The 57,155-nt window shown below is 64.3% G+C and carries 47 protein-coding genes and 1 tRNA gene (1 of these 48 running past the window's edge); 30 read left to right on the plus strand and 18 right to left on the minus strand.

Going from position 1 to position 57,155, the window contains the following annotated elements:
* Positions 1-165: 165 nt before the first annotated feature.
* On the minus strand, positions 166-1,356 hold the full coding sequence (locus tag NKG59_RS25355) for a M20 aminoacylase family protein (RefSeq protein ID WP_253542931.1): 1,191 nt from the start codon (positions 1,354-1,356) through the stop codon (positions 166-168).
* A 265-nt stretch (positions 1,357-1,621) separates the two neighbouring features.
* Here NKG59_RS25355 and argE point away from each other — a divergent pair, with 265 nt between their 5' ends.
* Positions 1,622-2,818 carry an acetylornithine deacetylase gene (gene argE, locus NKG59_RS25360; protein WP_253542932.1) on the plus strand — a complete coding sequence of 399 codons (1,197 nt, stop codon included), beginning with the start codon at positions 1,622-1,624 and terminating at the stop codon, positions 2,816-2,818.
* A 52-nt stretch (positions 2,819-2,870) separates the two neighbouring features.
* Here argE and NKG59_RS25365 read toward each other — a convergent pair whose 3' ends face one another.
* From NKG59_RS25365 to ptsP, 4 genes are all read right to left on the minus strand, one after another.
* Positions 2,871-4,028 carry an ABC transporter substrate-binding protein gene (locus tag NKG59_RS25365; RefSeq protein ID WP_253542934.1) on the minus strand — a complete coding sequence of 386 codons (1,158 nt, stop codon included), beginning with the start codon at positions 4,026-4,028 and terminating at the stop codon, positions 2,871-2,873.
* A 148-nt stretch (positions 4,029-4,176) separates the two neighbouring features.
* The gene (locus NKG59_RS25370) at positions 4,177-5,892 is read right to left on the minus strand and encodes a PTS fructose transporter subunit IIC (protein WP_253542936.1); all 1,716 of its coding nucleotides are present in this window, start codon (positions 5,890-5,892) and stop codon (positions 4,177-4,179) included.
* A gap of 50 nt (positions 5,893-5,942) precedes the next feature.
* Positions 5,943-6,899, minus strand: coding sequence for a 1-phosphofructokinase (gene pfkB / locus NKG59_RS25375; RefSeq protein ID WP_253542938.1), 957 nt, complete (start codon positions 6,897-6,899; stop codon positions 5,943-5,945).
* Entirely contained in the window at positions 6,896-9,436 is a 2,541-nt protein-coding gene (ptsP, locus tag NKG59_RS25380; protein ID WP_253542946.1) for a phosphoenolpyruvate--protein phosphotransferase, read from the minus strand. The genes pfkB and ptsP overlap by 4 nt, the downstream gene beginning before the upstream one ends.
* A gap of 215 nt (positions 9,437-9,651) precedes the next feature.
* Between ptsP and NKG59_RS25385 the strand changes: the two genes are divergently transcribed.
* The 4 genes from NKG59_RS25385 to NKG59_RS25400 all read left to right on the plus strand — a co-directional run bounded on the left by NKG59_RS25385 (position 9,652) and on the right by NKG59_RS25400 (position 15,795).
* Positions 9,652-10,647, plus strand: a complete 996-nt coding sequence (locus NKG59_RS25385) for a LacI family DNA-binding transcriptional regulator (RefSeq protein ID WP_253542948.1) — start codon at positions 9,652-9,654, stop codon at positions 10,645-10,647.
* Positions 10,648-10,730: 83 nt separating this feature from the next.
* Positions 10,731-12,827: a molybdopterin-containing oxidoreductase family protein gene (locus NKG59_RS25390; RefSeq protein ID WP_253542950.1), complete on the plus strand. Its 2,097-nt coding sequence runs from the start codon at positions 10,731-10,733 to the stop codon at positions 12,825-12,827.
* A 10-nt stretch (positions 12,828-12,837) separates the two neighbouring features.
* Positions 12,838-13,935, plus strand: a complete 1,098-nt coding sequence (locus NKG59_RS25395) for an aminopeptidase (protein WP_253542952.1) — start codon at positions 12,838-12,840, stop codon at positions 13,933-13,935.
* A 150-nt stretch (positions 13,936-14,085) separates the two neighbouring features.
* Positions 14,086-15,795: a long-chain fatty acid--CoA ligase gene (locus NKG59_RS25400; protein WP_253542954.1), complete on the plus strand. Its 1,710-nt coding sequence runs from the start codon at positions 14,086-14,088 to the stop codon at positions 15,793-15,795.
* Between the two features lie 77 nt (positions 15,796-15,872).
* Here the strand turns inward: NKG59_RS25400 and trhA are convergent, their stop codons facing one another.
* Complete coding sequence (gene trhA, locus NKG59_RS25405) at positions 15,873-16,490, minus strand: PAQR family membrane homeostasis protein TrhA (protein WP_232041095.1); 618 nt, start codon at positions 16,488-16,490, stop codon at positions 15,873-15,875.
* Positions 16,491-16,533: 43 nt separating this feature from the next.
* Here trhA and arfB point away from each other — a divergent pair, with 43 nt between their 5' ends.
* Positions 16,534-16,968, plus strand: a complete 435-nt coding sequence (arfB, locus tag NKG59_RS25410) for an alternative ribosome rescue aminoacyl-tRNA hydrolase ArfB (RefSeq protein ID WP_253542956.1) — start codon at positions 16,534-16,536, stop codon at positions 16,966-16,968.
* Between the two features lie 21 nt (positions 16,969-16,989).
* Here the strand turns inward: arfB and NKG59_RS25415 are convergent, their stop codons facing one another.
* Positions 16,990-18,306 (minus strand): MFS transporter, encoded by a 1,317-nt coding sequence (locus tag NKG59_RS25415; protein ID WP_253542958.1) that lies wholly within the window; start codon positions 18,304-18,306, stop codon positions 16,990-16,992.
* A 186-nt stretch (positions 18,307-18,492) separates the two neighbouring features.
* The gene (locus tag NKG59_RS25420; protein WP_045204754.1) at positions 18,493-19,674 is read right to left on the minus strand and encodes a porin; all 1,182 of its coding nucleotides are present in this window, start codon (positions 19,672-19,674) and stop codon (positions 18,493-18,495) included.
* Positions 19,675-20,053: 379 nt separating this feature from the next.
* Here NKG59_RS25420 and coq7 point away from each other — a divergent pair, with 379 nt between their 5' ends.
* The 18 genes from coq7 (at position 20,054) to lpxC (ending at position 40,814) form a co-directional block, all read left to right on the plus strand.
* Positions 20,054-20,704, plus strand: coding sequence for a 2-polyprenyl-3-methyl-6-methoxy-1,4-benzoquinone monooxygenase (gene coq7, locus NKG59_RS25425; RefSeq protein WP_253542960.1), 651 nt, complete (start codon positions 20,054-20,056; stop codon positions 20,702-20,704).
* Between the two features lie 395 nt (positions 20,705-21,099).
* Positions 21,100-21,528 carry a division/cell wall cluster transcriptional repressor MraZ gene (gene mraZ, locus NKG59_RS25430; protein WP_024979191.1) on the plus strand — a complete coding sequence of 143 codons (429 nt, stop codon included), beginning with the start codon at positions 21,100-21,102 and terminating at the stop codon, positions 21,526-21,528.
* 9 nt (positions 21,529-21,537) lie between these two features.
* Complete coding sequence (gene rsmH, locus NKG59_RS25435; protein WP_253542962.1) at positions 21,538-22,497, plus strand: 16S rRNA (cytosine(1402)-N(4))-methyltransferase RsmH; 960 nt, start codon at positions 21,538-21,540, stop codon at positions 22,495-22,497.
* 19 nt (positions 22,498-22,516) lie between these two features.
* On the plus strand, positions 22,517-22,861 hold the full coding sequence (ftsL, locus tag NKG59_RS25440) for a cell division protein FtsL (protein ID WP_253542964.1): 345 nt from the start codon (positions 22,517-22,519) through the stop codon (positions 22,859-22,861).
* Entirely contained in the window at positions 22,858-24,645 is a 1,788-nt protein-coding gene (locus tag NKG59_RS25445) for a peptidoglycan D,D-transpeptidase FtsI family protein (protein WP_253542966.1), read from the plus strand. The genes ftsL and NKG59_RS25445 overlap by 4 nt, the downstream gene beginning before the upstream one ends.
* A complete protein-coding gene (locus tag NKG59_RS25450; RefSeq protein WP_253542968.1) occupies positions 24,642-26,186 on the plus strand; it encodes a UDP-N-acetylmuramoyl-L-alanyl-D-glutamate--2,6-diaminopimelate ligase in 1,545 nt (514 codons plus the stop codon). The genes NKG59_RS25445 and NKG59_RS25450 overlap by 4 nt, the downstream gene beginning before the upstream one ends.
* Complete coding sequence (locus NKG59_RS25455) at positions 26,183-27,619, plus strand: UDP-N-acetylmuramoyl-tripeptide--D-alanyl-D-alanine ligase (RefSeq protein WP_253542970.1); 1,437 nt, start codon at positions 26,183-26,185, stop codon at positions 27,617-27,619. The genes NKG59_RS25450 and NKG59_RS25455 overlap by 4 nt, the downstream gene beginning before the upstream one ends.
* A gap of 15 nt (positions 27,620-27,634) precedes the next feature.
* Positions 27,635-28,804 carry a phospho-N-acetylmuramoyl-pentapeptide-transferase gene (gene mraY / locus NKG59_RS25460; protein WP_024979185.1) on the plus strand — a complete coding sequence of 390 codons (1,170 nt, stop codon included), beginning with the start codon at positions 27,635-27,637 and terminating at the stop codon, positions 28,802-28,804.
* Positions 28,805-28,950: 146 nt separating this feature from the next.
* Positions 28,951-30,450, plus strand: a complete 1,500-nt coding sequence (murD, locus tag NKG59_RS25465; protein WP_253543017.1) for a UDP-N-acetylmuramoyl-L-alanine--D-glutamate ligase — start codon at positions 28,951-28,953, stop codon at positions 30,448-30,450.
* Complete coding sequence (gene ftsW, locus NKG59_RS25470; protein WP_232041084.1) at positions 30,447-31,688, plus strand: putative lipid II flippase FtsW; 1,242 nt, start codon at positions 30,447-30,449, stop codon at positions 31,686-31,688. The genes murD and ftsW overlap by 4 nt, the downstream gene beginning before the upstream one ends.
* Complete coding sequence (gene murG / locus NKG59_RS25475; protein WP_253542972.1) at positions 31,685-32,785, plus strand: undecaprenyldiphospho-muramoylpentapeptide beta-N-acetylglucosaminyltransferase; 1,101 nt, start codon at positions 31,685-31,687, stop codon at positions 32,783-32,785. Before ftsW ends, murG begins: the two co-directional genes overlap by 4 nt.
* 14 nt (positions 32,786-32,799) lie before the next feature.
* Positions 32,800-34,251, plus strand: coding sequence for a UDP-N-acetylmuramate--L-alanine ligase (gene murC / locus NKG59_RS25480; RefSeq protein ID WP_253542974.1), 1,452 nt, complete (start codon positions 32,800-32,802; stop codon positions 34,249-34,251).
* Entirely contained in the window at positions 34,248-35,243 is a 996-nt protein-coding gene (locus tag NKG59_RS25485) for a D-alanine--D-alanine ligase (protein ID WP_045204764.1), read from the plus strand. The genes murC and NKG59_RS25485 overlap by 4 nt, the downstream gene beginning before the upstream one ends.
* A gap of 37 nt (positions 35,244-35,280) precedes the next feature.
* Positions 35,281-36,192: a cell division protein FtsQ/DivIB gene (locus tag NKG59_RS25490; protein ID WP_253542976.1), complete on the plus strand. Its 912-nt coding sequence runs from the start codon at positions 35,281-35,283 to the stop codon at positions 36,190-36,192.
* The gene (gene ftsA, locus NKG59_RS25495) at positions 36,189-37,421 is read left to right on the plus strand and encodes a cell division protein FtsA (protein WP_024979178.1); all 1,233 of its coding nucleotides are present in this window, start codon (positions 36,189-36,191) and stop codon (positions 37,419-37,421) included. The genes NKG59_RS25490 and ftsA overlap by 4 nt, the downstream gene beginning before the upstream one ends.
* A gap of 140 nt (positions 37,422-37,561) precedes the next feature.
* Entirely contained in the window at positions 37,562-38,761 is a 1,200-nt protein-coding gene (gene ftsZ / locus NKG59_RS25500; protein WP_024979177.1) for a cell division protein FtsZ, read from the plus strand.
* 389 nt (positions 38,762-39,150) lie between these two features.
* The gene (locus tag NKG59_RS25505) at positions 39,151-39,651 is read left to right on the plus strand and encodes a peroxiredoxin (RefSeq protein WP_253542978.1); all 501 of its coding nucleotides are present in this window, start codon (positions 39,151-39,153) and stop codon (positions 39,649-39,651) included.
* 245 nt (positions 39,652-39,896) lie between these two features.
* Complete coding sequence (gene lpxC, locus NKG59_RS25510; protein ID WP_045204767.1) at positions 39,897-40,814, plus strand: UDP-3-O-acyl-N-acetylglucosamine deacetylase; 918 nt, start codon at positions 39,897-39,899, stop codon at positions 40,812-40,814.
* 49 nt (positions 40,815-40,863) lie between these two features.
* Here the strand turns inward: lpxC and NKG59_RS25515 are convergent, their stop codons facing one another.
* Entirely contained in the window at positions 40,864-41,385 is a 522-nt protein-coding gene (locus NKG59_RS25515; RefSeq protein ID WP_253543019.1) for a DciA family protein, read from the minus strand.
* A gap of 69 nt (positions 41,386-41,454) precedes the next feature.
* Here NKG59_RS25515 and NKG59_RS25520 point away from each other — a divergent pair, with 69 nt between their 5' ends.
* The 5 genes from NKG59_RS25520 to NKG59_RS25540 all read left to right on the plus strand — a co-directional run bounded on the left by NKG59_RS25520 (position 41,455) and on the right by NKG59_RS25540 (position 48,117).
* Positions 41,455-42,420, plus strand: coding sequence for a M23 family metallopeptidase (locus NKG59_RS25520; protein WP_045204769.1), 966 nt, complete (start codon positions 41,455-41,457; stop codon positions 42,418-42,420).
* 248 nt (positions 42,421-42,668) lie between these two features.
* Positions 42,669-45,473 (plus strand): preprotein translocase subunit SecA, encoded by a 2,805-nt coding sequence (gene secA, locus NKG59_RS25525; RefSeq protein WP_045204770.1) that lies wholly within the window; start codon positions 42,669-42,671, stop codon positions 45,471-45,473.
* A gap of 74 nt (positions 45,474-45,547) precedes the next feature.
* Entirely contained in the window at positions 45,548-46,777 is a 1,230-nt protein-coding gene (gene argJ / locus NKG59_RS25530) for a bifunctional glutamate N-acetyltransferase/amino-acid acetyltransferase ArgJ (RefSeq protein WP_253542980.1), read from the plus strand.
* Between the two features lie 16 nt (positions 46,778-46,793).
* Positions 46,794-47,678: an ATP-binding protein gene (locus NKG59_RS25535; protein WP_253542982.1), complete on the plus strand. Its 885-nt coding sequence runs from the start codon at positions 46,794-46,796 to the stop codon at positions 47,676-47,678.
* Positions 47,668-48,117 (plus strand): NUDIX domain-containing protein, encoded by a 450-nt coding sequence (locus tag NKG59_RS25540; RefSeq protein WP_253542984.1) that lies wholly within the window; start codon positions 47,668-47,670, stop codon positions 48,115-48,117. The genes NKG59_RS25535 and NKG59_RS25540 overlap by 11 nt, the downstream gene beginning before the upstream one ends.
* On the opposite strand, the gene NKG59_RS25545 is transcribed toward NKG59_RS25540, so the two are convergent.
* The 9 genes from NKG59_RS25545 to ispB form a co-directional block, all read right to left on the minus strand.
* Positions 48,110-48,313, minus strand: coding sequence for a DNA gyrase inhibitor YacG (locus NKG59_RS25545; protein ID WP_024972078.1), 204 nt, complete (start codon positions 48,311-48,313; stop codon positions 48,110-48,112). The genes NKG59_RS25540 and NKG59_RS25545 overlap by 8 nt on opposite strands.
* A gap of 8 nt (positions 48,314-48,321) precedes the next feature.
* Positions 48,322-49,080, minus strand: coding sequence for a cell division protein ZapD (gene zapD, locus NKG59_RS25550; RefSeq protein ID WP_004633038.1), 759 nt, complete (start codon positions 49,078-49,080; stop codon positions 48,322-48,324).
* 135 nt (positions 49,081-49,215) lie between these two features.
* Positions 49,216-49,830: a dephospho-CoA kinase gene (coaE, locus tag NKG59_RS25555; RefSeq protein ID WP_253543020.1), complete on the minus strand. Its 615-nt coding sequence runs from the start codon at positions 49,828-49,830 to the stop codon at positions 49,216-49,218.
* Positions 49,831-49,843: 13 nt separating this feature from the next.
* Entirely contained in the window at positions 49,844-50,725 is an 882-nt protein-coding gene (locus tag NKG59_RS25560; RefSeq protein ID WP_253542986.1) for a prepilin peptidase, read from the minus strand.
* On the minus strand, positions 50,725-51,990 hold the full coding sequence (locus NKG59_RS25565) for a type II secretion system F family protein (RefSeq protein WP_253542988.1): 1,266 nt from the start codon (positions 51,988-51,990) through the stop codon (positions 50,725-50,727). The genes NKG59_RS25560 and NKG59_RS25565 overlap by 1 nt, the downstream gene beginning before the upstream one ends.
* Positions 51,991-52,034: 44 nt before the next feature.
* Positions 52,035-53,762, minus strand: a complete 1,728-nt coding sequence (gene pilB, locus NKG59_RS25570) for a type IV-A pilus assembly ATPase PilB (protein ID WP_253542989.1) — start codon at positions 53,760-53,762, stop codon at positions 52,035-52,037.
* Positions 53,763-54,021: 259 nt separating this feature from the next.
* Positions 54,022-55,296 carry an HlyC/CorC family transporter gene (locus NKG59_RS25575; protein WP_045204777.1) on the minus strand — a complete coding sequence of 425 codons (1,275 nt, stop codon included), beginning with the start codon at positions 55,294-55,296 and terminating at the stop codon, positions 54,022-54,024.
* Positions 55,297-55,485: 189 nt separating this feature from the next.
* Positions 55,486-55,562, minus strand: a tRNA-Pro gene (locus NKG59_RS25580).
* Positions 55,563-55,588: 26 nt separating this feature from the next.
* The gene (gene ispB / locus NKG59_RS25585; protein ID WP_253543022.1) at positions 55,589-56,518 is read right to left on the minus strand and encodes an octaprenyl diphosphate synthase; all 930 of its coding nucleotides are present in this window, start codon (positions 56,516-56,518) and stop codon (positions 55,589-55,591) included.
* 335 nt (positions 56,519-56,853) lie between these two features.
* On the opposite strand from ispB, the gene rplU reads away from it, so the two are divergent.
* A protein-coding gene (gene rplU / locus NKG59_RS25590; RefSeq protein ID WP_004633023.1) for a 50S ribosomal protein L21 crosses the window boundary here: on the plus strand, positions 56,854-57,155 show its 5' portion. Its footprint extends 10 nt past the window's final position; 302 of the gene's 312 nt are visible here — the first part of the coding sequence; its start codon is at positions 56,854-56,856; the stop codon falls past the right edge of the window.

Genomic DNA, 57,155 nt, shown 5'->3' on the forward strand with positions numbered 1-57,155 from the left:
ATCAACACCCCAGCTCCATCAAAGAGCTGGGGTGTTTGTCTTTGCGCGAACGCTTCGCACACGTCCCGCCTGCAAGGCTCCGCAACACCCCGCAACAACCCCTCCCTCGCACAAAAAACAAAAGGCCCCCCAGCGGAGGCCTCTATTTGCTCGTGAACGGGCTGACTAGTTTCGTGCCAAGAATTTCTCGACTAGGCGAACCCAATATGTCGCACCGAGTGGCAGCAACTCATCATTAAAGTCGTAACTTGGATTGTGCAGCATGCACGGACCTAGACCATGGCCTTGTTCCCGGTGGTCGCCGTCGCCGTTGCCGATGAAGGCGAAGCAGCCGGGCTTCTCGATCAGCATGAACGAGAAATCTTCTGCGCCCATGGTCGGATCGATATTCGCTTCCACATTATCTGCGCCGACGAGCTCTCGCATGACAGCTGCCGCGAACTGCGTTTCATTTTCCGTGTTCACAGTCGGCGGATAGTTGCGGTGGAAGACGAAGTCGATCGTGCAATCGTATGCGGCGGCGATGCCCCTCGAGACTTCTTCCATACGGCGCTCGATCAAGTCGAGGACTTCGGTGGAGAAGGTGCGTACCGTGCCGCCAATCCAGGCTTCGTTCGGGATGATGTTGGTCGCATCGCCGGCATGGAACTGTGTGACGGAGAGGACAGCGGTGTCGATCGGGCGCTTGTTGCGCGTGATGATGCCTTGCAGTGCCGATACCACCTGCGCGCCGACAAACACAGGATCGTTGCCGTTGTGCGGCAGCGCGGCGTGCGCACCCTTTCCCTTGATCGTGATGCGGAACTCGTTGCTCGATGCCATTAGCGCGCCGGCGCGCGTCCCGAATGCACCGACCGGCACGCCCGGCCAGTTGTGCAAGCCGAAGACGGCGTCGCACGGGAATCGATCGAACAGGCCGTCCTTGATCATCTCGCGTGCGCCGCCTCCGCCTTCTTCGGCGGGTTGGAAGATCAGGTTTACGGTGCCGCTGAAATTACGGTGCTTGGACAGGTAATGCGCAGCGCCGAGCAGCATTGCCGTGTGGCCGTCGTGGCCGCACGCGTGCATTTTGCCGTCGTGTTTGGAGCGATGCTCAAACTGGTTGGCCTCGGCGAGCGGTAGTGCGTCCATATCGGCGCGCAGGCCGATGCTCTTGCCCTCACCGTTGCGGATAACGCCGACGAGGCCGGTCTTGCCCAGGCCCCGATGCACTTCGATGCCCCATTCGGCGAGCTTCGCGGCGACCAGGTCGGAGGTGCGCTGTTCTTCGAAGCACAGTTCAGGGTGCGCGTGGATGTCGCGTCGCAGCGCCTGGATCTCGGGCTGCGCGGCTTGGATTTCTGGGATCAGCTTCATGAGATGCTCGTGTTCTGGCTGAAGGTTCGGAATCACGTTCGATCATACGCCGAAGGGCGATTCTCGACCGGCTATCAACCAATTGCTTGATCCGTCCATGCAGTCCCGTATGGATTCTTCACGCGATGGCTCGCGCGCTGCCAATTACAGCCAAAGCCCAGCCGGCCCGAAACGCCTACACTGGAGCCTCGCCAATTGGCCGCGCGCCGCCCGTTGGGCTCCCGCCACGGCTGGCCGAGCGCTACGAGAACGACCCGAACCCATCATGTCTGCCGACCCCATTGCTGCTGCATCGCAACCTTCCGACGAAGTTCTGCAGTTGATTCGCACCCTGGTGGCGTTCGATACGGTAAGCCGCAATTCCAATCTTGGCCTGATCGAATGGGTGCGCGATCGGTTGCGAGCGCAGGGGGCGGACTGTCGACTGACGTATGACGCAACGGGCGCCAAGGCGAACCTGTTTGCGACGCTGTCACCAGGCCGCAAGCCGGGGCTGGTGCTATCAGGGCATACCGATGTGGTGCCCGTCGACGGTCAGTCTTGGGAGTCGAACCCATTCGATGCGCAGATCCGCGATGGTCACCTGTACGGGCGCGGTACGGCCGACATGAAGAGCTTCATTGCCGTGGCGCTCGCGAATGTGCCCGTGTTCATGGCGGCAGAGGGCGATGCCAGCTTTCACCTTTCGCTGTCGTACGACGAAGAGATCGGCTGTGTGGGCGTGCGCAGCCTGCTGCGTGATCTGGAGGCCAGCGGCATTCAGCCTGCGGGGTGCATCGTCGGCGAACCCACGTCGATGCGCGCCATCATTGCGCACAAGGGCAAGCGCGAATATCGATGCTGCGTGCGCGGCAAGGAAGCGCATTCCGCGTTGACGCCGCAGGGCGTGAATGCCATCGAATTTGCGGCGCTGCTGATCGCGCATATTCGCTCGCTGGCCGCGCGTCTGGCGGCGGAAGAGGCACGCGATGCCGCCTTTGTTGTGCCGTACACCACCTTGAACACGGGCACGATCAAGGGCGGCATTGCCACCAACGTGGTGCCGCGCGATTGCGAATTCACCTTTGACTTCCGCTATCTCCCAGGCACAGATCCGGATTGGCTTTTCGGCGAGGTCGAGCGCTATGCGCAACAGACGTTGCTGCCGCAGATGCGCGAGATTTCTGCCGATGCTGAGATCAGCTTCGCCATGAAGGCGAACACGCCGGGCCTGTCGATTGCGCCATCGCACGAGCTGGTGACGCTGGCGCAAGCGTTGGCCGATAGCCGGGGCACGGTCGGCAAGGTCGACTATGGGACGGAAGCGGGACTGTTCTCGCGCGCGGGCATCCCGACTGTGGTGTGCGGTCCGGGCAATATCGAGCAGGCGCACAAGCCGAACGAGTACATCGAACTTGCGCAGATTGCGCAGTGCGAGGCGTTCATGCGGCGGCTCGCGCAGCGGCAGACGCAGCTAGCTTGAGCAAAAAAAACCGGGCACGTGCCCGGTTTCTTCTTTTGTGGGCGATGCGCTTTCAGCGGATCACTTGGCCGTTCGAGTTGATGATCGTCATCTCAACAAACTTGGAGCCCACGTGGTTGGCGGGCGAGAAGTTCACGTTAAAGCCCCCCACGTCGTAGTTGCCCATCGACTCCAGCGCGCCGATGAACTTCTCTCGTGTCAGGTCGCGGCCAGCACGCTTGAGACCTTCAACAAAGACGCGCGCCGCGACGTAGCCCTCGATGCTTCCGTAGTCGAAATCGGTAATGCCATCGGATTTGAGCAGCTTCTGGTAATCGCGCACCACGGGCGATGCACCGCTATACGGATACGGCATCACCTGAGAGATGATTACGCCGCCGCCGGCCTTGCCGAGTGCGTTGGCGAGCGCCTTGGTACCGACAAACGACACGTTGTAGAACTGGCCCGCATAGCCCTGATCTTGTGCGCCCTTCACGAGGGCTGCCACGGTTTGGTACGCACTGATGACAACGACGGCATCGGGCTTCTGCGCGAGCACGGTCGAGATCGCGCCTTTCACGTCGGTGGTGTTACGGACGACGCTGGCTTGAGCGACGAGCGTCACCCCCTGGTTTGCCGGCAGTTTGAGCGCGCGTTGTACGCCGTCGAGGCCCGCCTTGCCGTAGGCGTCGTCGTTATAGACCACGGCAATGCGCTTCAGCCCCGTGGTGTGAATCTGCTGGACGATGGCGGCGGTTTCATCGTTGTAGCTGGCGCGCACGTGGAACACATTGCGTGCGAACGGCTCGCGCAACGCTGCGGCGCCCGAGTACGGCGCAAAGAACGGCACGCCGGCCGGGTTGGCGATCTTCAGCGCTGCCAGGCTCGTAGGCGTACCGACATAGCCGAACAGGGCGAAGACCTTGGTGTCTTCGATGAGGGTCTTGGTGTTGCGGGCAGCCGCATCGGGCTCGTAGAAATCGTCGAGCACTTTCAGCTCGATCTTGCGTCCGTTGACGCCACCCGCCGCGTTGACGGCGTTGAAGTACAACTGAGCGCCGCGGTTCATCTGCTGACCGAGTTGCGCTGCCGGCCCGCTCATCGGTGCCGATTGGCCGACGATGATCGCGTCGTTGGTCACGCCCGTCTCGGCGCTCGCGCCGCTTGACGCCATCCCGATGATGCCCGCTGTGAACAAGGCCATCAGCCCGGTGATTCTGCGAGATTGCATTGCTCTCCCCCGAGAGTTGATTTGCCCGGCATCATAGCTAAACGGGCTGGGGAGGCAAACAGAATCGGGCGGGCAGCGTCGCTTTTGAGCGTTTTTGAGACAAAGAAGGCGCGCGATGTGCGCGGCGTCCTTCACACGAGGCGCCGTTTCAGGCGGCTTCAGTCACCCGGCGCTTCATCACTGCAAGCAGCACGGCGGTAACAACGGTGCCGGCCACCAACGCCACCACATAGCCGCCCAGGTGCGTCACCGCGTTTGGGATCGGCAGCACAAATGCCCCGCCGTGCGGCACGCGCAATTCCACTCCGAACAGCATCGATAGGGCGCCCGCACAGGCTGATCCCACCACGAGCGCTGGAATCACGCGGAATGGGTCCCGGGCCGCATACGGGATCGCCCCCTCACTGATGAAGGCGAGGCCGAGCACGGCGGTGGCCCTTGCCGCCTGGCGTTCGTCTCGGGTGAAGCGCGACGGGAAGAGCCATGCCGCCAGAGCGATGCCCAGCGGTGGCGTCATGCCCGCGGCCATGGTGGCAGCCATCGGCGTGTAGACCTGTGCGCCGATCAGCCCGGTGCTGAAGGCATATGCAGCCTTGTTGATGGGGCCACCCATGTCAAAGGCCATCATGCCGCCCAGCAGTGCGCCCAGCGGTACCGCGTTGGCGCCTTGCATGCCGCGCAGCCAGGTCGTGAGGGAGGCGAGCAACGCGGCAACCGGCGCGCCGACCACATACAGCATCACCAGGCCGGTCAGCAGGCAGCCCAGCACCGGCAGGATCAGCACCGGTTTCAGCCCTTCCAGATTGCGCGGCAACTTCAGCCAACGGTTGAGCGCCTCGGTGCCATAGCCGGCGACGAACCCGGCCACGATGCCGCCAAGAAACCCCGCCCCAAGGCTGGCGGCCAGCATGCCGCCGACCATCCCAGGGGCAATACCCGGCCGGCTGGCGATCGAATAGGCGATGTATCCGGCAAGCACCGGCACCATCAAGGCAAACGCTGACTTGGCACCGATCTGGAACAGCACGCCGCCCAGCGTGTGGCTGGCCGACGGGTCCGTCACGTAGATGCCGCCCAGGGCAAACGCTAGCGCGATGAGAATGCCCCCCGCCACCACGAAGGGCAGCATGAACGACACACCCGTCATCAGGTGCTTGTACGGGCCGGTGCGCTGCTGTTCGGCAGCGGCAGCCGCGGTGCTCCCTGACTGCGCCGTCCCGGGATTGTCTACCGACGCCTCATCGAAGGCACGACGGATCAGTGCCTGCCCATCGTGAATGGCGGCCTTGGTGCCGGCGCGGAAGACGCGCTTGCCGGCAAAGCGAGACAGGTCTACCTGCGTGTCGGCTGCGATCAGCACGAGATCCGCGCTGGCGATGGCATCGGCCGACAGCGTGTTCTGTGCGCCCACCGAGCCCTGCGTTTCCACGTGGATCGTGTGACCGAGCGCGCCGGCGGCCTGCGTGAGAGCCTCCGCTGCCATGAAGGTGTGGGCGATGCCAGTCGGGCACGATGTGATGGCGACGATGCGTTGGGCTTGCACGCCGGCTTTCGGAAGGGGTGGGGCGTTGTGCATCATGCGGGCCAGCACGGCCCGGGCGTCCGCCAGCACTTCGTCCAGCGTGACTTCAAACGTGCGCGGATTGGCGTGGCGAGCCGCCGCGTCGGGCGAGAGGCCGGCCCAGACGACGGCCTCGGCGGTAGTCAGCGCCGCCGTGTCGACGACCGACGCGGTGTCCGGGCCGCGCACGTCCACGTCGAGCTTGTAGCCCGATTCGCGCGCTGCATGGCGCAGGGCCGCACCGGCGAGCATCGCGCGGGTGGTGCGTCCATCCGCACCGAGAATTGCCAGCAGGTTTGCCATGATCGGCTCCTTGAATGCGTTGAGCGTGTGGCGATGCGATGTACGCGGCGTCAGGCCACGCGCTGCATCTGGACGGCGGCCGCGCGTTCGCGTACCTGCCCCGGGGCAGGGAGGTGCGGGCCCAGGCGCTGCAACTTGCATGCGGCAAAGGCCACCGAAAGGCGCACGGTCTCTTCCATGCCTGCACCGGCATGCCAGCCGGCCAGCACGCCGGCCACCATGGCGTCACCCGCGCCGACGGTGCTGGCGGTGCGTACCGGCGGGAGGCTCGCTTGCCACGTGCCTTCCGCTGTGACGAACAACGCACCGTCCTCGCCCAGTGAAACGATGACCTGCGCCACGCCACGCGCGTGGATGGCGCGTGCCACGTCCACCGTTTCAGCCAGCGTGGGCAGCGATGTACCGGCCCACAGTTCCAGTTCGTGCCGGTTTGGCTTGATGGCCGTCGGCAGGGCATCGCGCGGGGCCGCCAGCACCTGCGCCAGCGGGGCGCCGCTGGTATCGAGCAAGGTGGGGACACCGCGGCGGTTCAGCCGCGCCAGCAATCTCACGTAGCTATCGGGCTGCAAGCCCCCGGCAAGGCTGCCGCACAGCGCCGCACCCGCAATGTCGGCGAACGCGTCGATGCGGTCGCACAGCGCGTCGAACTCTGCGGACGTGGCGTCAATGCCTGGCAGATTGATGTCGGTGGTCTGCCCGTCTGCCTGGTCGCTGATCTTGATGTTCGTGCGATTGGTGCCGGGCACGCGGTAGAAGCCATCAAGCACGCCCTTGCGCGCAAACAGCGCTTCGAACAATTCGGCATTGGCGTCGCCGAGGAGGCCCGTGGCGATCACCGGTACCTGCCAATCGGCCAGACAAGCGGCAACGTTGACGCCCTTGCCACCGGCCTGTTGCGTAACGCTGCGGCCGATGTTGACGCGGCCGCGTTCGAGGCGCTCCAGACCGATGGTCATGTCGATGGCCGGGTTGAGCGTAACGGTGACGACGCGCGGCTGCCTGCTCATGCGGCCATCTCCTTGCCACCGGCTTGCATCGGCAACGTGGTTTCCAGGGCGCGCACTTCCTGAGCGGAAGCACAGGCCAACGCCCGTTCGGCGAGCTGCGACAGCGCGCGGATGTGCGCCTCGCGCAGCCGCGCCTTGACCGGCGCAATATCGCGCGGGCTCATCGACAGTTCATGCACGCCAAGCCCCGTGAGCAGCAGTGCGCCGAACGGGTCTCCCGCCAAGCCGCCACATACGCCGACCCAGCGCCCGTGGCGTGCGGCGCCTTGCACGGTCTGCTGGATCAGGCGCAGCACCGTCGGGTGCAGGCTATCGGCCTCGGCCGCCAGGTCAGGATGCTGGCGATCGATCGCCAGCGTGTATTGCGTGAGGTCGTTCGTTCCGATGGAGAAGAAGTCGACATGCTCGGCCAGGCGATCGGCCAGCAGCGCGGCGGCTGGCACCTCCACCATGATGCCCAGCGGCACCGTGGGCGCGTCGAGTTCAGCGCGAATGCGCTCGCATGCAGCGCGCAGTGACGTCACTTCCTCCAACGAGGTGATCATCGGGAACATGATCGACAGGGCACTCGCCTCGCCAGCATCGCGGGCGGCGCGATAGAGCGCTCGCAGTTGCGGCTCCATGAGGTCGGGCCGGCGCAGCAGCAGGCGCGCACCGCGCACACCGAGGAACGGGTTGTCTTCTGTCGGCAGGTTCAGATGCGGGACTTGCTTGTCGCCGCCGATGTCCAGCGTGCGCACGATCAGCGGGCGGCCGCCGAGGGCGTTGAGCATATCGGCGTAGACGGCGTATTGCGTGTCTTCGTCGGGCGTGTGATCGCGTTCGAGGAACAGGAATTCGGTGCGCATCAGGCCAATGCTTTCCGCGCCGAGCGTGAGCGCTTCGACCGCCTGCGCGGGCAGGTTGACGTTGGCGGCGATCTCCACCGTGTGGCCGTCACGTGTGCGGGCGGGCAAGCCGCGCTCTGCCTGCTCACGCTGCGCGCGGGCGGCGTCTTCCTGCAGCCAGGCACGGGCGCTGGCGATGCTCGCGGCATCGGGATCCAGCACCAGACGGCCACCGGTGCCGTCGATGATGGCCTGCGTGCCCGTTGCCACATCGAGCACGGCAGGGCCGGCAGCGACAACGGCCGGGATGCCCAGCGTGCGCGTCAGGATGGCCGTGTGCGAGGTCGGGCCGCCTTGCGCAGTGACGATGCCGATGATGCGTCGCGTATCGAGTGCCGCCGTATCCGAAGGCGACAGATCTGCCGCAACCAGAATGCACGGCGTATCCGGCAGCGTTTGCGCTGCACTGCGCAGCGACGGATCGATATGGCCGAGCACGCGCCGCCCCACGTCGCGCAAATCCGCGGCGCGCGCCGCCAGCAGAGGGTTGCCGAGCGCGCCCAGCCGCTCGGCCAAGCGTTCGACGGCCTGATGCCAGGACCACGCCACGCCGTGGCCTTCGACCATGGCCTGGCACGTCAGCGTCATGAGATCGGTATCGCCCAGCAGTTCGGCCTGGGCCTTGAAGATGCCCGCTTCCGCTTCGCCCAGGCGGGCGGCGGTGTCGCGTGCCAGGGCTTCCAGCTCCGCGCGTGTGCTGGCCAGCGCCTGATCGAGCAGATCGCCGCCGGTGGTCAGTGCGACAGGGTGATCAGGCACGGTCGACGCGCCGTGCTGGAGCACGTGGATGGGGCCGATCGCCAGCCCGGGACTTGCCGCAATGCCGCCGATGGCGGGCAACGCCGCATCGGCTTGCCACCCGCGCGCGTTCTGGCGCGTGCGTGCTGCTTGCGTGTCACGTGCCGCCTGGGCGCGTTCCTGCGCCGTCAGGCCTCGAATGGTTTGCTGGAGGGCGTCGAGCGCGGCACCGGCGTCGGGGCCTTCCGCAGAGAGCGTGAGCTTGGCGCCAACCGCAAGCCCCAGTTGCAGCAACGCCACCAGGTTCTTTGCGTCGGCGGTTTCGTCGCCATGACGCACTTGCACGCGCGCGGCAAAGCGGCGGGCGGCTTCCACCCACTGCGCGGCCGGGCGGGCGTGCAGGCCACTCGGGTATTCCAGTGTCAAGGTGCGCTGCTCGGCGAGGTCGGCGCCGGGCGTGCTGGTGGCGGGCGCGGGTGCGTCGCTAGCGAGCGCGGCGACAAGCTCTTCGGCGTTCTGCGTGGTGAAGAGCTGCCGCAGGCGCGTGTCGTCATTCAGCAGCCGCGTCAGCCGGCGCAGCAAGGTGATGTGCTCGTCCGACTGCGCGGCGATGGCAAACACCAGGTGCGTGGTCTGCCCCGGGTGCCATTCCAGCCCCTCGGGAAACTGCAGCACCGCAATGCCCGTCTGGCGGATCAGGTGGCGGTCCTCGCCCATGCCGTGCGGAATGGCGACGCCGTGACCGAGGAACGTGTTGGCCACGGTCTCTCGGCGCAGCAGGCTGTCGATATAGGCGGGGTCGATGCAGCCGGCGTCGGCCAGCAATTGGCCGGCGGCGCGGATGGCGCTTTCCTTGTCGGTGGCGCGTTGTTGCAGGCGGATGCGTTCGGCGCAGATCAGGGCGGAAGCCATGCGGCGGGGTCTCCTGCGGCTGCCGTGCTCCAAGGCCCGGCATGCGTGTCGTCGATGATCGCGAATTGAAATCGATTACAGTGCGAGTGTCAATGTGCGGCGCGACACAAAGTGACGGCTATTCCAACATTTACGGGGTTTCCCTAGGCGGTTGGAACATTGGAGGCAAGGCGGTCATTCGCTATGATGACGCATTCTTTGGAAACGATTTCAATATGACGGTTCGAATCAAGGACGTAGCGGCGGCAGCGGGGGTGTCGGTGGCAACGGTGTCACGCGCGCTCGCCGGCGGCCCCGTGAGCGCAGAACTGCGCCGGCGCGTCGATGCGGCGGTGGCAGCGTCCGGGTATCGGCCGAACCTGTCGGCGCGGCGGCTGCGCTCGCAGCAGGCGCAGACCGTCGGGCTGATCGTGTCCGACATCCGCAACCCGTTCTTCACCAGCGTCAGCCGGGCGGTGGAAGACGCGGCCTACGCCGCCGGCCTGCGCGTCATCCTTTGCAATTCCGACGAAGACCCTGAGAAGGAGGCGATGTACCTGCGTCTGATGGAAGAGGAGCGCGTGACCGGCGTGATCCTCTCGCCGACGCGCGGCATTGCCGAAGCGCAGCAACCGGTGCATCTCGGCTACCCCGTCGTGCTGATCGACCGTGCGGGCCCGGCCTGCGGGACCGATGCTGTGGTGCTCGACAACCAGCAGGCCGCGCAAGCGCTGGCTGAGCATCTCGCTGCGCAAGGCTACCGGCGTATCGGCGGCTTGTTCGGGCGGACAAGTAGCACGGGCGCTGAACGCCAGGCGGGATTTGCGACGGCGCTGGCGCGCCACGGCATGACGCTGGAGGCACGCTTCATCCTGCCCACTGCCGAGGCGGCGGAGGCCGAGACGCTGGCATGGCTGTCCGGCGCAGAACGTGAGCGGCCCGACGCGCTGGTTGCGAGTAACGCGCAATCGCTGCTTGGCGTGCTGCGTGCGTTGCGCAAGCTTTCGCTGGACGTGCCTCGCGACATCGCCGTGGCGGGCTTTGACAACGAGCCTTGGACGGAACTCGCCGGCCCGGGCATCACCGTGATCGAACAGCCGGTGTATGACATCGGCCGCATGGCCATGGCAATGCTGCAGGATCGCCTCGCGCAGCCCGCCCTGCCGACGCGTCGCGTGCTGCTCACGGGGCGACTCGTCACGCGCGGCTCCACACCGCTGCGAAGCCCCTAGCAGGCGATTACAATTTCCGGATACCTGCGGCTGGGCGATGACACCGACATGCGCCAGCCGCCACCCAATCCGGAGCCCCCTTGATGTCCACCCAAGTCATCCGTGCCGCCTGCCCGCACGACTGCCCCGACACCTGCGCCTTGCTCGTCACCGTCGAGGACGGCCGCGCCACCCGCGTGCAGGGCGATCCGGACCACCCGACGACGGCTGGCGTGCTGTGCACCAAGGTCAATCGATATGCAGAGCGCACGTACCACCCGAACCGCCTGCTGACGCCAATGAAGCGCGTGGGCGCCAAGGGCGAGGGCAAGTTCGAATCGATTTCGTGGGACGAAGCCATCGACACCATCGCCACGCGCCTGGGCGACATTGCGGCGCGCAATCCGGAGGCCATCCTTCCGTACAGCTATGCCGGCACGATGGGCCTGGTGCAGGGCGAGAGCATGGCCGCGCGCTTCTTCCATAAGCTCGGGGCATCGCTGCTCGATCGCACGATCTGCGCATCGGCCGGCGCGACGGCGCTGCGCTACACATATGGCGCGAGCCTCGGCATGGACATCGAGCACGTGCAGGACGCCAAGCTGATCCTGATCTGGGGCGCCAATCCGATCGCGTCGAACCTGCATTTCTGGACACGCGCGCAGGAAGCCAAACGGCGCGGCGCCACACTCGTCGCCATCGACCCGTATCGTTCGCTGACGGCCGAGAAGTGCCATCGCCATCTGGCGGTGCGCCCCGGTACCGATGCGGCGCTGGCGCTGGCGATGATCCACGTGTTGATCCGTGATGACCTGCTCGACCACGAGTACATCGCCAACCATACGCTGGGCTTCGATGCGCTGCGTGAGCGCGCGCAGCAATACACGCCGGAATATGCGGCCACGCTGTGCGGGGTGGACGCGGCGGATATCGAGTGGCTCGCCACGCTGTACGGCACGACCGTCGTGCGTGACAAGCAGCCGGCGGCCATTCGCCTGAATTACGGCATGCAGCGCGCACATGGCGGCGGGCAGGGCGTGCGCGCGGTCGCATGCCTGCCGTCGCTGGTGGGCGCGTGGCGCGATGCGGCGGGCGGCCTGCAACTGTCGACGTCCGGTTTCTTCCCCATCGACAATGCGAAGCTGCAGCGCCCTGACTTGCTGCCGACGTGGCCCCGCATGCCGCGCACGATCAACATGAGCACCATCGGCGATGCGCTGCTGCATGCGGGCGATGCGTCGTTCGGGCCGAAGGTCGAGGCGGTGGTCGTCTACAACAGCAACCCCGTGGCGGTGGCGCCGGACTCGCGCAAGGTCGCCGCCGGATTTGCACGCGAAGATCTCTTCACCGTGGTGCTGGAGCATTTCCAGACCGACACGGCCGACTACGCCGACATCCTGCTGCCCGCGACCACGCAGCTCGAACACGTCGATGTGCACAAGGCTTATGGCCACACCTACGTGCTGGCCAACAACGCTGCCATTGCGCCCATGGGCCAGTCGCTGCCGAACACGGAGATCTTCCGCCGTATTGCGCAGCGCATGGGCCTGACGGATGCATGCTTTGGCGATTCCGACGACGACATCGCCGCCCAGGCCGTGCGCCGTGACGACCCGGCCGCCGCGCACATCGACTGGGCCACGCTCAAGCGTGAGGGTTGGCAGAAGCTGGCGCACCCGGCCGCGCCGCTGGCACGTGGTGGCTATCGCACGCCATCTGGCCGCTGCGAGTTCTATTCCGAAGAGATGGCCAAAGACGGGCTCGACCCGCTGCCCGGCTATGTGCCGCCGCATGAGTCGGCGATCAGCACGCCAGAGCTGGCCAAGCGGTATCCGCTGTCGATGATCTCGCCTCCGGCGCGCAATTTCCTGAACTCCACTTTCGTCAACGTCGACAGCCTGCGCAACACCGAAGGCGAGCCGCATCTCGACATCCATCCCGACGATGCGAATGCGCGCGGCGTTGTCGATGGCGAACTGGTTCGCATCTTCAACGATCGCGGCACCATGCAGGCGCGCGCCCGCGTGACAGACCGCGCGCGGCGTGGCGTGGTCGTCGGCCTGTCGATCTGGTGGAAGAAGCTCGCGCCCGATGGCACCAACGCGAACGAGCTGACCAGCCAGCGGCTGACCGACATGGGGCGTGCGCCTACCTTCTATGATTGCCTGGTCGAGGTCGCGCCGTTGGCACAGGCCGCCTGACGGGGCCATCATGCGTGCCGTACGCGCGCTGTGTCTTGCGCTGTCGCTAGCCGGTTCGGCGTTGCTGGCCGGCTGCGACACGGTCGGCTATTACTATCAGTCGGTCAGCGGACACCTCTCGCTGATGGCGCAGCGCGAGTCGATCGACCAGGCCATCGACAACGCGCGACAGGCCCACAACGACAAGCTCGCCAAGCGCCTGGAAGATGCGCGCAGCATTCGCATCTATGCCTCGCGCGAGCTGGGCCTGCCCGACAACGGCAGCTATCGCGTCTACGCCAATCTCAAGCGCCCCTTTGCGGTGTGGAACGTATTTGCCGCCCCCGAGCTGTCGGTCAAGCTCAAGGAATGGTGTTTCCTCGTCGTCGGCTGCGTGACCTATCGCGGGTATTACGACCGCAACGCCGCCATGGCCTACGCCGATACCTTGCGCGCCCAAGGCCTGGACGTCGATGTGGCCGGCATTCCTGCGTATTCCACACTGGGTTATTTCGACGACCCGCTGCTCAACACCTTCGTCGGCCTGCCCGAGGGCGAGCTGGCGCGGCTGATTTTTCATGAGCTGGCGCATCAGGTCGTCTACGCAAAGGGCGATACGGCGTTCAACGAATCGTTTGCCACCACGGTGGAAACCATTGGCGTCGAACGCTGGCTGGCCGATGCTGCCACGCCGGAAATTCGCGCGGAATACGCCACGTACGACGCCCGGCGCGTACAATTCCGCGCCCTGCTGCTGGCGTACCGCAACCGGCTCGAGGCGCTGTATGCGAGCCCCGTCTCGGACGACGAGAAGCGCTCCGGAAAACGCGCCATCTTCGCGAGCCTGCAGGCCGATTACGCCAAGCTCAAAGCAAGCTGGGGCGGTTATACCGGTTACGACCGCTGGTTTGCGCAGCCGCTGTCGAACGCGCATCTGGGGGCAGTCGCGAGCTACCTGGAATGGGTGCCGGCGTTCACGGCGCTATACCACCGCGACGGTGGCGACTGGGCGCGCTTCTATGCCGACGTCAAAGCCATGGCGAGCGAATCGAAACAACAGCGCGAGGTAGCACTGCGGGTGCTCGCGCCTGCGGCGATGGCCAAGTCGGAGGGCATCACGCAAAAGTGATGCCAAGATCGTTTTCCGCACCAGTTTCAAGCAGCCTAGACCGGCTGAGGGAACTGTCTAAGTTATTGTTTTGACACAGACATCCGCGTAGGATGCCGAAAAAAACGAACGACCATTCGAAAAAATCGACAATCGCCAGGAGACACACCCATGGATAAGCCGTGGCTGAAGCAGTACCCCGCTGGGGTGCCGGCCGAGATCGATGCATCGCAGTATCGATCGCTGGCCCATCTGCTTGAGGATTCTTTCCAGAAGAACCGCAACCGCCGTGCATTTGAATGCATGGGCAAGGTGCTGACCTACGGCGAGCTGGATACGCTTTCGCGCCAACTGGCGGCGTGGCTGCAATCGCGCGGTCTGGCACCGGGCGCGCGCGTCGCGCTGATGATGCCGAACGTGCTGCAGTACCCGGTGGCGCTGGCCGCCGTGCTGCGCGCCGGTTATGTGGTCGTCAACGTCAATCCGCTCTATACCCCGCGCGAACTGGAACACCAGCTCAAGGACAGCGGCGCGGAAGCCATCATCATCCTGGAGAACTTCGCGACGACGCTGCAGCAGGTGCTGCCCAATACACCGATCAAGCACATCGTGGTGGCCAGCATGGGCGACATGCTTGGCGGGCTCAAGGGCATGCTGGTCAATTTCGTCGTGCGCAGCGTCAAGAAGATGGTGCCGGCGTGGGAACTGCCCAGCTGCATCCGCTTCAACACCGCGCTGCAAGAGGGCGCCAAGCAGACGCTCAAGCCCACCTCCGTGGGCCCCGACGACGTGGCCTTCCTGCAATACACGGGTGGGACGACCGGCGTATCGAAGGGCGCGACGCTGCTGCATCGGAACATCGTCGCCAACGTGCTCCAGTCCGAAGCCTGGATGAACCCGGCGCTCACCAAGCCCGGCCGCGACGGCCGCATGCTGGCCGCCGACGAAGAGATCATCACCATCACCGCGCTGCCGCTGTATCACATCTTTGCGCTGACGGTGTGCTGCCTGCTGTCGATGCGCAAGGGCGGGCTGGCGGTGTTGATTCCGAACCCGCGCGACATCCCCGGCTTCATCAAGGTGCTCAAGCAGTATCGCTTCCACATGTTCCCAGCCGTGAACACGCTGTACAACGCGCTGCTGAACAACCCCGAGTTCAAGGACGTCGATTGCTCCAACCTGCGCGTGGCCAACGGCGGCGGCATGGCGGTGCAGGAAGCGGTCGCCAAGAAGTGGCTCGAAGTGACTGGCTGCCCGATCATCGAAGGCTATGGCCTGTCGGAAACCTCGCCGTCGGCCATCTGCAACCCGACCGATACCGACAAATTTTCGGGCACCGTCGGCCTGCCGATTCCGGGCACTGAAATCGCCATTCGCGACGACGAAGGCCGCGATCAGCCGATCGGCCAGCCGGGCGAAATCTGCATCCGTGGCCCGCAAGTCATGGCAGGTTATTGGAAGCGTCCGGACGAGACCGCCAAGGTCATGTATGCCGACGGCTTCTTCAAGACCGGCGACGTGGGCGTGATGGACGAGCGCGGCTACACCAAGATCGTCGATCGCAAGAAGGACATGATCCTGGTGTCGGGCTTCAACGTGTACCCGAATGAGATCGAAGGCGTGGTGGCGATGTGCCCGGGCGTGCTGGAAGTGGCCGCCGTGGGCGTGCCCGACGTGCATTCCGGCGAAGTGGTGAAGCTGTTCGTGGTGCGTCGCGATCCGACGCTCACGGAGCAGAAGCTGCAGGAGTTCTGTAAGGAACAGCTCACCGGCTACAAGCGCCCGAAGTTCATCGAGTTCCGCAATGAACTGCCGAAGACCAACGTCGGCAAGATCCTGCGCCGCGAACTGCGCGACGAGGCGATGAAAAAGCGTGCCTGAGTCTGCGTAGCCGCAAAGAAAAAGCCGCGATTCGTCGCGGCTTTTTCTTTGGTCCGGTACTAGGAAGGCGGGGCCGGTCAGCCCACGTATAGGAGGATGCTGACGAACTGACAAGCGCTGCCTGCCAGCACAAACAGATGCCAGATGCCGTGGAAGTGCCGCACCTTCTCGTCAAAGAGAAAGAAGCCGATGCCCGTTGTATAAAGCGCGCCACCCGCTACCAGCCACCACAGGCCCGGCGCAGGCAACGCGGCCGCCAGTGGCCCCATGGCAATCAGCACCAGCCAGCCCATCACCACGTAAATCAGCAGTGAGAACAGGCGCGTGCGGTGGCCGATCCAGAGTTCCTGTGCAATCCCGATGGCTGCCAGCGCCCAGTTGATGCCGAACAGCGCCCAGCCCCAGGGGCCGCGCAGCGTCACTAGCGCAAACGGTGTGTAGCTACCGGCGATCAACAGGTAGATGGCGCAATAGTCCAGGCGCTGGAAGATGCTTTTGGCGGGGCCGCGCAGGCTGTGATACAGCGTGGAAATTGTGTAGAGCAGGACGAGCGTGGTGCCGTACACCACGGAGCTGACGACCTTCCACGCGTCGTGGTGCAGTGCGGACGACGTTACCAGAACGGCCATGCCCCCGGCGGCAAGGATGGCTCCGGCCAAGTGGCTGAAGCCGTTGAAACGTTCTCCGCGATACATGCGCTGATCTCCAGAAAAACCCGGTTCTTCCTACAATGCCCCAATGCCCGGCACCGATCTCAAAATCTCTCCCCAATTGTCCATTCCGGAGTCCGAGCTGGTCGAGCGCTTTGTGCGCGCAAGCGGAGCGGGGGGGCAAAACATCAACAAGGTATCGACGGCGGTGGAGTTGCGCTTTGACATCGCCCAATCGCCGTCGTTGCCGGAGGCATTGCGGGCTCGCCTGTTGGGAAAGCGCGACCGGCGCTTGACCGATGAAGGCGTGATTGTGATTGATGCGCAACGGTTTCGCACGCAGGACCGCAATCGCCAGGACGCCCGTGAACGTCTGGCCGCATTCATTGCGACGGGGCTTTCGGTGCCGAAGTCGCGCATCGCCACCAAGCCTACGCGCGCTTCCAAGACGCGCCGTCTGGAAGGCAAGCGCGCGCGTGGCGACGTCAAGCGTGGTCGCTCGGGCCGCCACTCGTGGGATTAAGCGCGTTGCTATGCGGGGTCCTTACATCAGCCGGGTATCGCGCGTCTCGCGCATGCACAGCACGCCGATCAGGCTGACTACCGCGGCGGCCGACACATACATGCCTACCCAGCGCAGGCCGCCTTGCTCGGCCAGCTTCTGCGCGATATACGGCGCAATCGACGCGCCGAGAATGCCGCCGAGGTTGTACGACACGCCGGCGCCTGTGTAGCGCACGTTGGTCGGAAACAGTTCTGGCAGCAGCGCGCCCATCGGCGCGAAGGTCACGCCCATCAGGAACAGCTCGATGATGAGGAACAGCGCCACCAGCGGCGTCTGCCCACTACCGAGCAGTGGCGCCATCGTAAAGCCCGACAGGATGGCCGCGATGATGCCGACGATCAGCACCGGCCTGCGCCCGAAGCGGTCCGACGCCCACGCCGACAGCGGCGTCGCCAGCCCCATGAACACCACCGCCAGGCACAGCAGCCCCAGGAAGCTCGGGCGCGAGAAATGCAGCGTGCCCACGCCGTACGACAGCGAGAACACCGTCGAGATATAGAACAGCGTGTAGCAGACCACCATGGCCAGTGCGCCCAGCAGCGTGGGCCACCAGTGGTGCGCCAGCAGCGTGGCGACCGGCACCTTCACGCGCTCCTGCCGGTCGATGGCGGCTTGGAAGGCCGGGGTCTCGGCGATCTTCAATCGCACATACAGGCCCAGCGCCACGAGCACTGCGCTGACCAGGAACGGCACGCGCCAGCCCCAACTGCGGAACTGCTCGTCCGACAGTGCGATCGCCAGCCCGAAGAAGAGGCCGTTCGATGCCAGGAAACCGACCGACGGGCCGAGCTGAGGAAACATGCCGAACCAGGCGCGTTTGCCGGCCGGTGCATTCTCAGTTGCCAGCAGCGCCGCGCCGCCCCATTCACCGCCCAGGCCAATGCCCTGGCCAAAGCGCAGCACACACAGCAGGATCGGTGCAAGGGTGCCGATGCTGTCGTACCCCGGCACCAGCCCGATCAGCGTGGTCGAAATGCCCATCACCAGCAGCGACGCCACCAGCGTCGACTTGCGCCCGATGCGATCGCCAAAGTGGCCGAACAGGAACGAGCCGATGGGCCGCGCAATAAAGGCGATGCCGAATGTGACGAACGCCGACAGCGCTTGTGCGGCGGCAGAGCCATGCGGAAAGAACACCGGCCCAATGACCAGTGCCGCGGCTGTCGCGTAGACATAGAAATCGTAGAACTCGATGGCCGTGCCGATGAAGCTCGCAAAGACGATGCGCGAGCGGCTGGCGTCGGCGGCCGCGCCGGGGGCGGCGGGCGCCATGGTTGGAGATGTCGAAGAGGACATGCGGGTCTCCGGTTAGGTTGGCGTTGTTGTCGTTATGAAGTGCCGCTCGTTGTCGTGCCGATGTTCTGCTGGCCGGCGGCGGGCTCGGTCGCAGGAGCATAGCGCGCGGCCATGCAAAAAGGCACCCGAAGGTGCCTTTCTGCGCCCGCCAAGGAGAGGGGCGGCGGGCAAAAACCAAAGCGTGCGTCAGAACTTGTGGCGCACACCCACTGCCACACCAACCTGGTTATCCGAGTTCGGTGTGATGAAGTACGTCTGCGATGCGGCCGGCAGGTAGCCCACCGACGTTTGTGCGCCCGTTGCCGGGTTGGTCGCGTAGCCGATCGAATCCCAGTTCAGCGAACCATTGCGGGAATACGCTGCCGTCAGGTACACGTCGGTGCGCTTCGAGAAGTTGTAATCGGCAATGAAGTTCCACTGCTGCGGGTTGCGCGGGTTGATCGTGGCGCCGCCGATGGTCGCTTCCTTGATGTTGTCGTAGTAGTACGACAGCGTCAGGCCCAGTGCCGGGGTGGCCTGGTAGTTCACACCCAGCCAGTACAGGTCGTCGCGGTGCGGCGTCAGTGCTGCAGTGGCGCCGCTGGAGGGCGCTTCGGTGTTGCCATAGCGGAAGCCTGCCATCACCTTGACGGGGCCCGTGGTGTAGCTGGCTGCAATGGCAGCGCGCTTGTCGCGGGCATATTCGTTGCCGCCCGACAGACCCAGCGCTTCTGCGGCCGTCAGCACCTTCACTTCGTCATACGCGACGCCCAAGCCAAACGGGCCAGCGAAGTAGTTCGCGCCGGCGCCGTAGGCCGAGTTGGCCGTGTTGCTGCCCGTGCGCTCGCCGAACGCCCAGTGGGCTTCGACCGTCAGCGGACCGAATGCAGCGCCGTACTTGATCATGTTGTCTTCGCGGAAGTTCGCACCCAGCAGGCCGACCACCGGCTCCCACTGCGTGGCATAACCGCTCGGCGAGAAGTTCGCCATCATGTCGAAGATCGTCGTGTACTGACGACCCAGCGTGATCTTGCCCCAGTTGCCCTGCAGGCCCACAAACGCCTGCCGGCCGAACAGGCGGCCACCTTGCTGCAGTGTGCCGGTGTCCATGCCGAAGCCTGATTCCAGCACGAACAGGCCCTTGAGCCCGCCGCCGATGTCTTCAACGCCACGCAAGCCCCAGCGGTTTGAAGACAGGCCGCCCGCCTGCATCGCAAGGCGCGATCCGCTGCTGCCCGGAATGGCCACCCCCGCCGCAGTCACGGCCTGCTCATGGTTGACGTATTCGACGTTCGCGTCGACCACGCCGTACAGCGTCACACTCGACTGAGCCTGCGCAACACCCGCAAACGTGCCCAGCACTGCCAATGCCAGCAGCGATTTCTTCATCGGTCGGTCTCCAGATCTTTAATTTTGAGTTCAGTGGCAGGCAGACCCTCCGTTCCCGTCTTCCCGCCCCATGACTTTCAAACGAAGTCGCTGACTAATGTAGCAACGCGGTACTGGGCTCGGTCGAAATTTGCGAACGAATGTTCGTAAACGCGCGTTTGCTGTCTGATCCCGGCAACAGGCTGTTTCCGAATTTGAAATAGATCGGTGATAGGTATGCTCGATTCCTTGCGGATTTAGATGCGATCCGCGCGCCAACAGGGTTATCCCGTACAGTAGTGTTTGGTCGGCCAGGTTCTGACCGGACGCAATGTGCCGCGCGGTGCCGGCCTTACAATGGCGATCGCGCCGCACGCCATTGCCGGCGGTGCCCGTACCTATGCTCGACCGCTTCATCCCCGAATTCGACCGCGCCTTGCGCGCTGTGGCAGGCGTCACCCGCGCCAGCCGACCGAACCCTGCTGACGCCGTTATCGTGTCCACCTCCGCGGACAGGACCGACAACGGGACCAAGCTTTCCGAGGCCGACCGCCGCCATGCTGCCGGCCTGATGCGCGTGAACCATGTTGGCGAGGTTTGTGCCCAGGCCCTGTACCAGGGGCAAGCGCTGTTTGCCCGGGAGCCGGCTATCCGAGCCCAGCTCGACGAAGCCGCACGCGAAGAAGAAGACCATCTCGCCTGGTGCGCCCAGCGCCTGCAGGAATTGAACGACCGCCCGAGCCTGCTCAATCCGCTGTGGTATGCCGGCGCTTTCGCCATCGGCGCGGTGGCCGGACGCCTCGGCGACAAGATCAGCCTTGGCTTCGTCGCCGAGACTGAGCGCCAGGTCGAGCATCACCTCGACGGCCATCTCGATACATTGCCCGAACAGGACACCCGCTCGCGCGCGATCGTTGCCCAGATGCGCGACGACGAAATCCGCCACGGCGACAACGCGCGCCAGGCTGGTGGCATTGATCTGCCTGCGCCGATCCGCCAAGCCATGCGTGCCGCGTCACGCGTCATGACCACCGCCGCCTACCGCATCTGATGGGCGTGTCGCGTGTCGCGCGGGTCGATCGGCCCGACGACGACACGGCGTGCGCTCCCCCATTCGCCCGACCTCTGCCGCCTGCGGTCTGCGCCTCGAACCGGGGCGCTGTCGCTCGCCGTTCTCTCACGTGGTTTCTACATAAACCACGCTATCTCCTTCATTTGATTGGGAAAAGTGACATGACTCCCCTGGCGGGGTGCGCTAAGTCATTGTTCTGATTGCAAATTTTCCGTCTCCCAGGCCTCCGCAAGCCTTGACCGCCTAAAGTCGTTCCTCTAAAGTGGGAAACAGTGTCAGAAAGTGTAGTTTTGTGGTTCAAAGAGGCCGTTTTCGGGGCCAGTTGACGGCAAGGTAAGTGGCGATCAAGTCGCCGCACGGAGAGAGAAACCAACGTGTTCCAGGGTGCGTCGGCGCTGACGCTGGATGCCAAAGGGCGGATGTCCATTCCGTCCCGGCACCGCGAAGCGCTCCAGCTGCAGGCCGAGGGCCGGGTGACTGTGACCAAGCACCCGGACGGTTGTCTCATGCTGTTTCCGCGCCCCGAGTGGGAACGCTTTCGCGAGCGCATCGCTGCGCTGCCGATGGAAGCCCACTGGTGGAAACGGATCTTTCTGGGCAGCGCCGCCGATGTCGAACTCGATACCGCCGGCCGCGTCCTCATCACCCCAGAACTGCGCACGGCTGCCTCCCTTGAACGTGACGTGATGCTGCTCGGCATGGGCAGCCACTTCGAAGTCTGGGACGCCGCCACGTACACCGCGAAGGAGCAAGCCGCCATGGCGCAAGGCATGCCCGACGCCCTCAAGAATTTCTCCTTTTGATGACGCGCGATGACAACCCAAGCCAGTGCGGGACTGCGCCATCAGACGGTGCTCTTAGACGAAGCGGTCGATGCGCTCATCTGGCGCGACGACGGCATCTATATCGATGGAACCTTCGGGAGAGGCGGGCACAGCCGGCTCATCCTGGAACGGCTGGGGCCCGGCGGCAGACTTGTCGCCTTCGACAAGGACCCAGCAGCAATCACCGAAGCGGGCACCGTAGAGGATGCCCGCTTCGCTATTGAGCATGACAGCTTCGCGCAGATGGCCTCGGCTCTGGATGCGCGCGGCATTGAACGGGTGGCCGGCGTGCTGCTCGATCTCGGCATCAGTTCGCCGCAGATCGACGAAGGCGCACGTGGCTTCTCGTTCCGGATGGATGGCCCGCTCGACATGCGGATGGACACCACGCGCGGCATCACCGCAGCCCAATGGCTGGCCGAGGCTGATGAGCGCGACATTGCGAGGGTGATACGGGACTATGGGGAAGAACGGTTTGCTGTACAGATTGCAAAGGCGATTGTTGCTCGCCGGGGCCAATCCGGGGATCGAGGTCCTCTCGATCGCACATCCGAGCTTGCCGCGCTCGTGGCGCAAGCCGTCAAAACACGCGAGAAGGGCCAAGACCCTGCGACCCGCACCTTTCAAGCTTTACGGATTCACGTCAATCAAGAGCTTGCGGACCTCGAAACCGGTCTGAAGGCCGCCTTTGAACGCCTGGAGCAGGGGGGACGTCTCGTCGTGATCAGCTTCCATTCGCTGGAAGACCGCATCGTCAAGCGCTTTATGCAGGCCCTGGCGCGCCCGGAGCAATCCGCCGCGCCGGAACTGCGTCGGGCGCCGCTGCGTGCGCATGAGCTGCCGGCGCCGCAGTTGCGCCTGCTTGGCCGCGTGAAGCCGTCGGAGGCCGAGGTGTCGGCCAACCCGCGTGCGCGCTCGGCCATCATGCGCGTGGCCGAGCGTTGCTGAGCCGACGGAGACGCACGCCATGAACCGCCTGAACATGTTCCTCCTGACTGCGCTGGTGCTGTGCGCGCTGTCGCTGGTCAACGCACAACATCAGGCACGGCAACTGTTTGTCGAGCTGGATCGCGCGCAGGCGGAAGAGAAGCAACTCAACACCGACTGGTCGCGCCTGCAATATGAGCAGAGTGCGCTGGGCAAGAGCGCTCGCATTGCCGATATCGCGAGCAAGCAATTGAAGATGTCGCCCGCGCAGGCGGGCCGTACGCAGTATCTGCAGGGGTTTGCCGATTTGCCGGCAGCAGGGGGGGCCTCCGGGGCTTCCTCGGCAGCGGCGAGCGCGCCCACGGCTTCCGGAGTACAGCCATGAGCGGCGCACGCAAATCCAACGGCACCACGGCGCGCGCGCGCCTGGGCCAGTTCTCCGCCAGCCCGGTGCTGGGCCTGCGCTTGCCGATGTGGCGCTCGAAGCTGGTCGTGTTCCTGATGTTCGCAGCGTTCCTGGCGCTGATCGGCCGTGCGCTGTGGATTCAAGGTCCTGGCAACCGCTTTTATGAGGCCGAGGGCAAGAAGCGCTTCCAGCGCACGCTGGAGCTGCCGGCCACGCGCGGCAAGATTCTCGATCGCAATGGCTTGGTGCTGGCCACGAGCCTGCCCGTGAAGGCCATCTGGGCCGTGCCCGAAGACGTGCCCAACAACGTGCCTGGCGAAGACATGAAGAAGCTCGGCAAGCTGCTCGGCATGAGCGACAAGGAGCTTTCGGGCAAGCTGGGCGAAGACAAGGGCTTCGTGTATCTCAAGCGCCAGGTGCTGCCCGAGGTGGCCGACCAGATCGCCGCGCTGAAGATCGAAGGCATCTATCAGACGCGTGAGTACAAGCGCTTCTACCCGGAAGGCGAGGCGATGGCGCACATCGTCGGGTTCACCAACGTCGAGGACAAAGGCCAGGAAGGCATGGAGCTGGCGCGTGAGTCCGACCTCGCGGGTGCCGCCGGCCAGCGTCAGGTGATCAAGGATCGGCTGGGCCGCGTGGTGGAAGACGTTGGCGTGCTCAAGGCCCCACGTGATGGGCATGATCAGACGCTGTCAATCGACGCCAAGATCCAGTACCTGACGTTCAACGAGTTGAAGGCCGCCATTGAGCGTACCCGCGCAAAGGCCGCCAGTGCGATCGTGCTGGATGCCCAGACCGGCGAGGTGCTGGCGCTCGCCAACTACCCGACCTACAACCCGAACGACCGCAGCCGCCTCTCGGGCGAGCAACTGCGCAATCGCGTGCTCACCGACACCTTCGAGCCCGGCTCGATGATGAAGCCGATCACGATCAGCCTGGCTCTACAGCTCAAGCGCGTGACGCCCACCACGCTGGTGCAGACCAACGGCAAATACAGCTTTGAAGGCGCGACCATTTCCGATACCGGCAACTACGGCACGCTGACGGTCGCCCAGGTGATCCAGCACTCCAGCAACATCGGCACGACCAAGATCGCGATGATGCTCAAGCCGCAGGAAATGTGGGACATGTTCACCAGCGTTGGCTTGGGGCAGGCGCCGAAGATCGGCTTCCCGGGCGCGGTGGCAGGGCGGCTGCGCCCGGCAAACAAATGGCGCCGCATCGAGCAGGCGACCATGTCGTACGGCTACGGCCTGTCGGTGTCGCTGTTCCAGATTGCACATGCGTACACCATCTTCGCGCACGATGGCGAACTGATTCCGATCACGATGTACCGCACCGACGGCCAGCCGCCGCAGGGCGAGCGCGTGATCTCGCCGGAGGTGGCACGGCAGGTCCGTCAGATGCTCGAGACAGTGACGGCCCCCGGCGGCACCGCACCGCAGGCGCAGGTGATGGGCTACCGCGTCGGCGGCAAGACCGGCACGGCGTGGAAGCACACAGCGCGCGGCTATGACCGCTCCAAGTATCGCGCCTCGTTTATTGGTCTGGCGCCCATGTCGAACCCGCGCATCATCGTGGCGGTGAGCGTGGACGAGCCGACCGTGGGTAACCGCTATGGCGGCGGCGCGGCCGGCCCCGTGTTCTCTCAAATCGCGGGCGGCACCCTGCGGGCGCTGAATGTGCCGCCGGATTCGCCGGTGCGGCAGCTCGTGATGACCCCAGACGTGCCGGAAGAGCCGGTAGGGGGGCTGCAATGACAGCTAAGCCCACTTCTGACCGCCCGACCATCGTCGCGCGTCTTGCGCCTGTGGTGGACTGGCTGCGCGCCCAGGCACCGGCAGGTGCCGACCTCACCAGCGACACGCGCAAGCTCAAGACCGGCGATGTGTTCGTCGCCTACGTGCTCGGCAATATGCGCCAGCGTGGCGATGGCCGTCCGCATATTCCGCAGGCGATCGAAGCTGGCGCTTCCGCCGTGCTGGCCGAAGCCCATGGCTACGCAATGCCCGCAGACGCGCCCGTGCGCATCCTGCCCGTGGACGGCCTGGCTGAACTGGCCGGGCCGCTGGCGGCGCAGTGGTACGGCGTGCCGGGCCCGGACGCCTTGCGTGTGATTGGCGTGACGGGCACCAACGGAAAGACTTCGTGTTCGCAATGGATTGCGCAGGCGCTGACCAAACACGGCCAGCGTTGCGCAGTGGTGGGTACGCTTGGCACTGGGTTTGTCGATGCGCTGGCCATTACCGGCTTTACCACGCCGGATGCCATCCAGCTGCAGCACAGCCTCGCCGATCTGCACCGCGCAGGTGCCCGCGCCATCGCCATGGAAGTGTCGTCGCATGGTCTGGAGCAAGGCCGCGTCGATGGCACCTGCTTTGACATCGCGGTGTTCACCAACCTCACGCGGGATCACCTCGACTACCACGGCACGATGGCCGAGTACGAACTCGCCAAGGCGCGGCTGTTCGGCTGGCCGGGCCTGCGGGCAGCCGTCATCAACCGCGACGACGCGGCCGGTGTGCGCTTGTTGCAGAACGCCCGCGCCGATGTCGAAACCATCGAATACGGCATCGACGGCGAAGCCGTTGCGCAGCACGGTGCCAAGCAATGGCTGCGCGCCAGCAACGTGCGCGCGCATCGCACCGGAACGACATTCGACGTAGATGGCAGCTTTGGCCACGCGACCGTCCATGCGCCTACCGTCGGCCTGTTCAACATATCGAATCTTCTCGGTGTGCTGGGCGCATTGCTGGCGGCTGGCGTGCCGTGGCAGGACGCCATCGCGCGCCTGGAAAAACTGCAGCCCGTGAGCGGCCGCATGGAGCGTTTCGGCGGCGAAGACGGTCCGTTGGTGGTGGTCGATTACGCCCACACGCCGGACGCGCTGGAGCAGACCCTGCGCGCACTCGCGCCGATTACCGAAGCGCGCGGCGGCAAGCTGTGGGCCGTGTTCGGCTGCGGCGGCGACCGCGACCCCGGCAAGCGTCCGCAGATGGGCGCCATCGCCGAGCGGTTGGCGCCGCACGTTGTGCTGACCTCCGACAACCCGCGCAGCGAAGATCCGCAGCACATCCTCGACGAGATCGCCGACGGCATGGATAACCCGCGCGCTGCCACCCAGATCGAAGACCGTGCGGCCGCCATCCTGCATGCCGTGCGGCACGCCGATGCGCATGACGTGATCGTCGTGGCGGGCAAGGGGCACGAATCGACGCAGGAGATTGCTGGTCGCAAGCGACCGTTCTCCGATCAGGAACATGTGCGTCTGGCGCTTGCAGCCCGCGGGGTGAACGCATGATCGCCCCGACCGTGATGATGCACGCCACCGACGCCGCTGCCTGGATGGCGGGCGCCCATCTGGCGGGCCCCGACGCGGCCATCTTGCGCGTGACAACCGACAGCCGCGCCGTGCAGCCCGGCGACCTGTTCGTCGCGCTGATCGGCGAGCGTTTCGACGCGCACGATTTCCTGCCCGAGGTGGTGGCGCGTGGCGCTGCCGCCGTGCTGGTGTCGCGCGCGCCGGCTGCCACGCTGGATATGACGAAGGTGGCCGTGCTGACCGTTGCCGATACGCGCATCGGCCTGGGTCAACTTGCCGCCGGCTGGCGCCGCCAGTTCCCGATTCCCGTCGTCGCCGTGACGGGGAGCAACGGCAAGACGACGGTCAAGGAAATGATCTCGGCGATCTTCGCGCAGGCCGTGGGTGAAGACGCCCGCCTGGCGACCGCCGGCAACTTCAACAACGACATCGGCCTGCCGCTCACGCTGTTCCGCTTGAACGCGCAACACAAGCTGGCCGTGCTCGAACTCGGCATGAACCATCCGGGCGAGACGGCTGTATTGGCTGCCATTGCCCAGCCCACCGTGGCGATGATCAACAACGCCCAGCGCGAGCACCAAGAGTTCATGATCAGCGTGGAAGCGGTGGCTGAAGAACACGCCGCCGTGCTGGCCGCGTTGCCGGCCGATGGCGTGGCGGTGTTTCCGCGTGATGCGGCCAACGGTGGCGAATATGCGCCGGTGTGGCAGGCCGCGGCCGGTTCGCGTCGTGTGCTCGATTTCGGTATCGAGGCCGGGGCTGTGACGGGCACGGTGGTGGACACCGCCGACGGGCAACGCATCGATGTGCAGGCCCCTGGCCAGCGCTTCGTCATCACCTTGCCGCTGCTCGGTCTGCACAACGCACGCAATGCGCTGGCCGCGACGGCATGCGCGCTGGCTGCTGGTGTCGCTCCCGAGGTGATCGCACAGGCGCTGGGCAACTTCGCTCCGGTCAAGGGGCGGCTGCAGCGTAAGCAGGGCACGCACGGCGGCCTCGTCATCGACGACACGTACAACGCGAACCCCGATTCGATGCGCGCGGCGATCGACGCGCTCGTCACCCTGCCGGCGCCGCGCTGCTTGGTGCTGGGTGACATGGGCGAGGTTGGTTCGCAGGGTCCGGCATTCCACGAAGAAATCGGCGCTTATGCGCGCGAGCACGGCATCGACGCGGTGCTGGCAACTGGCGAGCTTGCGCGTCACACGGTCGACGCATTCGGCGCAGGCGCGCGGCATTTTGCGTCGGCGGAGGATTTGATTGAACACGGCGTGCCCGCCATTGCGCCGGCCGCGACGGTATTGGTGAAGGGCTCGCGCTTCATGCGGATGGAACGCATTGTGGAAGCGCTGGTCTTGAAAGACCCGGTAGCGGATTTGTCGGCCGGTTCCAGCACACAACAGCAGCATTAAGGGAAGCAAGAACCCATGTTATTGGCATTGGCGCAATGGTTGCAGAACGACTACGGCTTCCTGCGCGTCTTCAACTATCTGACGTTCCGCGCCGTGATGGCATCTCTCACGGCGCTGGTGATCGGCCTCGGGTTCGGGCCGTTTGTGATCCGTCGCCTGACGGAACTGAAAGTCGGCCAGGCTGTGCGCAGCTACGGTCCGCAGACGCATCTGGTCAAGGCCGGCACGCCCACCATGGGCGGTGTGCTGGTGCTCATCGGCATTGCCGTGTCGACGCTGCTGTGGGCCGACTGGGGCAACCGCTTCATCTGGATCGTGCTGCTGGTCACGCTCGGCTACGGCGCGATCGGTTGGGTGGATGACTACCGCAAGGTCGTGCACCGTGATCCGAAGGGCATGTCTTCGCGCGAGAAATTCTTCTGGCAGACCGTGATCGGACTCTTTGCTGCGGCATACCTGGCGTTCTCGGTGTCCGAGACGAGCAACATGCGCGTGCTTGAGCTGTTCATGGATTGGGTGCGCAGCGGCCTGTCACTGAACCTGCCGGCCAAGTCGCACCTGATCGTGCCGTTCTTCAAAGAGATCAGCTACCCGCTGGGCGTGTTCGGTTTCATCATCCTGACGTACCTCGTGATCGTCGGTTCCAGCAATGCCGTGAACCTGACCGATGGCCTCGATGGCCTGGTCATCATGCCGGTCGTGCTGGTGGGTAGCGCGCTGGGCGTGTTTGCCTACGTGATGGGCAGCGCCGTCTATAGCAAGTACCTGCTGTTCCCGCACATTCCGGGCGCAGGTGAGCTGCTGATCTTCTGCTCGGCGATGGCCGGGGCGGGGCTTGCCTTCCTGTGGTTCAACGCGCATCCGGCGCAGGTGTTCATGGGTGACGTCGGCGCGCTGGCGTTGGGCGGTGCGCTGGGCACCATCGCCGTGATCGTGCGTCAGGAAATCGTGCTCTTCATCATGGGCGGCATCTTCGTGGCCGAGACCGTCTCGGTGATGCTGCAGGTGACGTGGTTTAAGTTCACCAAGAAGCGTTATGGCGAAGGCCGGCGCCTGTTCCGCATGGCGCCGCTGCATCACCATTTCGAGCTCTCCGGCTGGAAGGAAACGCAAGTGGTCGTGCGCTTCTGGGTCATCACCATGATGCTGGTGCTGATTGGCCTGTCGACCCTGAAGCTGCGGTGAGCACGGACATGACCGACGTGACCGAATCCATCACCCCGGACGACGACGTGGCTGCCACGCAGCCTGAAGCCGCCGTGGACGCCGTGGTCGCGACGCTCGATTCCGCCGAGCCAATGCCCGCCGCTGAAACCGCGCAGGAGCCGCGCATGTTCGGCGAGTTCGACTCGCCGGTGGTGTTGGTGCTCGGCCTTGGTGAGTCCGGCCTGGCAATGGCGCGCTGGTGTGCCCGTCATGGCGCGCAAGTGCGTGTGGCCGATACGCGCGAGGCGCCGGCCAACCTGCCGACGCTGCGTGCGCACGTGCCGGACGCCGAGTTCGTGAGCGGCCCTTTCGCCGTGTCGCTGCTGAACGGCGTGACGCTGGTGGCGATCAGCCCCGGCCTGTCGCCTCTGGATGCCAACGTCGCCGCGCTGCTGAACGCCGCCAGTGAGCGCAGCGTGCCGGCGTGGGGCGAGATCGAATTGTTTGCGCGCGCGTTGGCGGGTCTCAAGGCCGCGCAAGGCTACATGCCTCGCGTGCTGGCCATCACCGGGACCAACGGCAAGACAACCACCACGGCGCTCACGGGCGCCTTGGTGGAGCGCGCCGGCAAGACCGTCGGCGTGGCGGGCAACATCAGCCCGTCGGCGCTCGATAAGCTCGGCGAATGCGTTGATGCAGGCACGCTGCCTGATGTGTGGGTGCTCGAGCTTTCCAGCTTCCAGCTCGAAACCACGCACACGCTGGACGCCGATGCCGCCACCGTCCTGAACATCACGCAGGACCACCTCGACTGGCACGGCACGATGGACGCCTATGCCGCGGCCAAGGGCCGCATCTTCGGCGCCAACACCGTGCGCGTGCTGAACCGTCAGGACGCCTGCGTAATGGCATTCGCCAGCAAGAAGGGCGGCGATATCACGTTCGGCATCGACGAGCCGGGCACGCCCGATGCGCTCGGCCTGCTGCGCGATGGCGGCATGCCCTGGATCGTATTGGCCGAAGCCGATGAGGACGATCTGCCCAAGCCCACGCGCCGCAAGAAAAGCGACAACGTGCCGGCCGCGCCGGTGCCGGTGCGCCTCAAGCGCCTGATGCCCGCTGACGCACTGCGCATCCGGGGCTTGCACAACGCGACCAACGCGATGGCTGCGCTGGCGTTGTGCCGGGCGATCGGCCTGCCGGTGAGCGCGCTGCTGCACGGCCTGCGCGACTACGCCGGCGAGCCGCACCGCGTAGAACTGATCGCCGCATTTGACGACATCGAATTCTTCGACGACAGCAAGGGCACCAACGTCGGCGCCACGGTGGCTGCACTCTCGGGCTTATCCAAGCATGTCGTGCTGATCGCCGGTGGCGAAGGCAAGGGACAGGACTTCTCGCCGCTCGCCGAGCCGGTCGGGCAATACGCGCGTGCCGTGGTGCTCATCGGCCGCGATGCGCCGCTGATTCGCGAGGCTCTCGCCAATACCGGTGTCACGCTGATCGATGCCCCGACGCTGGAAGCCGCCGTGCAGGAAGCCGCCGCACACGCGCAACCGGGCGATGCCGTGCTGTTGTCGCCGGCATGTGCCAGTTTTGACATGTTCCGCAACTACGAACACCGCGCCCAGGTGTTCCACGAGGCCGTGGCCGCATTGGCGGCAGACCGAGGAGTCCTCCTATGAGCGACACCCAGATCAAGCGCAGCGGCTTCATCGGCGCGACCATCGGCAATGCGTGGGAGGGTCTGCGCGATGCGGTTTCGGGCGTCAAGCCCACGCGCTCCAAGATGATGGAGTACGACCAGCCGCTGATGTGGGTGGCGATCGTGCTGCTCGGCCTGGGGCTGGTGATGGTGTATTCGGCGTCGATCGCGTTGCCGGATTCGCCCAAGTACGCCAACTACAGCAATGGCCACTTCCTGATTCGCCACATTTTCTCGCTGGTGATCGGGCTGATCGGCGCAATCGTCGCATTCCAGATTCCGGTCAAGTTTTGGGACAAATACGCACCGAAGCTTTTCATCATCGCGCTGGTGCTGCTGGTGATCGTGCTGGTACCTCACGTGGGCAAGGGCGTGAATGGTGCACGGCGCTGGCTGCCGCTGGGCGTCATGAACTTCCAGCCGTCCGAGCTGATGAAGCTGGCGGTGGTGCTGTACGCCGCCAACTACACCGTGCGCAAGCAGGACTGGATGCAGAGCGTGCGCAAGGGCTTCCTGCCGATGGGCGTGGCCGTGGCGTTTGTCGGCTCGCTGCTGCTGTTGGAGCCGGACATGGGCGCGTTCCTGGTGATCGCGGCCGTGGCCATGGGCATCCTGTTCTTGGGCGGCGTGAACGGCAAGCTGTTCGGCGGACTAGTGCTGACGGCAATTTCGACCTTCTCGCTGCTGATCGTGGCATCGCCCTGGCGGCGCGAGCGGATCTTCGCGTACCTCAATCCGTGGCAAGAGGAATACGCACAAGGCAAGGCGTACCAGCTCACGCACTCGCTCATCGCTTTCGGCCGTGGCGAGTGGACCGGCGTTGGCCTGGGCGGCAGTATCGAGAAGCTGCACTACCTGCCCGAGGCGCATACCGACTTCATCCTGGCCGTGATCGGCGAGGAGCTGGGCTTTGTCGGCGTGCTGATCGTGATTCTGCTGTTCTACTGGATGGTCCGCCGCTCGTTCGAGATCGGCCGTACCGCGCTGCAGCTAGACCGCACGTTCGCCGGTCTGGTCGCAAAGGGCCTGGGTATCTGGCTCGGCTGGCAGGCCTTCATCAACATGGGTGTGAACCTCGGCCTGCTGCCGACCAAGGGCTTGACGCTGCCGATGGTCAGCTACGGTGGCTCGGGCATCTTGATGAACTGCGTGGCGCTCGCGCTGTTGCTGCGTATCGACTATGAAAACCGCGTGCTGATGCGTGGGGGCAAGGTATGACGGCACGCGTTTCGGCCGATCTGACGCCGCGCACGCTCCTCGTCATGGCCGGCGGTACGGGCGGTCACATCTTCCCCGCGCTGTCGGTGGCCAAGCTGCTGGCCGGGCGCGGCTGGAGGGTGGTGTGGCTTGGTAACGCCAATGGCATGGAAGGCCAACTCGTACCCAAGCACGGCTTTCCGCTGGAGTCGGTGCAGTTTGGTGGCCTGCGCGGCAAGGGCCTCGTCACCAAGTTTCTGCTGCCGCTCAACCTGTTGCGCGCGTTCTGGCAGAGCCTCGGTGTGGTGCGTCGCGTGCGTCCGAACGTGGTGCTGGGCATGGGCGGCTATATCACGTTCCCGGGCGGCATGATGAGTGTGCTGCTGGGTCGCCCGCTGGTGCTGCACGAACAGAATTCCATCGCAGGTCTGGCCAACCGCGTGCTCGCGCGCGTGGCCGATCGCGTGCTCTGTGCGTTTCCGAATGCGCTGTCCGGCGCCGAGTGGGTTGGCAACCCGATCCGCGCCGACCTGGCCATGCTGGCTTCGCCGCAAGCGCGCTACGCCGAGCGAACCGGCCCGCTGCGCGTGCTGGTCGTGGGCGGCAGCCTGGGCGCGGCGGCGCTCAACGATGTGGTGCCCAAGGCGCTGGCGTTGCTGCCGGCCCACACGCGCCCGATCGTCATCCACCAGGCAGGCGCCAAGCAGATCGACACGCTGCGCGCCAACTATGCCGCCGCCGGCATTGACGATGCCCACGCGCAGCCGGTGCCCTTCATCGACGACATGGCAGCTGCGTATGCGCACGCCGATCTCGTGATCTGCCGTGCGGGCGCAATGACTGTTTCAGAGGTGGCCGCGGCGGGTGTCGCGGCGCTGTTCGTGCCGTTCCCGCATGCCGTGGACGATCACCAGACCACCAACGCGCGCTTCCTCTCCGAGCGCGGGGCGGCGCTGTTGGTGTCGCAGCAGGAACTGGGTCCGGCATCGCTGGCAGATACACTCGCGTCCCTGACGCGTGCGCAATTGGCCGATATGGCGGCTAAAGCACGTGAGCAGGCACGGCCCGAAGCGGCCGAGCGTGTCGCCGACGTGTGTGTAGCGGTGGCACGGGCATAGGGAATCGAATCGATATGAAGCACATCGTCAAGAACATCCATTTTGTAGGCATCGGCGGCGCCGGCATGAGCGGCATCGCCGAGGTGCTGCTGAATCTGGGCTACCGCGTGACAGGCTCGGATCTGGGCAGCAGCGCAACCACGCAGCGCCTGGCAACGCTCGGCGCGACGATCATGCAGGGCCATGCGCCGGAGCACGTAATCGGCGCCAATGCCGTGGTGGTCTCCACCGCAGTGCGCGGCGACAACCCGGAAGTGCTGGCCGCGCGCGCCAAGCGCATCCCCATCGTGCCGCGTGCGGTGATGCTGGCCGAGCTGATGCGCCTGAAGCAGGGCATCGCCATTGCCGGCACGCACGGCAAGACGACGACCACCAGCTTGGTCGCCTCTGTGCTGGCCGAAGGCGGCCTGGACCCGACCTTCGTGATCGGCGGCCGCCTGAACTCGGCCGGAGCAAACGCGCGGCTCGGCACAGGCGATTTCATCGTCGCCGAGGCAGACGAATCCGACGCGTCGTTCCTCAACCTGTTCCCCGTGATCGAGGTCATCACCAATATCGATGCCGATCACATGGACACCTACGGGCACGACTTCGCGCGCCTGAAGCAAGCGTTCATCGAGTTCACGCAGCGGCTGCCGTTCTACGGCATTGCCGTGCTGTGCGTGGACGACCCGAACGTGCGCGAAATTCTGCCGTTCGTCTCCAAGCCTATCGTGCGCTACGGCTTTGCCGAAGATGCGCAAGTGCGCGCCGTCAATGCGCGCGCCGTCGATGGCCGCATGGAATTCACCGTGGTCCGCCAGCTCAACGGTCATGCCGAGCCGCCGCTGTCGATCACGCTGAACCTGCCGGGCATGCACAACGTGCAGAACGCGCTGGCCGCTATTGCAATCGCCACCGAACTGGAAGTGCCGGACGAGGCCATCGTCAAGGCGCTGGCCGAGTTCAACGGCGTGGGCCGACGCTTCCAGCGCTACGGCGAAGTGCCGACCGCCGACGGCAAGGGCCGCTTCACGCTCATCGATGACTACGGCCACCACCCCGTCGAGATGGCCGCCACGCTGGCCGCAGCGCGCGGTGCGTTCCCCGGTCGCCGGCTCGTGCTGTCGTTCCAGCCGCACCGCTTTACCCGCACGCGCGATTGCTTCGAAGATTTTGTGAAGGTGCTCGGCACCGTAGATGCGCTGCTGCTGGCCGAGGTGTACGCCGCCGGTGAACCGCCCATCGTCGCCGCCGACGGCCGCGCATTGACGCGTGCGCTGCGCGTGGCCAACAAGATCGAGCCGGTATTCGTAGAGCAGATCGAAGACATGCCGCAAGCGATTCTGGATGCTGCGCAGGACGGCGACGTTGTCATCACCATGGGTGCAGGATCGATCGGGCAGGTGCCCGGTCAAGTGGTTGCGTTGCAGGCGCAGGCGCGCACGGCAAATGTCGTGGATCTGAACGGAGGCGCCGCAGCATGACGACCGGTCCGTTTGTTCCAAATCCGACGATCGATCCGAAGTCCCTCGGCAAGGTGGGCGTGCTCATGGGCGGCCGGTCCGCCGAGCGCGAAATCTCGCTGATGTCCGGCAACGGCGTGTTGGCTGCGCTGCGCGCGCGCGGCGTCGATGCGCACCCGTTCGACCCGGGCCTGCAGGCCGTGGCTGATCTGGCCAAGCAAGGGTTCGACCGCGTGGTGATCTCCCTGCACGGCCGCTTTGGCGAAGACGGCACGATCCAGGGCCTGCTCGAGCAATTCGGCATTCCATACACCGGCAGCGGCGTACTCGCGTCTGCGCTGGCAATGGACAAGGAAGCCACCAAGCGCCAATGGCAGACCCACGGCCTGCCCACGCCCGATTTCGTGATGTTGCACGCCGGCGCCGACTGGCAAGCCGTGGCCGACCGCCTTGGCCTGCCGCTGATCGTCAAGCCGGCGCGCGAAGGCTCCTCTATCGGTCTGACCAAGGTCACGAGCGCCGCCGAGCTGCCCGCCGCCTACGAAAAGGCTGCGCGCCTGGATCGCGACGTGATGGCCGAGCAGTTCATCGAAGGCGACGAGCTGACCTGCCCGATCATCGGCGAGGGCGAAAGTGCCACGGCATTGCCGCTCATCCGCATCGTCGCGCCGCAGGCCAACTACGACTACCAGAACAAGTACTTCACCGACGACACGCGCTACGAATGCCCGGCACCGATTCCCGCCGACGTGGCCGCACGCGTGCAGGCGCTGGTGGTGCAGGCCTATCGCGGGCTGGGCTGCCGTGGCTGGGGCCGCGCCGACATCATGCTGCGCAAGTCCGACAACGCGCCGTTCCTGCTGGAAATGAACACGTCGCCGGGCATGACTGGCCATTCGCTGGTGCCGATGGGCGCACGCGCTGCCGGCATCAGCTATGAAGATTTCGTGTTGCAACTGGCGGCGAGTGCATCGCTGGAGCTGCACGCGAGCACCGATTGGAAACCTGAGTAATCAACGCAACGTCAGCGAAACCGGACAACACAACGTTATGTGGCACAACACCCGTCTCCTCAACGCCGTCGCGAGTGCGCTCTATGCGCTGCTCGCGCTTGGCGCGTTGGGCGTTGGGACGGTCTGGCTGATGCAGCGACCGATGTTCCAGCTGCAGCAGGTGCGGGTGATGCCGATGCCCGGCAGCGAGTTGCGCCACGTGAATGTGCCCAGTCTGCGCGCCAACGCGCTGACCAAGCTGCGCGGCAATTTCTTCTCGCTGAATCTGGACGATGCGCGTGCCGCGTTCGAATCCGTGCCGTGGGTGCGACGTGCGAGCGTGCGCCGCGTGTGGCCCAACGGGCTGCTGGTGGAAGTGCAGGAACACGAAGCCCTGGGCACCTGGGGCGGTAATGAGTCCGGCAAGCTGGTCAATACGTATGGCGAAGTCTTCGTGGCCAACCTGGCCGAAGCGGAAGACGACACCGACCTGGTTGCGCTGGCTGGCCCCGAAGGAACCGAGCAGGACGTGGTCGACAAGCTGGAGACCATGACCGAGTGGTTCAAGCCGATGAATGTCGAGCCGCTGAGCGTGACGCTCACCGACCGCTACGCCTGGCGCGCGCGGTTGTCCAACGGCACGGTCATCGAGCTGGGCCGCGAATTGAATGACGATGACCGCACAGCGCTGGCCGCGCGTGCCCGCCGCTTTGTGCGTGCGTGGCCCGAGGTGACGAAGCGCTGGGGCGGTCAGATCGAATACGCCGATCTGCGGTATCCCAACGGATTCGCAGTTCGGGCGGCGGGTGTGCGCTTCCTGACCGATGCGCAGGCCGCGGTGCTGGCCAAGGGGGGCAAGCTGCCTGGCACCGCGAATGGCACCAGCAGTGCTGCAAAGCCGAAAGCCACGCTGGGGGGTAAGCCGGCGGCCAACAACAAAGCAACGCGAAGCACAGAGAAAACGCGATGAGCAAGGAATACAAGGATCTTCTGGTCGGGCTGGACATCGGCACCTCCAAGGTGGTGGCGGTGGTGGCCGAGCTGCGTCCTGACGGCGCCTACGAGGTCATCGGCATGGGCCAGACCGAATCGAAGGGGCTGAAAAAGGGCGTGGTCGTCAACATCGAGGCGACCGTCCAGTCGATCCAGAAAGCGCTCGAAGAAGCGGAGCTGATGGCCGACTGCAAGATCAGCGAGGTCTTCACCGGCATCGCGGGCAGCCACATCCGCAGCTTCAACTCGAGCGGTATGGTGGCGATCAAGGACAAGGAGGTCACCTCCACCGACGTCGCGCGCGTGATCGAGACCGCCAAGGCCGTCAACATCCCGACCGACCAGCAGATTCTGCATATCCTCACGCAGGAATTCATCATCGATGGCCAGGAAGACGTGCGCGAGCCGATCGGCATGAGCGGCATCCGGCTTGAGGTGAAGGTGCACATCGTGACGGGGGCCGTGAGCGCGGCGCAGAACATCGTCAAGTGCGTGCGCCGCTGCGGGCTGGAGGTGCACGACCTGATTCTGCAGCCGCTGGCATCGAGCCTGGCGGTGCTGACCGAAGACGAGAAAGAGCTGGGCGTGGTGCTGGTCGACATCGGCAGCGGCACGACCGACATCGCCATCTTCAGCGAAGGCGCGATCCGCCACACGGCCGTGATCCCCATCGCCGGTGACCAGATCACCAACGACATCGCCATGGCTCTGCGCACGCCAACGCCGGACGCCGAAGACATCAAGATCCAGTACGGCATCGCCAAGCAGGTGTTGGCTGACCCGGACGAGATGATCGACGTGCCGGGCGTCGGTGACCGCGGCCCGCGCACGCTCTCGCGCCAGGCGCTGGCCGCCGTGATCGAGCCGCGCGTGGAGGAGCTGTTCTCGCTCGTGCATCAGGTGGTGCGCGAATCCGGCTATGAGGAACTGCTCTCCAGCGGCGTGGTCCTCACCGGCGGTACCGCAATGATGCCGGGCATGGTCGAACTGGGTGAAGACATGTTCTTGAAGCCCGTGCGCGTGGGCGTGCCTGAGTACCGCGGCAACCTGCACGAGGTGGTGAAGAGCCCGCGTTACGCCACGGTGATGGGCTTGCTGCAGGAAGGTCGCGTGCAGCGCGTGCGCGGGCGCAAGGTCGTGGTGCAGTCCGGATCGGCCAAGCAGATCTGGACGCGCATGAAGGAATGGTTCATCGGCAACTTCTAAGCACGTGTGTGCTGGGTGTTGACGATGTGCTCCCTGGGGGGAGCAAGTTGAGTTTCTTGTTTTGATGTTTTTTGTTCAGGAACCAGGAGTTGCGGCGGGGAGGCTGCATCGTCTGGGACTGATCACTTCTGGAGGCAATGATGGACTTCGACATGATTGAAACGGAAATGCAGGACGGCACCATCATCAAGGTGGTTGGCGTCGGCGGCGCGGGCGGTAATGCCGTGCAGCACATGATCAACCGCGGCGTGCAAGGCGTGGAATTCATCTGCATGAACACCGATGCGCAGGCGCTCAAGCGCTCGACCGCATCGCGCGTGCTGCAGCTCGGCAGCACGGGCCTTGGCGCTGGCGCCAAGCCGGAAGTGGGCAAGCACTGCGCAGAGGAAGCCCGTGAGCAGATCGCCGACGCACTGCGCGGCGCGCACATGGTCTTCATCACTGCCGGCATGGGTGGCGGTACGGGCACGGGTGCAGCACCGGTGGTTGCACAGGTCGCCAAGGAAATGGGCATCCTGACCGTGGGCGTGGTGTCCAAGCCGTTCGAATTCGAAGGCGCACGCCGCTCGAAGGTTGGCGAGCATGGCGCGAACGACCTCGAAGGCAACGTCGATTCGCTGATCGTCGTGCTCAACGAAAAGCTCTTCGAAGTCATGGGCGATGATGCCGAGATGGACAAGTGCTTCCAGTGCGCCGACGACGTGCTGCACAACGCGGTTGCCGGCATTGCGGAAATCATCAACGTCGATGGTCTGGTGAACGTCGACTTCGAAGACGTGAAGACCGTGATGGGCGAACAAGGCAAGGCGATGATGGGCACGGCCACCGTGTCCGGCGTCGACCGTGCACGTCTGGCCGCTGAGCAAGCCGTGGCAAGCCCGCTGCTGGAAGGCGTGGACCTGTCGGGCGCGCGTGGCGTGCTGGTCAACATCACGGCCAGCCGCTCGCTGAAGCTGTCCGAGACCAAGGAAGTGATGAACACCATCCGCAGCTATGCCGCGGAAGATGCCACCGTCATTTTCGGTACGGTCTACGACGACGCCATGGGCGACGCACTGCGTGTGACCGTGGTTGCCACGGGCCTGGGCCGCGCTGCTCGCAACAAGCAACAACAGCAACAGACGATGACGCTGCTGAAGACCGGTACCGACAACCAGCCGGTGGCTTTCGGCGGTAGCGCCGGTCACTCGGTGGCAGCTGCGCCGGACTACAGCAATTTCGACACCCCCGCCGTGTGGCGCAGCTCGCGTGAGTCGGCATCGGCTCACGTGGCAGCACTGCAAGAGAAGGGCGTCGACACGTACGACATTCCGGCATTCCTGCGCAAGCAGGCGGACTGATCGGGCCCGCGTTGGTTCGATAGCGCTCGCGCACGTCCGACTGCCTGCGGCACCACACGCCGCGCGCGATTCACGGCTCCCCTCCCGTGATCGCCGTGGTGTGATGGCCCGCCGCTCGCGAGTCGACAGCGCTCGACGAACCGGACACAGTCGTTGCCGCCGGGCAGGTTGGCCTCTGGCCGCCTCCCCGGAAGGGTTCACCCCGCCCGGCGGGTGTATCCGTTCGTTGTGCCGCGCGCGGTGCGTTCCGACCCAAGCGGCCTGATGGTGTTGTCTCCCAAGACCGCCCGCGTGATTCGTTCACGCGGGCGGTCTCGTTTTACGAACCGGCTGCGCGGTCGCGCGGCAAGTTCTATGATCGCGATATCCGCGCACGCTCCCTGACGATCATGATCCAGCCTGGTCAACCGCTTCCCGACGCAACGCTCTACGAGTTCTTTGAAGTGGAAAAGGATGGCTGCGCGCTCGGCCCCAATGCTTTTTCCGTCCAGCATCTGGCCGAGGGCAAGACGATCGTCATCTTTGGGCTGCCCGGTGCGTTCACGCCGACCTGCTCGGCGCGGCATGTGCCCGGCTACCTCGCCCACTTCGACGCGCTGCGCGCCAAGGGTGTCGACGAGATCTGGTGTGTGTCCGTCAACGATGCCTTCGTGATGGGCGCCTGGGCTCGCGCGCAAGGCACCGACGACAAAATCCGCATGCTGGGTGACGGCAGCGCAGAGTTCACCAGCAAGCTCGGCCTTGACCAGGACCTCTCCAAGCGCGGCATGGGCGTACGCTCGCAGCGCTACGCGATGGTCGTGAAGGACGGTGTGGTAACAGCGCTACAGGTGGAAGCGCCCGGGCAGTTCGCCGTCAGCAGCGCCGAATCGATCCTGGCGATACTCTGACGCCACGCCAGCGGCTCCCCCAAATGGCGGAGTACCGCCCGCTATCCCGCCCCGCCTCAAAGCCGACGAGACTGTGGCGCCGAATCTGCGTGCACTAAGGTTGAGCAGAGTGTGAGCACCCCTAACATCCCGATACAAAAGTCGTTTTGAAGGCAGGGACGTGAAAATGGTATGATTAGGGTTATCACCTATGCAGACCGCATAGATAAAAACAATCGTAGAAATTTCGTGAGTTGAGGGCGGCCATGTTGAAACAACGCACCATCAAGTCCCTCGTCAAGACCGTCGGCATCGGGTTGCACTCGGGCCGTAAGGTGACGTTGACGTTGCGCCCGGCAGCCGCAGGCACTGGCATCGTCTTCACGCGCGTTGACCTCGACCCGGCCGTCGAGATTCCCGCCACCGCCAGCGCCATCGGCGACACCCGCCTGGCGTCCGTGCTGCAGAAGGACGGCGCCCGCGTGTCGACTGTCGAACATTTGATGTCGGCTTGCGCGGGCCTTGGCATCGACAATCTCTATGTCGACGTCGACGCCGAAGAAATCCCCATCATGGATGGCAGCGCGGCCTCGTTCGTATTTCTGCTGCAATCGGCGGGCATCGAAGAGCAGGGCGCGGCCAAGCAGTTCATCCGCGTGATCAAGCCGGTGGAAATCCGCGAGGGCGACAAGCTTGCCCGCCTCGACCCATACTTCGGCTTCAAGCTTTCGTTCACGATCGAATTCCGCCACCCGGCGGTCGACAAGACCGGCCAGACGTTCGAAATCGACTTTGCTGACACCAGCTACACGCGCGAAATCGCCCGCGCCCGTACGTTCGGTTTCGCGCATGAAGTTGAAATGCTGCGCGAGGTCGGCTTGGCACGCGGCGGCAGCCTCGACAACGCCATCGTGCTCGACGAGCACCGCATGCTGAACAACGACGAACTGCGCTACGGCGATGAGTTCGTCCGTCACAAGATCCTCGACGCGATTGGCGATCTCTATGTGGTCGGCCATCCGCTGATTGCCGCGTACACGGCGCACAAGTCAGGCCACGGCCTGAACAACGCGCTGCTGCGCGCGCTGCTGGCGGACGAAACGGCCTATGAGATCGTGACGTTCGAGAAGGCGGAAGAGGCCCCGCGCGCATTCCTGCCCCAGTTGCAACCTGCGTTTTCTTGACCGGCTGACGCGGTCGTCTGCATGAAAAAAGCGCCCCGCGGGGCGCTTTTTATTTAGGTCCGGCGACAGGTGGAACGTGCCGGGCAATCATTTCCGCCAACGCTTGGCGCAGCGGGGAATCGGGCAGTTCGTTGGCGAGCGCCGCCAGACTGTTGACACCAACTGCTGTCATCTTGGCGCGTTTAGGCGGCTTTTCGGTCTCTTGTGGCCATAAACTGTCGCTCCCGCCTTGCGGTTGTACCCGTACACGAATTGCGGTAATCTGCGATCCCCGGCGCTGCAGACGCTCCAGCAAGGTGGGTACCACCTGCCGTAAGCGCGCCGCAGCTGCACTATGTGCGGCGAGCAACACTAGAGTCGCTTCCCGGCTATCGCGCGCATCGTTCTTGATGCCACCGATTGCCACGCCGCCGCCCAAGCCGGGCGGTAACAGCGACAACACCTCCGCTTCCAACGACGCCAATTGCCTGGCCGTCTGCATCAGCGGGCCGACCGAACCGGCACCCGAGAGCCAGTCCTGGACGGGTTTTGCCACAGGCGTCTTGAGAGCGGGATGAACAAAGATTCGCATGCCGGCATTGTAGGGCGCTTCATCGCGCTTTCGTGCCGGTGGGCGGCTTTTTTGTCCGGAAAACGAGCGATGCAGATCATCCTGATTCACCCACGCAAGGCCGGAGCGACGCACCTGTCGCGACGCGGCGTCTTCGTGGCTATTGGCGCGGCGCTGCTGACCGTGGCGGCTCTGTCCGTCGGTGGGACGTGGCTGGCAGCCAAGCAAGGCCTGCTGCCTGGCGCGACGGCTTCCGCGGTTGCCGGCGCAGACCAGCATGTCACCCGCGAAAACCTCAACCTGATGGCTGCGCGCATTGGCGAAATGCAGGCGCAGATCGCGCGCCTGGACGCCCTGGGCGCCCGTGTGTCGGGCCTGGCGGGTGTGCAGCCCCGCGAGTTCGATTTCAAATCGCAACCGAGCCGGGGCGGTCCGGAGGGTGCATTCTCGCGGCCGATGTCGATGCCGGAAATTCAGTCCGAGCTGAATCGCCTGACGCGCTCGGCGGACCAGCGCAACGATTACCTCAGCGTGCTCGAGAGCACCCTGATGGATCGGCAGATCCACGCCAAGATGATGCCCACCGTACGCCCGGTGGCCACGGGCTACGATTCTTCGGGCTTTGGCACGCGAATCGATCCGTTCACGGGCCGGCGCACGCAGCACGACGGTGTCGACTTTGTCGGTCCGGTTGGAACGCCCATCGTGGCGGCTGCCGGTGGCGTGGTGGTGGCAAGTGAATTCCACCACGAATACGGCAACATGATCGACATCGACCATGGCAACGGCCTGAAGACGCGCTATGCGCATGCGTCCAAGGTGTTTGTGAAGGTTGGCGACATCGTGAAGGCGGGCGAGCGCATCGCGTTAATCGGCCGCACCGGCCGCGCCACCGGCCCACATCTGCACTTCGAGGTGCACGTCAACGACGTCCCGCAGAATCCGGTGGCTTTCCTGGAGAACGCCGGCCAGCCCAAGATGGCAGCCAATAAGGCCCCGGCGCCGAAGATTGCGGCGGCCGATATCGGAAAGAGCATGGCGGCGGCCGGCCATTGATCTAGCGCGGGTTGCAATCGGGGCGCCCGTCCCCAGTTCAGCGTGAGTGTGTAGCCGCCCGGGCGACGTTCGTGCGGCCCCGAAGTGCGGCGTTCCTGCCACATCCGGCGGTTCTGCTGCCATCAAGCGGGTGTTTTGCACATGCTAAACTCCCGCCTTTGCGCCAACCCTTTCTGGGTCGTTGTGCTGCCTATGTTTCGCGGTCTCTCCGACGCGTTTTCCGGGTGGCTCACCAGCCCTAGCCATCGATGATCACGGGCCTTCTCAAGAAGATTTTCGGCAGCCGTAATGAACGGCTGATCAAACAGTACCGCCGCAAGGTGGCGCAGATCAATGCGCTCGAGCCCAAGTTCGAAGCGCTCTCCGATGCCGAGCTGCAGGCCAAGACTGAAGAATTCCGCCAACGCTTTGCCAAGGGCGAGACGCTGGACGTGCTGTTGCCCGAAGCGTTCGCAGTGTGCCGCGAGGCCAGCAAACGCGTGATGAAGATGCGACACTTCGACGTGCAGCTTGTCGGCGGCATGGTCCTGCACGACGGCAAGATCGCCGAAATGCGCACGGGTGAAGGCAAGACGCTGACCGCAACGCTGGCTGTGTATCTGAACGCCATTTCGGGTCAGGGCGTGCACGTGGTGACGGTCAACGATTACCTCGCCCAGCGCGACGCCGAGTGGATGGGCCGCCTGTACAACTGGTTGGGCCTGTCGGTGGGGGTCAACCTGACCACCATGGATCACGACCAGAAGCAGGCCGCCTACGCGTCGGACATCACCTACGGCACCAACAACGAGTTCGGCTTCGACTATCTGCGCGACAACATGGTGTACGACGCCGGTCAGCGCGTGCAGCGTCCGCTGAACTACGCGATCGTCGACGAAGTCGACTCGATCCTGATCGACGAAGCGCGCACCCCGCTGATCATCTCCGGTCAGGCCGAAGATCACACCGACCTGTACCGCCGCATGAACGGCATTCCGGCGCAGCTTACGCGCCAGATCGGCGAAGAGAAGTCGGATGGCACGGGCGTCGAGAAGCCGGGCGACTACTACGTCGACGAAAAATCGCACCAGGTCTACCTGACCGAATCGGGGCACGAGAAAGCCGAGCAGATCATGCTGCAAGCCGGCTTGATCGGCGAGGGCGAATCGCTCTACGCGCCGCAGAACATCACGCTGATGCACCACCTGTACGCCGCCCTGCGTGCGCACAGCCTGTTCTTCCGCGATCAGCACTACGTGGTGCAGAACGGTGAAGTGGTGATCGTCGATGAATTCACCGGCCGCCTGATGTCGGGCCGCCGTTGGTCCGACGGTCTGCACCAGGCCGTAGAAGCCAAGGAAGGTGTGCAGATCCAGCAGGAAAACCAGACGCTGGCGACCATCACGTTCCAGAATTACTTCCGCATGTACAACAAGCTGTCGGGCATGACCGGCACGGCGGACACGGAAGCGTATGAATTCCAGGAGATCTACGGCCTGGAAACCGTGGTGATCCCGACCAACCGCACGCCGCAGCGCAAGGACTTGCAGGATCAGATCTACAAGACTTCGAAGGAGCGCTACGACGCTGTCATTCGCGATATTCGCGATTGCTACGAGCGTGGCCAGCCGGTGCTGGTGGGCACGACGTCCATCGAAAACTCCGAGCTGCTGTCGAATCTGCTGGACCAGGCGAAGCTGCCGCACCAGGTGCTCAACGCGAAGCAGCACGAACGTGAAGCCGAGATCATCGCGCAGGCCGGTCGTCCGAAGATGATCACCATTGCCACCAATATGGCCGGCCGCGGCACCGACATCGTGCTGGGCGGCAATGTGGAGAAGCAGTCCGGCTTTGTGATGGCCGACGAGTCGCTCTCCGACGCTGAGAAGGCCTCGCGCGTGAAGACGTTGCAGGACGAATGGCAATCGCTGCACGAGCAGGTGAAGGCTGCGGGTGGTCTGCACATCGTTGGCACCGAGCGCCATGAATCGCGCCGGATCGACAACCAGCTGCGTGGCCGTGCCGGCCGTCAGGGCGATCCGGGTTCGTCGCGTTTTTATCTGTCGCTGGATGACCAACTGCTGCGCATCTTCGCGGGCGACCGCGTGCGCGCGATCATGGACCGCCTGAAGATGCCCGAAGGCGAGCCGATCGAAGCCGGCATCGTCACGCGCTCGATCGAATCGGCGCAGCGCAAGGTCGAAGGCCGCAACTTCGATATCCGCAAGCAACTGCTGCAATACGACGACGTCTCCAACGATCAGCGCAAGGAACTCTACAAACTGCGTAACGAGATTCTCGAAGCGCAGGACGTGGGCGATCTGGTCAAGAACCTGCGCGAATCCGTGTTCATCGAGCTGTTCCGCACCTATGTGCCGGCCGAGACCATGGAAGAGCAGTGGGATGTCGCCGGTCTGGAGAAGGCCCTGCGTGAGGACTGGGGCGTCGATCAGCCGCTGGTGAAGACGCTGGAAGATGCGCAGTCGATCGAAGACGAAGATCTGCTGAAGATGGTGCTGGACGCCGCCGAAGCGGTGTACGAAGGCAAGGTGGCGCAGGTTGGCCGCGAGTCCTTCGCCGGCTTCGAGCGTTCGGTGATGCTGCAAAGCCTCGACACGCACTGGCGAGAGCACTTGGCTGCGCTCGACATGCTGCGCCAGGGTATCCACCTGCGCGGCTATGCGCAGAAGGACCCGAAGCAGGAATACAAGCGCGAGTCGTTCGAACTGTTCGGCCGCCTGCTCGATACCATCCGCAACGAAGTCACGCGTATTGTCTTCACGGTGCGCATCCAGTCGCAGGAAGAGCTGGAGCAGGCATCCGAGCAGATCGAAGAAGATCTTTCCGCGCTGAGCAACCTGCAGTACAAGCACGACGAATTCAGCGAACTGGCCGAAGTGGCCGCGGGCGATGCGGAGATTCACGGCGCAACGCCGGCCATGGCCGCACCGCGTTCGGCGGCATCTGCCGCTGCTGCCGCACTGGCTGGCGAAGTGCCGAAAGTTGGCCGCAACGATCCGTGCCCATGTGGTTCGGGCAAGAAGTACAAGCAGTGCCACGGCAAACTTGCCTGACGCTGTTTAGACCTGTTTTCTGTTGATTCACGATGCCCGCAATGCGGGCATCCTCATTTTGAAAGGTGTGCTCCATGGCTGTGAATCTCGTCGCGCCCGCCGCTGACACCCTGTTGCCGATCGACGGCGTGGACCTCGGCTGGGCCGAGGCCGGTGTGCGCAAGACCAATCGCAAGGACGTGCTGCTGGTTCGTATCGCCGAGGGTTCGACGGTGGCCGGTGTATTCACGCAGAACCGTTTCTGCGCGGCACCTGTGCAGGTGTGCCGCGAGCATCTGGCGAGCGGCAAGGGCGCGCGCGCGATCGTCGTGAATACGGGCAACGCGAATGCCGGTACGGGCGCACCTGGCCTTGCGCACGCACGCCAGACCTGCGATGCCGTGGCCAAGCTGCTGGGCGTGTCGGCGGAGCAGGTGCTGCCGTTCTCCACCGGCGTGATTCTGGAGCCGCTGCCCGTAGACCGCATCGTCGCAGGGTTGCCGGCTGCCCAGGCCAACGCTAAGCCTGACAACTGGCTGGCCGCCGCCGAGGCCATCATGACCACCGACACCGTACCCAAAGCAGCGTCCGCCACGTGCACGCTGTCGGGCAAGACCGTGCGCATGTCGGGCATCAGCAAGGGGGCGGGCATGATCCGTCCGAACATGGCGACGATGCTGGGCTTCATCGCCACCGATGCCAATGTGGGCGAAGCCGTCCTGCAAGGTTTGGTGCGCTACGCCGCCGATCATTCGTTCAACAGCGTGACGGTGGACGGCGATACGTCGACCAACGACTCGTTCGTCGTCATCGCCACGGGTCGCGCCGGCACACCGCGCATCGATTCCGAATCGCACCCCGACTATGCCGCGCTGCGCGATGTGCTGACGGGCCTCGCACAAGAGCTTGCGCAGAAGATCGTGCGCGACGGCGAGGGTGCGACCAAGTTCATGGCCATCCAGGTTGAGGGCGGCCGCAACGTTGAGGAGTGCCGACTGATCGCCTACGCGGTCGCGCACTCGCCGCTGGTCAAGACGGCGTTCTACGCTTCGGACCCCAACCTGGGGCGCATTCTCGCGGCCGTCGGCTACGCCGGCGTGACGGATCTCGACGTGAGCGGCGTCAACCTGTGGCTCGACGACGTATGGGTCGCGCGTGACGGTGGCCGCAACCCCGAATACCGCGAAGAAGACGGCCAGCGTGTGATGAAGCAGGCGGAGATCACCGTGCGCATCGCGCTCGGCCGCGGCGACGCCACCGCCACCGTGTGGACGTGTGACTTCTCGCACGACTACGTTTCGATCAACGCGGACTATCGTTCGTAATCCGGAGTCCGCCGCCATGTCGTCCGACCTTTCCGCACGGCTCGACCGCTTTCTTGGGCGGCTTGAGCAATGGCTTCCCCCCGAACTGACCGAGGCAGATTGGAACGAGGCCGTTGCCTTCCGCTGGCGCAAACGTCAGAGCCTGTTCGGCAACATTGGCTATCTCGCGCCGATCCGCCAACTGCCGCCGATCCACCTGAGCGATCTGCACAACATCGAGCGCCAGAAAGACGCCATCGTCGCTAACACGCGCCAGTTCGTGCGCAAGTTGCCGGCCAACAATGTGCTGCTCACGGGCGCACGTGGCACCGGCAAGTCATCGCTCATCAAGGCGTGTCTGAACGAATTCGTGAAGGAAGGGCTGCGCCTTGTTGAAGTCGACAAGGATGATCTGGCAGACCTGGGCGATATCGTTGAGCAACTGTCGACGCGTTCGGAGCGCTTCGCGATCTTCTGCGATGACCTTTCGTTCGAAGAGGGCGAATCGGGCTACAAGGCGCTGAAGTCTGCGCTGGACGGCTCGGTGGCAACGCAGTCAGACAACGTGCTGATCTACGCGACGTCCAACCGGCGCCATTTGCTGCCGGAATACATGAAGGACAACGAGACCTATCAGCACACATCGGACGGCGAAATCCATCCGGGTGAGGTGGTGGAGGAGAAGATCTCGTTGTCGGAGCGCTTTGGGCTGTGGCTGTCGTTCTATCCGCCCAAGCAGGACGAATATCTGACCATCGTCGGCCACTGGCTCCGGCATTTCGGCTGCAGCGAGGAGGACATCGCCGCCGCACGTGGCGATGCGCTGGTCTGGGCGCTCGAGCGTGGCTCGCGTTCGGGCCGCGTGGCATGGCAGTTCGCCCGCGACTGGGGCGGCAAGCATGGGCGGCGACATGTCGACTGACAATCTGACGCAAGTGCCACCCACGCACACGCCCGACGGCCGCAAGATCACCGAAGTGGCCGTTGGCGTACTGGTGCAGCCGGACGGCCAGTTCTTGCTGGCGCAGCGCCCCGAGGGCAAGCCGTATGCGGGCTACTGGGAATTCCCTGGCGGCAAGCTTGAAGCGGGCGAATCGGTGGAAGCTGCGCTCACGCGTGAGCTGAAGGAAGAGCTGGACGTCACGCTACGCACCTGCGTGCCCTGGCACACCATCGAGCACGACTACCCGCACGCGTACGTGCGCCTGCACTTCTGCAAGGTAACGGCGTGGGATGGGACATTGCGCGCGCTGGAAGGCCAGGATTTTGCCTGGCAGACGCTGCCGATCAACGTTGAGCCGGTGTTGCCGGCAACGTTGCCCGTCTTCGAATGGATGCGCGAGGAAGCGACGTCTAGTTGAGTCTGCCGCTCGTATCGTTGCCAGGTGCGTCGGGCAGGTCGTCTTCTTCGACTACGGGGATGGTGTACTGTTCGGCGGCCCAGGCACCCAGGTCGATCTGCTTGCAGCGTTCGGAGCAGAAGGGGCGGTAGCGGCTCTCAGGCACCCAGGGCACGGGCTTGCCGCAGCTGGGGCATTTGACAGTCTTCACATTCATGGTGCGGCTCAGAAATTACAGAGCTTCAGCTGGAACGGGATATCCGCATCGACCGGCTTGGGTCTCAGGTCGCCATCCTGCTGGGTAAAGCGCACCCAGAGCATGTACTTGTTGGCGCTGATCTCGGGAATGAACCCCAGCGCCGACTCATCCAGGCGCACCTGCATCAGCTGGTACACGCGGCCCGACAGCATCTGCTGATAGCTGCCAGCGTTAGCAATCACCTTGCCACTCTGGCCCGATTCGCGCAGCAGGCGCAGCACGATCATCGTGGCGTCGCGCAGCGGCACCAGCGGTTGGGCCCATTTGATGATGTCGGCGCGGCGGCGCTCGGCGGGGTGATGCTGCCAAGCAAAATACGCGGGCAGATCAAACTCGCACGTACCGCCGGGGATGATCGCGCGGCTGCGGATGCTCGTCAGCCACTCGTTGTCGGCGATGAGCTGGCCCGCCTTGCCATGTGTGGCAGTGAGATTGCCCGAGGCGGTTTCCAGCTCGCTGATGACGGCATCAAGCGCGTCCTGATCGATCTGCGGGTTGGCGCGCAGCGCGGTGAGCGTCTGGCGCTGGCGATCGAGTTCTTTCAGGAGATCGGACTTGAGGTCGGCACGCCCGGCGACGTCCACCACTTCGAACAGCGTGGTCAGGGCCACATGGTGCTGTAGCGGGTGTTCCTGCACAAGAAAGAAATCCAGCCGCTCGAACAGGTCTTCGAGGCGCAGCAGCGTCCGAATGCGTTCGTTGAAGGGATATTCGTACAGGATCAAAACTTGGGTGCCCGGTGTGCTGGCCCGCTGGCATATGCGGCCCCGAAGCCCATTTGGCCTCGATCTGCCCGCATTCTATGCGAGACCCTCGTTCATCACAATGCAAAGGGCTGTGACGACCGCTTTCAGACCGTTTCAGTTCGCCCTGTAGGTTAGGTCCAGATGGTCGATCTGCGGCAGGAGGTCGGCCAGCGTACCGCTGTTGTCGATCACGTCGTCGGCTGCGGCAAGGCGGGCTTCGCGTGAAGCCTGGCGCGCGATGATGGCTTCCACCTGCGCGCGCGGCAGCCCGTTACGGGCCATCACGCGGGCGATCTGCGTCTCAACCGGGCAGTCGACCACCAGAATGCGGTCGACCAGCGTGCGCCAGCTGTGATGCCCGGCGAGGGACTCCACCAACAGGGGGACCACGTAGACAAGGTACGGATGCACGTCTGACGCCCGCGCCGCTGCGCCACGCGATAGCGCAATCTCGCGGATGAGCGGATGCGTGATCTGCTCCAACCGCGATTTGGCAGTGGCATCGGAGAAGGCGAGAGCGCGCATGGCATCGCGGTCCATCGCGCCGTCGGCGCGCAGGATACCGGCGCCGAACGTCTCGACCAGCTTGGGGATGGCGGCACCGCCCGGTGCGGTGATCTCGTGGGCGATGGCGTCCGTGTCGACAATGGCGGCACCGCGCTCCGCCAAGCGGTCTGCCACGTAGCTCTTGCCGCTGCCGATGCCGCCGGTCAGGCCGATCACACGCATGCTGGCCATGACCTTATGGTGCAAGCAGGGGACCGAAGCCAGCCATCATGAGCAATTGCGGCCCGGCCAGCAGTGCGATCACGCCGGCCCCGGCAATGAATGGCCCGAACGAGAACGGCGATTCGCTGGTCGCGCCGCGCGCAATGCGCACGAGCCCAAACACCAGTCCCACGACCGACGAGAGCAGCACCAGCAGAGGCAGCGCCTGCCAGCCGAACCACGCGCCGAGTGCGGCCATCAGCTTGAAGTCGCCGTAACCCATGCCTTCACGCCCGCGCAGCAGCTTGTAGGCCCAGTAGATCGACCACAGGAACAGGTAGCCGGCCATCGCGCCAATCACCGCGTCGTGTAGGTGCGTGAACATGCCGAACAGGTTCACGCCCAGCCCAAGCCAAAGCAGCGGCTGGGTGATGGCGTCGGGCAACAGTTGCGTGTCGGCGTCGATCATCGTGCCGGCGATCAGGAACCACAGCAGCACCGCCGATGCGACTGCCACCCACGTCGGGCCGAAGTGCCATAGGCAGGCCGCCGTCAGCAGGCCGGTGACCAGTTCCACAGCAGGATAGCGCCACGAGATGGGCGTTTTGCACGCACTGCACCGGCCGCGCAGCGCAAGCCAGCTCAACACGGGGATGTTCTCGATCGCCTTGATCTGATGGCCGCACGACGGGCACGCCGAGCGCGGCACGATCAGGTTGTATGCGTCGGGATGGGGCAACGGCTCTTCGCGCAGTTCGGCGATGTAGTTGGCTTCCTCTCGCTCGATCATGCGCGGCAGGCGGTGGATCACCACGTTGAGGAAGCTGCCGACCAGCAAGCCCACCAGCGCGCCGGCCGCAATGACAAACCACGCCGGCAGTTGCGCCAGCGTGGGAATGACAAACAACTCGGGCATCAGACCACCTGACCCAGCTTGAAGATCGGCAGATACATCGCCACGACCATGCCGCCGATCAGTACGCCCAGGATGACGATGATGAGGGGTTCAATCAGGGTGGATATGTTGGCTACGGCGTCGTCGACCTCGCGCTCATAGAACTCGGCCACCTTGAGCAACATGCTGTCGAGGGCACCGGATTCCTCACCGATCTGGGTCATCTGCAGCACCATGTTGTCGAACACGTGCGTGGCTTGCATGGCGTTGGTCAGGCTGGTACCGATGCGCACGGCTTGCTGGATCTCGATCGTGGCATCGTGATAAATCCAGTTGCCGGCTGCGCCGGCCACCGATTCCATCGATTCCACGAGCGGCGTGCCGGCTGCAAACATGGTGGCCAGGGTGCGCGTCCAGCGGGCGATGGTGGCCTTGCGGATAATGTTGCCGAAGATCGGCATGCGCAGAATCCAGCGGTGCGTGGAGCGCTGCACGTTCTCCGAGCGCTTAAACGCCCGGGCGAATAGCGTAATGGCAATGAGGGGCGCGAAGACGATGATGTACCACCATTGCACGAAGAAGTCCGAGATGCCCATCACTACCAAGGTTGGAGCGGGCAGTGTGGCGCCGAAGCTCGAGAATACGCTCTTGAAGGACGGCACCACGAAAACCATCAGCACCACCGTCACCAAGAAGGCCACCGTCAGCACCGAGATCGGATAGATCATCGCCGACTTGATCTGCGCCTTCAACGCGATCGACTTCTCCATGTACAGCGAAAGCCGCTCGAGCAGCGCATCCAGAATACCGCCTTGCTCGCCGGCGTCGATCAGGTTGCAGTACAGCGGGTCGAAATACTGCGGATGACGGCGGAAGGCCTGCGCCATGCTGCTGCCCGACTCGATATCGAAACGGATTTCCGTCAGCAGTTGCGTGAAATTCGGATTGGCGTGGCCCTTCGCGATGATGTCGACCGACTGAAGCAGCGGGACGCCGGCCTTCAACATGGTCGAGAGCTGGCGCGTGAAGTAGGCGATGTCCTTCGGCGTGATCTTCTTGCCGCGGGCCGCACGGCGGCGCTTGGACTTGGTGATCGACAAGCCTTGCTTGCGCAGGACGGCATTCACCTCGGTGATGCTCTCGGCGCGCATCTCGCCCTTGAAGATCTTCCCTTTGCGATCTTTGCCTTCCCACTCGAAGATGTACTGCGTGGGCGCCTTTGTCTTGGCGGTCTTTCGCGCTGGCGCGGCGGCCGCGCGATTCGCGGCAGGTGCTCGTGTGGCCATGGTTGGTTCCTACCCCCCGGTATGGGAACGATTGATCGAGAAGGTTATTGGTTCGTTGTGGCCAGCACTTCCTCAAGGGAAGTCAGCCCCTGCTTCACTTTCCGCAAGCCCGATTCGCGCAGCGACAGTACGCCCTCTTTACGCGCCTGCTCTGCGATCTGCAGCGCAGTGCCATGCGTAAGGATGATCTCCTGGATCGCTTCGGTGATCGGCATGACTTGGTAGATGCCGACCCGGCCCTTGTAGCCGCTGCCGTTGCAGGTCTCGCAACCGACCGGGTGATATGGCTGCCACGAGCCGTCGGCGTCCGCTTCGGTAAAGCCCGCATCGAGCAGCGTTTCCCTGGGCAGCGGCCCCGGCTTCTTGCAATCCTTGCACAACCGGCGTGCCAGACGCTGCGCCGTAATCAGCAGCACCGACGACGCGATGTTGAACGGCGCAACCCCCATGTTCATCAGGCGGGTCAGCGTGGTCGGGGCATCGTTGGTGTGCAGCGTGGAAAACACCAGGTGACCGGTCTGTGCGGCTTTGATCGAGATATCGGCCGTTTCCAGATCCCGGATTTCGCCCACCATGATGATGTCCGGATCCTGACGCAGGAACGACTTCAGCGCCGCCGCAAAGGTGAGCCCCGCCTTGTCGTTCACGTTGACCTGGTTGATGCCGGGCAACTGGATTTCCGCCGGGTCTTCTGCGGTAGAGATATTGATGTCGCCCTGATTCAGTCTGTTCAGGAAGGTGTACAGCGACACCGTCTTGCCCGAGCCGGTTGGCCCTGTCACGAGCACCATGCCGTACGGGCGCTTGATCACGTCGAGCAGCAACTGCTTTTGCTCGGGCTCGTAGCCGAGCTGGTCGATATCGAGCCGCTCGGTGGACGACTCCAGAATCCGGATCACGATCTTCTCGCCGAACAGCGTCGGCAGCGTCGATACCCGGAAGTCGATGGCGCGCTCGATCGTCTCTTTGTTGTCTTTGTCCTTGCGGTCTTTCGGGACGGTGATGAGCAGCTTCATGCGGCCGTCTTGCGGCACGCGCTTTTCCGAGATATCCAGGCGCGAGAGCACCTTGATCCGAGTCGCGATCTTGTCGCGGATGTCCAGCGGCGGCTGCGCGACCTGCGCCAGGATGCCGTCGATGCGGAAACGCACACGGTAAAACGTTTCAAACGGCTCGAAGTGCAAGTCCGACGCGCCGCGCAGCAGCGCTTCGGTAAAGAGCTTCTGCAGGAAGCGAACCACGGGGGCATCGTCGATGCCGTCGGTGGTGGTGCGGCGCGTGGCGGCGGCAGCGCCCGGGTCGTACTCGATCTGCGTGGCTTCCTGCTTGGGGAAGAGCGACTTGATCTCGGCCGGGGCCTCGTTGGCAAGGCTCAGTTGGCGTACCAGCTTGTCGTGCTCGACGATGACCGTTTCGATAGCCACGTTCATCTTTTGACGCAGCTCTTCGATTGGCTTCGGATCGCTCGGGTCGGACGTGGCGAGGATGAGACGGTTTTCGCGGCGGCCCAGCGGCAAAAGACGCAACTGCGCGAAGTGCTTATTGGCCGACAGCACGGCCGGCACGGTATCGAGCTTGTACTGGGCCAAGTCCAGCAGCGGCATCTGGTACTTGCCGGCGACGAACACGGCGAGGTCGTGCGCACTCATAATCCCGCTGCCCACCAGTTCGTCGATCAGTTGCGTGCGTTTTTCACGCGCGCTCTGTTCGAGCTGGGTGAGTAGCGTGGGCGCGATCCGCCGGCTCTGCGCTAGAGCGAGTCCGAGTGTCATGAGTCCAGTCCGTCAGGCTGAAGCTGACCATTTCAGCGCGCGCCGGGCCCCACCGCCTCCAGCGTGCGCTCGCCCCCCAAGGCGATTGTTTTATGTTCTGCAGCCGGTACCCCACCCATTCGTGGGGGGTGGTGCCCGGAACCGGGGCAGTTTGCCGACCGCCCCTGCATTTGTAAAGCGCGCATCAAAGCGCAGCTTGCATTTGTGCCACATCGGCAGAAAACGCTTCTAACTGAAGCGCTTGCTCTCTAGTGTGGCGTCAACTGCGCTTTGGCTGCGGTGGCTGATGCAGCCGCACCGTGCGGATCGACTGGCTGTCCATCTGGACGATGTCCATCACGCAGCCCGCAATCTTCACGCTGACCGTCGCCTCGGGAATCTCTTCCAGCACTTCCAGTAGCAACCCGTTGAGCGTCTTCGGGCCGTCGGTTGGCAGGCTCAGGCCCAGGCGCCGATTCAGATCGCGCAACGACATTCCCGCATCCGCAAGATAAGTGCCTTCCTTGTCCCAGGCCAGCTTGCCGGCGTTGGGTAGCGTGGTGGTGAACTCGCCGATCATCTCTTCGATGATGTCTTCCAGCGTCACCAGCCCCAGCATGTCGCCGTATTCATTGACGATCAGGCCGATGCGGCGGCGATTTTCCTGGAAGTACTGCAACTGGCGGAAAACGGGCGTGCCACTCGGTACGAAATACGGCTCGGCCAGCAGGCCGCGGAAATCGTCGTGTGTGAGTTCAGTGTGCCCCAGCAGTGACAGGGCCTTGCGCACATGCAGGATGCCGATTACCTGATCGCTGTCCTGCTCGAACACCGGCAGCTTGTTGTGATAGCAGGTCTCGAGCTGCTGGACGACCTCTTCAATCGGGCGCGACAAATCGAGCGATTCAACCCGCGCGCGCGGCGTCATCACGTCGTCCACGGTGATGGCGTCAAGATCGAACAGGTTGAGCAGGATGCTGCGGTGCTTGTGCGGAATGAAGTTGCCTGATTCCAGCACCAGCGTGCGCAGTTCCTCGGTCGACATGCGCTGCTCAGGCGCCTTGCGCGTGTTGATGCGCACCAATCGCAGCACACCCATGGCAAACGCGTTGACCACCGCGACCAGCGGCGTCGAAATCTGCAGTAGCGGCTTGATGATGAAGCTGGCCGGGAAAGCAACGCGTTCTGGGTAGGTCGCGCCCACGATCTTGGGGGCAATCTCGGCGAATACGATGATCAGAAACGCGACGATGGCCGTGGCGATCGACAGCGTCGTTCCGTTGTTGCCGAAGTAATGGATGGCCAGCGTCGTAATCAGCACCGGCACGGCGGTGTTGATCAGGTTGTTGCCGATCAGGATGAGCGAGAGCAGCTTGTCGGTCTGACCGAGCAACTGCTGCGTATTGCGTGCGCCCGATACGTTGGACTTGGCAAGATGCCGCAGGCGATGGCGGTTGAGCGCCATCATCGCGGTTTCGGAAATCGAGAAGAAGGCGGAGCAGCACAACAGCAGCACGACGGCGCCAATTTGTGCCCAGAGCGGCCAAGAGTCCAAAGCGGGAGGGGAGGGACGGCGAAGCGCCCACTATAACAGAGGGGTTTGCCGCTTCTGCGCACATCGCCATTGGTCGCGCGGACAGCGCAACACCCCGCTGGATTAAGCGGACGGTGCGGAAAATGCGTGGGAACTACTGTGCGGCGATGCTGAAAACCGTGCCGCAGGAATGACTTGAATACGAGAAACTGGTCGGGGTGAGAGGATTCGAACCTCCGGCCTCTACGTCCCGAACGTAGCGCTCTACCAGGCTAAGCTACACCCCGATGCTTCTTCGCAGATCTCGTGCATGTCAGGACTGACGTTGCAGCGAGAAAGCACACAAGTCTATCAGCGTCTGGCGGAAAAGGGAAGGGGGTAATGCGTTTGCTGCTGATTCGGCAGCAGCGGCTTCGCGCTCGGCAGCTTGGCGCGTGTACTCGAGCGCGCCGGAAGCCTGAATGGCGGCGAAGATTGCATCGAAATGTTCCGTGCCGCCTTGCTCGATGGCTTGGCGCACCAGTGCGCGCTGTTCTTCCGTGCCATTCGATAGCAGATGGATGAGGGGCAGGGTCGGCTTGCCTTCGCGCAGGTCGTCGCCGGCGTTCTTGCCCATTTGATCAGCGGTGGACGTGTAGTCGAGCAGGTCATCGACGATCTGGAACGCGGTGCCGATGCGGCGGCCGTATTCGGCGGCGGCTTCTTCAGTGGCAGCGTCCGCGCCTGAGAGCACCGCGCCGATCTGGGCAGCTGCCTCGAACAGCTTGGCGGTCTTGTAGCGAATGACCTGCAGGTAGCGTTCCTCCGTCACGTCCGGGTCGTGCATGTTCAGCAGTTGCAGAACCTCGCCTTCGGAAATGACGTTGGTTGCGTCGGCCAGGATCTGCATGATGCGCATGCTGTTGGCCTGCACCATCATCTGGAAGGCGCGCGAATACAGGAAGTCGCCCACCAGCACGCTGGCCGCGTTGCCGAACACGGCGTTGGCGGTCTTTCGGCCGCGGCGCAAGTCGGATTCGTCGACCACATCGTCGTGCAGCAGCGTGGCCGTGTGGATGAACTCGACCACGGCGGCCAGCTCGTGCTGATGCTCGCCCTTGTAGCCGAGTGCATTTGCCACCAGCAGCAGGATCACCGGGCGCAGTCGCTTGCCGCCGGCGCTGATGATGTATTCGCCAATCTGATTGATCAGTACCACCTCCGAGCCTAAGCGGCGGCGGATCACGGCATCGACGGCGCGCATGTCTTCAGCGACAGGAGCGAGCAGGACGGAGGCGGAGGTCTGGGTCAAGGCGAATTCCGACAGAAGGCGTGTGGCTGATGGTCGACTTGCGCGGGAACGATGCCGCGCAAAAAACCGCGAGATTATAGAGCAACCAGGCGGTTTGCCCGATGGCGTGGCGCCCCAGGCTTGACGTGGCGGCCCGTTGCGCGGGCGCAGCACCCGATTAGGCGATTGGCCTTTGATTTGCTTGAGTTTTTCTTGTATAGTCGTGAGTTCTCTGTGTCCGTTGTCTGCGCATGCGGTCGACAAGTGGCGCAAGAGTCATGTTTTAGTTCTTTTATCGAGGTCCGACAATGTACGCGGTCGTAAAAACCGGCGGTAAGCAATACAAGGTTGCTGCTGGCGAAAAACTTAAAGTAGAACAGATACCGGCGGACGTTGGCGCAGAAATCACGCTTGACCAGGTGCTCGCAGTGGGCGCCGGCGACCAACTCAAGGTTGGTGCGCCGCTGGTGAGCGGGGCTGCCGTCAAAGCCACCGTCATCTCCCATGGTCGTCACGACAAAGTGCACATCTTCAAGATGCGCCGTCGTAAGCACTATCAAAAGCGCCAAGGGCATCGTCAAAATTACACCGAGTTGCGTATCGACTCGAT

The sequence above is a fragment of the Ralstonia chuxiongensis genome (genome assembly GCF_024158925.1).
GTDB classification, from domain to species: Bacteria; Pseudomonadota; Gammaproteobacteria; order Burkholderiales; family Burkholderiaceae; genus Ralstonia; species Ralstonia chuxiongensis.

Excerpts from the sequence above, each read along its gene's own strand:
- ftsW (WP_232041084.1), top strand. The coding sequence starts at position 30,447 with ATGAGCGACACCCAGATCAAGCGCAGCGGCTTCATCGGCGCGACCATC.
- arfB (WP_253542956.1), top strand. The coding sequence starts at position 16,534 with ATGCCCGGCACCGATCTCAAAATCTCTCCCCAATTGTCCATTCCGGAG.
- NKG59_RS25485 (WP_045204764.1), top strand. The coding sequence starts at position 34,248 with ATGACGACCGGTCCGTTTGTTCCAAATCCGACGATCGATCCGAAGTCC.
- ftsZ (WP_024979177.1), top strand. The coding sequence starts at position 37,562 with ATGGACTTCGACATGATTGAAACGGAAATGCAGGACGGCACCATCATC.
- murG (WP_253542972.1), top strand. The coding sequence starts at position 31,685 with ATGACGGCACGCGTTTCGGCCGATCTGACGCCGCGCACGCTCCTCGTC.
- rsmH (WP_253542962.1), top strand. The coding sequence starts at position 21,538 with ATGACAACCCAAGCCAGTGCGGGACTGCGCCATCAGACGGTGCTCTTA.
- ptsP (WP_253542946.1), bottom strand. The coding sequence starts at position 9,436 with ATGGCTTCCGCCCTGATCTGCGCCGAACGCATCCGCCTGCAACAACGC.
- NKG59_RS25445 (WP_253542966.1), top strand. The coding sequence starts at position 22,858 with ATGAGCGGCGCACGCAAATCCAACGGCACCACGGCGCGCGCGCGCCTG.
- argE (WP_253542932.1), top strand. The coding sequence starts at position 1,622 with ATGTCTGCCGACCCCATTGCTGCTGCATCGCAACCTTCCGACGAAGTT.
- murD (WP_253543017.1), top strand. The coding sequence starts at position 28,951 with ATGTTCGGCGAGTTCGACTCGCCGGTGGTGTTGGTGCTCGGCCTTGGT.
- coaE (WP_253543020.1), bottom strand. The coding sequence starts at position 49,830 with ATGCGTGTGATCGGCCTGACCGGCGGCATCGGCAGCGGCAAGAGCTAC.
- NKG59_RS25450 (WP_253542968.1), top strand. The coding sequence starts at position 24,642 with ATGACAGCTAAGCCCACTTCTGACCGCCCGACCATCGTCGCGCGTCTT.
- NKG59_RS25400 (WP_253542954.1), top strand. The coding sequence starts at position 14,086 with ATGGATAAGCCGTGGCTGAAGCAGTACCCCGCTGGGGTGCCGGCCGAG.
- NKG59_RS25385 (WP_253542948.1), top strand. The coding sequence starts at position 9,652 with ATGACGGTTCGAATCAAGGACGTAGCGGCGGCAGCGGGGGTGTCGGTG.
- NKG59_RS25545 (WP_024972078.1), bottom strand. The coding sequence starts at position 48,313 with ATGAATGTGAAGACTGTCAAATGCCCCAGCTGCGGCAAGCCCGTGCCC.
- NKG59_RS25420 (WP_045204754.1), bottom strand. The coding sequence starts at position 19,674 with ATGAAGAAATCGCTGCTGGCATTGGCAGTGCTGGGCACGTTTGCGGGT.
- NKG59_RS25365 (WP_253542934.1), bottom strand. The coding sequence starts at position 4,028 with ATGCAATCTCGCAGAATCACCGGGCTGATGGCCTTGTTCACAGCGGGC.
- NKG59_RS25455 (WP_253542970.1), top strand. The coding sequence starts at position 26,183 with ATGATCGCCCCGACCGTGATGATGCACGCCACCGACGCCGCTGCCTGG.
- NKG59_RS25565 (WP_253542988.1), bottom strand. The coding sequence starts at position 51,990 with ATGGCCACACGAGCACCTGCCGCGAATCGCGCGGCCGCCGCGCCAGCG.
- pilB (WP_253542989.1), bottom strand. The coding sequence starts at position 53,762 with ATGACACTCGGACTCGCTCTAGCGCAGAGCCGGCGGATCGCGCCCACG.
- pfkB (WP_253542938.1), bottom strand. The coding sequence starts at position 6,899 with ATGAGCAGGCAGCCGCGCGTCGTCACCGTTACGCTCAACCCGGCCATC.
- ftsL (WP_253542964.1), top strand. The coding sequence starts at position 22,517 with ATGAACCGCCTGAACATGTTCCTCCTGACTGCGCTGGTGCTGTGCGCG.
- ftsA (WP_024979178.1), top strand. The coding sequence starts at position 36,189 with ATGAGCAAGGAATACAAGGATCTTCTGGTCGGGCTGGACATCGGCACC.
- NKG59_RS25390 (WP_253542950.1), top strand. The coding sequence starts at position 10,731 with ATGTCCACCCAAGTCATCCGTGCCGCCTGCCCGCACGACTGCCCCGAC.
- NKG59_RS25505 (WP_253542978.1), top strand. The coding sequence starts at position 39,151 with ATGATCCAGCCTGGTCAACCGCTTCCCGACGCAACGCTCTACGAGTTC.
- NKG59_RS25540 (WP_253542984.1), top strand. The coding sequence starts at position 47,668 with ATGTCGACTGACAATCTGACGCAAGTGCCACCCACGCACACGCCCGAC.
- lpxC (WP_045204767.1), top strand. The coding sequence starts at position 39,897 with ATGTTGAAACAACGCACCATCAAGTCCCTCGTCAAGACCGTCGGCATC.
- secA (WP_045204770.1), top strand. The coding sequence starts at position 42,669 with ATGATCACGGGCCTTCTCAAGAAGATTTTCGGCAGCCGTAATGAACGG.
- NKG59_RS25395 (WP_253542952.1), top strand. The coding sequence starts at position 12,838 with ATGCGTGCCGTACGCGCGCTGTGTCTTGCGCTGTCGCTAGCCGGTTCG.
- NKG59_RS25490 (WP_253542976.1), top strand. The coding sequence starts at position 35,281 with ATGTGGCACAACACCCGTCTCCTCAACGCCGTCGCGAGTGCGCTCTAT.
- NKG59_RS25520 (WP_045204769.1), top strand. The coding sequence starts at position 41,455 with ATGCAGATCATCCTGATTCACCCACGCAAGGCCGGAGCGACGCACCTG.
- ispB (WP_253543022.1), bottom strand. The coding sequence starts at position 56,518 with ATGCGCGCCGTCGATGCCGTGATCCGCCGCCGCTTAGGCTCGGAGGTG.
- murC (WP_253542974.1), top strand. The coding sequence starts at position 32,800 with ATGAAGCACATCGTCAAGAACATCCATTTTGTAGGCATCGGCGGCGCC.
- NKG59_RS25560 (WP_253542986.1), bottom strand. The coding sequence starts at position 50,725 with ATGCCCGAGTTGTTTGTCATTCCCACGCTGGCGCAACTGCCGGCGTGG.
- argJ (WP_253542980.1), top strand. The coding sequence starts at position 45,548 with ATGGCTGTGAATCTCGTCGCGCCCGCCGCTGACACCCTGTTGCCGATC.
- NKG59_RS25535 (WP_253542982.1), top strand. The coding sequence starts at position 46,794 with ATGTCGTCCGACCTTTCCGCACGGCTCGACCGCTTTCTTGGGCGGCTT.
- trhA (WP_232041095.1), bottom strand. The coding sequence starts at position 16,490 with ATGTATCGCGGAGAACGTTTCAACGGCTTCAGCCACTTGGCCGGAGCC.
- coq7 (WP_253542960.1), top strand. The coding sequence starts at position 20,054 with ATGCTCGACCGCTTCATCCCCGAATTCGACCGCGCCTTGCGCGCTGTG.
- NKG59_RS25355 (WP_253542931.1), bottom strand. The coding sequence starts at position 1,356 with ATGAAGCTGATCCCAGAAATCCAAGCCGCGCAGCCCGAGATCCAGGCG.
- NKG59_RS25370 (WP_253542936.1), bottom strand. The coding sequence starts at position 5,892 with ATGGCAAACCTGCTGGCAATTCTCGGTGCGGATGGACGCACCACCCGC.
- NKG59_RS25515 (WP_253543019.1), bottom strand. The coding sequence starts at position 41,385 with ATGCGAATCTTTGTTCATCCCGCTCTCAAGACGCCTGTGGCAAAACCC.
- NKG59_RS25415 (WP_253542958.1), bottom strand. The coding sequence starts at position 18,306 with ATGTCCTCTTCGACATCTCCAACCATGGCGCCCGCCGCCCCCGGCGCG.
- mraY (WP_024979185.1), top strand. The coding sequence starts at position 27,635 with ATGTTATTGGCATTGGCGCAATGGTTGCAGAACGACTACGGCTTCCTG.